We start from the raw sequence: 53,964 nt of genomic DNA, 5'->3' as shown, positions 1-53,964 counted from the left end.
CGTTGACGGTGTTCTCAGCCATTAGGTTCCTCCTGGCGGCCTTGCGGAGGGTTGAGGTAACCCAGCACGGTGCGGTGCAACTCGATATGTGGGGAGTGCCCTGGACGGGCGTTGAGATAGGTCGCATCGACGATGGCCTGCAACCAGGCCGCCGTCTCGGTGGCGTCCAGGTCCGGGTCGATGGCTCCCTCGGTGATCCCGCGAGAGATCAGCGCGGCCAGGCCCTCACGTATGACGTTTGCGGTGCGCCCCACCACGGCGAGCAGCTTGGGGTCATCGCCAGCGCGGCGTAGCAGCTCGATCAGCATGCCCGAGGCCGACGGGTCGGCGGCGTCTCGGGCCAGGGCGTCGAGTACGTCCAAGATCGCCGTCACCGGGTCGGGCGCTTTGACATGACGGGCGATCAACGCCTCGGCGGCAGGCAGGTCACGCTCGAACACCGCCCGGAACAAGGAAGCCTTGTCCTCGAAGTAGTAGAAGACACTGGCCGGACTCGTGCCGGCCGCTTTGGCGACCTCCGCGACGCTCGTGCGGTCATAGCCCTGAGCGGCGAACAGACGGCCAGCCTCCACGGCGATCTGCTCCCGCTTCTGCGCGATCCGCTCCGGATCAGCTCGCCTCGGCACCATTCTCCAATCATTACCTGATCAGTCAGTCAAAGAATACGATGGGGGCATGACTCAGGACAACCCACCTGCCGGCTGTGGGGTCCACGTCAAGCAACGCGGTGCCGGCGTAACGCCGCGCTCGCCGCCACGGCGGGCCGGTACGTCACATGCCCACCGCGGACTCAGGGAGTCTGGTCAGGGGTCAGCGGGATCCAGGAGGACAATCCGAGCAGCGCGTGACCGAGCACCGTGGCACTGCGGGCTCGAACGATCGACGTAAGCTCACCCGCCAACCGCGGCTTCTTTTGGTCGTGCTCATCGGTTCGCAGCGCATTGACACTGGCGGCTTGGATGTCGGCCCGCCACTGCTTGACGGCTGCGCCCAGCTCGGGACTGGCCCCGACAGTGGGGTCGGCGAGCAGGCGGATGAGGGCTTGGCCGTCGCGCTTGTCGAAGGTGACCGTGAGCGCGTGGGCCAGGTAGTCGCTGGCGGAGGGCTGGTAGTCGAGGAACTTCGCCAGGGACCGAACATGTCGAGGGCGCATGGTCTCGATCGCCGCGAGTCCGAGGTCCTGTTTGGTGTCGAAGTGGTGGTACAGGCTGCCTCTGCCGAGTCCCGCACGGTCCAGAACCATCCTCGGGCTGGTGGCGGTGTAGCCCCGCTCGGACATCAGGTGGCTCATCGCGGCGATGAGCCTGTCCCTACTGTCATACGGTCGGCGTCCCATCTTCTCCACACTAGGTGTGCTCGGCCGCCCTTATACGACGTCGAGGGCGAGCACACCGCCGCCAACCGCGCTGCCGGGCTGCGGGATGCGCGCCGCATCGGCGCGGTCTTCCTCTCGCCGGACCGCGTGCCCTGGGATGCGAAGGCCCAGCACCACCTTGAGGCGCGGCGGGCCGGGAAGGCCGCCTGACGCCGGTCGTGACGGCCGACGGCATCACCATCCTCCACCGCGTTGGTCCTCCGGCGCAGAGGTCGGCCGTTGATCGGCGGCAGGCAGTCGTATTTCGACCCGCATGCCGCCATCTGTGCGGGCCTGCAGCGTCAGCGTGCCGTCGTGGCCGTCGACGATCGCGCGTGCGATCGCCAGGCCGAGTCCCGTTCCCGAGTGGTCGTCACGTCGTGTGCGCTCGGATCCGCGCTGGAACGGCTCCGCAAGCGTCGACACGGTCGCGTCGTCGAGGACCTCGCCGGTGTTCTCCACCACGAGGGTGACCTCGCCATGGGTCGACGACGTCGCCACGCGTGCCCAGCCGCCCGCTGTGTTGTGGACGATCGCATTGTGCAGCAGGTTCGTCGCCAGCTGGCCCAGCAGGGCAGGGTCCCCGCGCACGTCGGCGCGGTCGCCTGACAGGTCCAACGTGACGTCGTTGCGCTCGGCAAGCGGCAGAAGCTCTTCGGCCGCCGCCTCGGCAGCCAACGACAGATCGATGGGTTCACGCTTGTCGATGCCCCGCTCGGCAGAAGCGAGAGCGAGCAGCGCCTCTGCCACGGCAATGGCGCGGTCATTCGTCGCGGCGAGGCGCTCGAGGGCGACGCGCGGATCCGCGTCAGGGTCGTCACGTGCGACGTCGAGCACCGATCGCATCACCGACAGGGGCGTGCGCAGCTCATGTGAGGCGTTCGCGGCGAAGCGCCTCTGCTCGGCGACGTGTGATTCGATGCGGGCGAGCATGCTGTCGAACGCGTCCGCGAGCTCGCCGAACTCGTCGTCGCGCCCGGTCATCCGGATTCGGTGCGACAGGGACCCCGCGGCCGTGGCTCTCGTCGCGGCGGTGATGCGCTGCAGAGGCGAGAGCATCCGTCCGGCCAGGAACCATCCGCCGATGAGCCCGAACGCCACAAGGAAGGCGAAGGCCCACGCAGCGCGCGGCCAGAACGCGCGGCCCAGGTCCGACCGGTTCGGCACGAACCCGCTTCGCATGGGAATCGCGTCGTCGGGCACATAGCGCAGCAAGAACAGCCACACGAGCGCGAGCAGGATCACGCCGGCGACGATGACGATCAGCGCGTAGCTGAGGGCGAGGCGCGCACGGGCGCTGCGTAGAAGCGTCATGACGGCACCGCGATGCGGTATCCGACGCCAGGCACCGTTTCGATGAGCATCGGTTCGCCGAGGCGTTTGCGCAGGGATGACACGGTGATGCGCACGGCGTTCGTGAACGGGTCGGCGTTCTCATCCCATGCGCGTTCGAGCAGCTCCTCGGCGCTGATCACGCCCCCGGCGGCGTCGACGAGCACTTCGAGGACGGCGAACTGCTTGCGGGTGAGGGCGACGTAGCGGCCGTCACGGTAGACCTCGCGGCGGAAGGGATCCACGCGCAGTCCTGCGGCTTCGAGGATCGGCGGTCGCCGTCGGTCTCTGCGTCGGGCGAGGGCGCGGATCCGCAGCACGAGCTCGCGCATCGCGAACGGCTTCGTGAGGTAGTCGTCGGCTCCGAGCTCGAAGCCGGTCTCCTTGTCGTCGAGCCGGTCGGCGGCCGTCAGCATGAGGATCGCCGGTCCTTCCCCTGAGGCGACGATCCGGCGGGCGACCTCGTCGCCGGATGGGCCGGGGATATCGCGGTCGATCAGCGCGATGTCGTACTCCGTGACCGACAGCGCCTCGAGCGCCGAGTCGCCGTCGCGCGCGATGTCGGCGCTGATCGCTTCCAGGCGCAGCCCGTCACGGACCGCTTCGGCGAGGAGGGGCTCGTCTTCGACGATCAGCACGCGCATGCGCCCATCGTACGAACGCGCACATATCGTCCGCGTATCGAAAACGGCATACGCTCTCGCAACACGCGCCCGCGTGAGCTGGGGGTATGACATTCACGAAGCGCATCTTGTCTGCCAGTGCCCTTGTGGCAGTGATGCTCGGCGCGGCCGCCTGCGGGGCGGCTCCCGACTCCGCGGATCCGCGGTTCGCCGACGGGACCCTGCCGGAAGAGACGACGCTCGACGACACGTATCCCGGCATCACGAACCTCGATCCCGACCTCGTCGCGGCCGTGCGGGCGGCCTCCGCCGACGCCGCCGAGGAGGGCATCGAGTTCTTCGTCAACAGCGGCTGGCGCTCGGTCGAGCATCAGCAGCGCCTCTATGAGGAGGCGGTCCAAGAGCACGGGTCCGAGTCGGCCGCCGCCCGCTGGGTCGCGACGCCCGAGGGATCGGCGCACACGACCGGCGAGGCCATCGACATCGGCTACTGGGATGCCGCAGCGTGGCTCCAGGAGAACGGCGCGCGCTACGACCTGTGCCAGATCTTCGACAACGAACCGTGGCACTTCGAACTGCGCGAGGGGGCGAGTGCCGACGGGTGCCCGAAGCCGTACTGGGACGCGAGCTTCGACCCGCGCAACAGCGCCTGAGGCCTGACCCGAGCTCATGACGCCGGCAACGAAAGCGCCGCCAGTGCATGAGGGCCGAGTCGCCCCGCCTGTCCCGTGGGGTCTGCTTTCGCCGACAGCCAATCAGGAAATGGTGCCTGAGGGCCGGATCGGCGAGGGCGAGCATGAGCTCGTGCAGGCCGAGGTGGCCCTGGCGATGGCCGAGGGGTACCTGCAGAACCTGAAGTCGCGGAGGAGTGGCCGAGTAGCCGGCACTGATAGGATCGAAGGCGTACGCCCCGGTGACTATTCGGGCCTTCGGGCCCGGACTCTCGGGGCCACAGTTTTTCTCTCCTTGGTCGTCGCCGGCATCGGCACCTACTGGTCCAACAGGCGCTCGAAGGAGGCGCTTGCTGGGTCGCGACGCGCCGCCGCCGATGCTCGTTGGTCGGCGCGGCAGGAAGCGGTGCAGCGGCTCATCGGCTTCGACTGAATCGGCCTGACTTTCGTTCCTATCGGGAGCCTTGTCCAGCAGGTGCCGGATTGGCTGATTCCAGGTCAGCGTAGTACGCGTCTTCGACCTCGATCGGGGTGCGCATGTCGAGCTCGCCGTGGAGGCGTTGGTTGTTCCACCACCAGACGTACTCGAGCGTCGCGAGCCCGACTTGCTCGACGGTTCGCCACGGTCCGCGCTGACGGATCAGCTCGGTCTTGTAGAGGCCGTTGACCGCCTCCGCGAGGGCGTTATCGAACGAGTCGCCGACGGTCCCGGTGGAGGGCATGGCGCCGAGCTCGACGACGCGGTCGGTGTAGACCATCGCCATGTAGTTCGAGCCGTGGTCCGAGTGATGCGTCAGCCCGGTGAGGTCGCCGTCGGGGTCCCACGCGGCCATGTCGAGCGCCTGCAGCGGCAAGATCTCGGCCTTCAGCGTCGCGGCGACGTTCCAGCCCACGATGCGGCGGGAGTAGACGTCGGTGACGAACGCGACATACGCGAACCCGGACCACGTCGCGACATAGGTCACGTCGCAGACCCAGAGCCGGCGTGGCGCGTCGGCGGTGAACCGCCGGTTGACGCCATCTCATTGGCCCTGCGCAGCTCGGCGTTTTCCTTCTGCAGCCGCTTGATCTCCGCCGCCGCATCGGTCGTCAGCCCCGGCTTCACACCCGCGCCGACCTCGGCCCGCCGCTGCCACAGCCGCAGCGTCTCCGGGCTCATCCCCAACAGCCCGGCCACATGGCGGACGGCGCTCATCATCGTCGGGTGCGACGGCCGCGTCTCCGCGAGCATCCGCAACGCCCGCTCACGCATCTCCGGCGAATACTCCCTGTTCATCGAGTTCCATCCTTGCTTGAGGTCGATTCAGTTTCCTTCCGATGGAACATGCGCCGCCGTACGCGGCCCATCCATCGTCGAAAGGCATGACGACATGGAGAAGGCCCGGTGGTACCTAGGACAGATTGGGCACCCTTCGCGTCGTCATGCCGCCGTGACACCTGGGAAACTGGAGACATGCCCGAGCACCCGGAACCCCGACTGGCGGACTTCCTTCGCGCAGCACGGGGTCGTCTGACACCCGAGCGTGCTGGGATCTCCGATGCTGCCGGGCGTCGCCCCGGTGGAGGGGCTGCGGCGGGAGGAGCTCGCGATGCTGGCCGGCGTGAGCGTCGACTATTACACCCGCCTGGGACAGGGGCGCAGCAAGAGCGCATCACCAGAGGTCCTTGACGCGATCGCCGGAGCGCTTCAGCTCGACGACGCCGAGCGCATGCATATGCACGCCATCGCCAGGCAGCGGCCAGCCCGTCCGCGCTCGGACAAACCGCAGCGGCTGCATCCGGAGACACGGGCGCTCCTGGACGTGTTCGAGGCCCCGTTGCGACCGGCCTTCGTCCTCGGCCGACGCCTGGACGTTCTGGCGCACAACCGCCTCGCCGGCCTGCTCATCGCGGACTTCGAGGGCATGCCCGTGTCCGAGCGCAACCAGGCCAGGTTCGTCTTCCTTGACCCGCATGCACGAGACCTGTACGCCGACGGGGGACAGGTCGCGGCCGATACCGCCGCGATGCTGCGCATGGACGCCGGGGACCACCCCGATGATCCGGCGCTCGGCCGCCTGGTCGGCGAGCTGGCGATCCACAGCCCCGACTTCTGACGCCTCTGGGCGCGCAAGCGCGTCCACCGACGCAGCGCCGGCACCAAGAGTTGCCGCCATCCGCTCGTCGGCGAGCTCACCATCACCTATCAGGCGCTCACGCCCGGCGACGACCCCGAACAGACGGTGTTCGTCTACCGCGCTGAGACGGTAAGCCCGTCGGAGCACGCGCTGCGGCTTCTCGCGTCGGCGCCGACCGCGAGCGCGCCGGCCGGCGCCGACCGGCGGATCAGCCCTTCGAGTGCACCGTGACGATGTAGCCGTCGGGGTCTCGGAAGGAGAACTGCGTGCCGAACGGTCCTTCGAGCGGCCCCTGCACGATCACCACGCCCTGGGTGCTCAGTCGCTCGTGGAGGCCAGCCGCGTCCTCGTTGCGAAACCAGACGCCGATGCCGGCGCCCGGTTGAGGGATGGCGTCGAGGTCGACACCAGGCAATGGGACGCGCACTGCAAAGGTCGCGTCCCCTGCCGAGAACACCGCGGCGTCCGGGTTCGGCGCAGGCAGCCGCACCATGCCCACGGTGTGCTCGTAGAACGCTGCGGAGGCCTCGAGATCGCGCACCTGAAACGAGACGAAGTCCGGGCCGCTGGTCGTGCTGTTCATGAGTTTCTCCAATCATCGGGGTGTCAACATACTGACACTGACTGGATTGTGTGTCAAACTGTTGACATGAAGTCGGGAGGATACGTGTCTCCGGATCAGCTGGGCGTGCTGATCAAGGAGACCCAGGCCGTCTTGAACCAGCGGATGGATGAGGTGCTGCGTCCACTCGGGCTCAGCGTCTCTCAGTACGCCTGCCTGCGGAACCTGCACGAAGAGCCCGGCATCACCGGATCAGAGCTGGCTCGGCGCACCTTCGTGTCGCGCCAGTCGATGAACGTGCTCGTTCAAGGGTTGGAGAGGCAGGGCCTCGTTGAGCGGGCCCCCGAGCCCGGCCCGCGTCGTGAACGCGGAGCCATGCTCACTCACGCGGCAACCGAAATCCTGGCACGCGCCGACAACGCGGTGTCGGACGTCGTCGGCGCCATGACCGAGCACCTCGGGCAGGAGCAGCGCAACGAGCTCCACGCACTGCTCAGCGCATGTCGGGATGCACTCATCGTCCCGATGAGCGGCGGAGGCTGAGCTGTCGTGGGGGACAGGACGACGTCGACGCCCGAGAAGTGATCGGCGAAGGCGTAGCTGAGAGCGTGCAGTTCCGTCAGGACACGCAGGAGTTCGACGGCTGTCATGCTCCGCCCCGCCCGCACGACCTCTGCAGTCACCGGTTCGAGCACATCCGGATCGAGGCCTTCTCCATCGCTCAGGAGCCTGGCCAGATGTGCCACGGCGATCGCGCCGAAGACGGAGCCGACCCTCCTGACCTCTTCGGTGGGCCGCACACGCACGACACGATGCCCTATTGCAGACAGCACCTCAGCGGCATCCGACGTGGCCTGCACGTCCACAAGTCGATTCACGCTGCACGCTTCGAAGCCGTGCTCGGCGAAGGTGCGCGCGGAGGACAGCAGCATCTCGTGCCGATCGAACTGCGCAACCCCGACCATGCTCCAAGAACAGCCATTCTTGAATGACCGGTCAAGTTTGCTGTGGAGAGTCCTCTTGCGCCTGGCGTCGCGCGGTGTAGGCCGTGTGTGCTGCGAGAGTGGCGGTCACGGCGAGCACGGCGACGCTGAAGGCGCTCACTGGGAGGTGTCTGGCCAGCGGCATCGCGACGAATGTCAGCACCATGAGCACTGCGGCGGCGATGAAGCGGGATCGGGCGAGGCGTCCGAAGCGGGATCGGAGGAAGAGGATGTTGCCGACGAGGTAGACGAGCGGTCCGGCCGATGTCACCAGGACGGTGGCAGGGGTGAGGTGGTCGTGCGAGAGTCTCAGCTCGATCGACACCGCGACGAGGATTGCGCCGAGGACCATGAGCGCGTGAGCGTACGCATACGCCGAACGCAGTGCCGCCGTCGAGGAATCGCCGCCGCGAGTCTCCGGGCCTGCGAGTGCGAAGTAGTTCCACCAGAGGACGAACAGCGACGCGAAACCGATCACTGCGCTCAAGGCAAGTGATCCAGTGAGCTGTCCGCTGGCGACAATGCTGCCGCCCATGAGCAGAATCGACTCTCCGAGCGCGATGATGAACACGAGGCGGTTGCGTTCGGCGAGGTGGTCGGCATCGGTGTCCCAGTGCTCCATCGGAGCGGAGCCGAGCCCCGGGATGCGGTACTGCGCGAGGGGCGCGGCATAGTCGACCACGACCGCAACCACCCACAGGGCGAGTCTCGATTCTGCGGGCAGTGCCGCCCCGAGCACCCAGAACACACCCGCCAGGAGGGTCCACAGCAGCAGCATCCGGTAGTTGGCCGCGAGACGGTGACCGCGGTACGCGATCATCATGAAGACCGGGCGGATGACGCCCATGAGCAGGTAGCAGCCGACGAAGAGCCAGGCCGCATCCTCGAACGCACGTGGGATGGCGATGGACATGCCCAGCGCCGTGAGCATGAGCACTCCGCAAAGCAGTTGGACCTGTGTGCGACCGGGGTCGAGCCAGTTCATCGCCCAGGTCGTGTAGTTCCAACCCCACCACACCGCGGCGAACACCACGACGGTCTGTGCGGCCCCCTCCCAGGAGAGATGCTCGATCAGCAGGTGCGACAGCTGGATGATCGCGAAGACGTAGACCAGGTCGAAGAAGAGCTCGACGGGGCCCACCTCGGAGCGGCGGTGCCCGGGGCGGGCGAGTGCAGCGGTGGCCATCGGGGATACCTCCGGGTCGTGGGAAAAGCTGTGGTGGCGCACCTCGAGCGGGCGTCCGGATGCTAGACGCCCGCTCGAGGTACGAAGAAGCGTTCTCAGCCCTCGCGGATGGTCATCTTCGCGAGCTTGTCGCCTGCGATGTCGAAGATGAACGTGGAGCGTCCGTTGGCGTAGTTCGAACGCCAGTCGCCGACGACGGTGATCGTGCTGCCCGCGACGTCGACCTCCTCGACGGCGAGCGTGCCGCGCGCCCCGATGAACTCCTTGTCGCTCCATCGTTTGATCTCGTCGCGTCCGGTGAACACGCGGCCCCAGTCGTCGACCGCGCCGTCCGGGGTGAACGCTCCGAGGAACGCCGCCTCGTCGTGTCGGTTGACGGCGTCGATGAACGACGACACGGGCTCGGGGATCGTCAGGTCCGTCATCTCATCCCTCCCTGTCAGCGAGTGGTGTAGCCGCCGTTGGCGAAGATCGTCTGCCCGGTGATCCACCAGCCCTCGGTCGCGAGGAAGCGCACGATGGGTGCGATGTCCTCGATCTTGGTCAGCTGGTTCCCCATGCCCTGCGACTTGTGGAACTCGACCCGCTCAGGGGTCTCCTGCCCGTAGAAGAACGGGGTGTCCATCGGCCCCGGCGCGATCGCGGTGACCGAGATGCCCCGCTCAGCGAACTCCTTCGCCGCTGCACGGGTGAAGTGCTCCACAGGTGACTTGCCGCCGGCATAGGTCGAGTACCCGTCGGTGAACGCCGCGAGCAGCGAGGTGACGATTGTGATGACCTTCCCGCCGTCGGCAAGCTTCCTGCCGGCCTCCTTGATGAAGAAGTACGAGGCCTTGGAGTTGATGTCGAACATCGAGTCGTACTCGTCTTCAGTCGTCTCGACGATCGGCTTGCGCAGCACCTTGCCGACCGTGTTCACGGCGACGTCGATCTTCCCGATCGCCGCCTCCGCATCGGCGAACAGCCGCTCGACGTTGGCCGGGACGGTGAGATCACCCTGGAACATCGCGCCCTTGACCCCGGCGGCCTCGACAGCGGCAAGGGTCCGCTCAGCGTCCGGGCGCGTCGAATCGGAGTTGTAGTGGATCGCGACGTTCGCCCCGGCCTCGGCCGCCTGGCGGGCGATCAGGCCGCCGAGGTTCTTCGCGCCCGCGGCGATGAGGACGTTCTTTCCTGCGAGAGTGTGCTCGGTCATCGTGCTTCCTCTGTGTCACCAGTATGTATCAATGTAGCGTGGCTACATACGGTACTATAGCGACATTATGGAGATGGCGTCGAGTGATACACGGGAGAGGCTGATCTCCGCTGCCGCTGACCTCATCGCCGCCTCGCCCGGCGAGGACTTCTCCCTGCGCGCGGTATGCGACGCGGTGGGCGTGAAGATGCCGACCCTGTACCACTTCTTCGGCTCCAAGCAGGGGTTGATCGACGCCGTCGTCGAGCACGGCTTCGACCTCTACCTCGGCGAGAAGGCGGCGATGGAGTCCTCAGGAGACCCGATCCAGGACATACGGGCCGGATGGGATGCCCACGTCGCATTCGGCCTGACCAACCCGGGCTTCTACACCCTCATGTACGGCAAGGTCAGCCCGGGCCACTCGCCCGCCGGCCAGTCGAGAGCGAACGAGATACTGAAAGGGCTCACCTCGCGGGCCGCTGATCAGGGTCGCCTGGCGGTGTCGCCGGATCAGGCCGCAGCCCATGTCCTCGTCTCGAACATCGGCGTCACCCTGCGCCAGATCATCCTTGCGCAGCCGGACCCGGAGTTGAGCCACGCTGTGCGCGAGGGAGTGATGGCGGCGATCACCGGCACGGCGACCGGACAGGGAGACGCCCTCAACGCGGCGATCGAGGTTGCCGCTGCACATCCACACATCCTGGGCGCCACCGAGACTCAGCTGCTCGTCGAATGGCTGGGCAAGTTGAGCAGGGAAGTCTCCTGACCGCCCGCATTGATCGAGAGGCGAGCACACGTTCGACTCCACAGCGCCTCGCCGTGGACGCCGCCGACGCCCTCGAGGTCTCGCGGCGGTCCTGGCCCGTAGCGCCGACCTGCAAGTCCGTGACGCGGTCCACGATCGAGGCCAGGCCCGCGGACCGGACGCGCCCCAACGGCGTGCATAAGGAGCGGAAGTTGGCCGAGGTCCCGGACTCCGTCACGGGCGAGCTACGGAGCCACCGGGGCGCGAGGTCAACAAACATTCGCCAACCGCGGCGACGTGGTGGAGTTCCGGTTTAACGTGTAGCGTTATTAACGTGCGACGTTATACACTGGACGGGTGATCAGGTCGTTCGGGGACAAGGACACCGAACGATTCTGGCGACGGGAGCGGGTGCGCTCGATCGATCCTCGGATCCATCGGGTCGCCCTCCGCAAGCTTCGTCAGGTGGGAGCCGCGGAGTCGCTCGATGACCTTCGGGTGCCGCCAGGGAACAGGCTCGAAGCACTGAAAGGCGACCGAGCCGGACAACACAGCATCAGGATCAACGACCAGTGGCGGATCTGCTTCACGTGGACCGACGCCGGACCAGAGGAGGTGGAGATCGTTGACTACCACTGACAAGCTCGCGCCGATCCACCCGGGCGAGGTCCTCATGGAGGATTTCGTCGAGGCCTTCGGCATCACCCAGAACAAGCTCGCCGTCTCGATCGGCGTGCCCCCGCGGCGGATCAACGAGATCGTCCACGGCAAGCGCGCGATCACGGCGGACACCGCGCTGCGGCTCGGCAAGTACTTCGGTACGTCCGCCCAGTTCTGGCTCAACCTGCAGGCGCAGTACGATCTCGACCTCGCAGAGGATCGCGCAGCTGAGCAGATCGACGCCATCGCGCCGCTGCAATCCGCATGACCTTCAGCGGGATGGACGCCGCTGAGGTAGTCCGAGTCGTTGGCTGGCTCGAGGAGCGATCAGTCGTCTATCAGGTCAACGGCGGATGGGCCGTTGACGCTCTGCACGGTTCCCAGACCAGATCGCATGGTGATCTGGATGTGTTCGTCGACTCGACGACGGTCGACGCCCTCATGGAATGGTTGCTCGGTCGCGGATACAGCATCGTGGAGGACTGGCGTCCGATCCGAGTTGAGCTGCGCGCCGGCGACAGGGCGGTCGACATCCATCCAATGGACGTGGACTGTGTCGGCGACGGGGTCCAGCAGGGCTTCGGTGAAGACACGTTTGTCCACCGAGCGCGCGAGCGCGCGGTCGGAGTGATCGGAGATCGCCCGGTGGTTGTCGCGTGCGCCGCGCGACTCATGGCGCTGAGGCTCGGTTACGACCTCCGGGCGGAGGACCGCCACGATCTCGACGTGCTTGGCAGGTTGGTCGCCGACCACTCTTGAGGTCCGTGGCGGGCAGTTGACGCAGATGGTTGTCCGTGCCGGAACTCAGTGGAGAAGAGCACCGAACCCGTTGGCGATCTCGTCTACATCCACGGCGGCGCATACGTGCACCCCCTCGTCAAGCCGCACTGGCACATCATCGAGCGTCTCGTCGAGCACACCGCGATGCGCATCACCGTCCCGCTGCACGCGCTCGCGCCCGAGCACACCGGTGACGAGGCGTACCCGAAGTTGCCCCGCGTGTACGACACCGTTGTCGCGTCCGGGCTTCCACTCGTGATCGCCGGCGACTCCGCGGGCGCTGCCATCGTGATGGCCTACACCCTGCGAGCACGCGACGAGCACCAGACCGCGCCGGCCGCCGTGCTGCTGTTCTCGCCGTGGGTCGATGCCAGCATGACCAACCCTGAGATCGTCGCCATTGACCCCGCGACCCCATGCTCGGGAGCGACGGCCTCCGCTGGGCCGCCGACCGCTGGGCCGGCACCCGGCCGACGACCGACCCGTGGATCAGCCCGATCAACGACACGCTCGAGGGCCTGCCACCGATCGCCGTGTTCCAGGGCGGTAATGACATGTTCGCTCCCGACGCACAGTGCTTTGTCGACAAGGCCGTCGCCGCCGGCACGCGGGCCGGGCTCCACCTCTACCCCGACGCGTTCCACGTCTTCGTCGGCGTCCCGCAGCTTCCGGAAGCCCGCGAAGCGCTCAGCTGCGCCGCCGAGAAGATCGCCAACGCCACGTGAACGGGCCCGCCGGTGATGCAGATGGTCGTACGTGCCGGAACTCGGTGGAGTTCCGCTTCAACGTGTAGGCGCTGTTGACGCGTTGCGTTATCCCCTGGTCGAAGGTAATCGGGTGGTTCGCGACGTACTTCGGCACCTCGGCGGAGTTCTGGATCAACCTGCAGGGGCACGACGAGCCGGACCGCGCCGAGGATCAGTCAGGGAGCAGATCGCAGCGATCACGCCGCTGAAGGTGGCGTGCGCGACTGTTCACTACTGCGAGAGGGGACTCCAGCGCGGTCAGCGACCTCGGCGGTGATGGCCTCGTGGGCCTGCAGTTGCACGGCCCTGCCGGGAGCTCGCGGGAGCCGTCGCCCACGGCGCATGCACTGAGGCGGCATCGAGCTCTCCTCGTGGATCAGGGTGGGTACGGTGCGAGAGTGTGGCTTCCCTATGATCGCTCGCGCGATGAACGTCCAATCGGTCGCGCCGTCGATGCCTTCGACGTACCTCGCGTTGATCTCAGTTCGCTCTGGACGATGGTCCTCGCCGCTTCGATGAGAGCGTGATCGTCCGGTGCCCGGCTGCGGACCCCTGCGACGCGGTCTGCGCTTGCGAGCATGTCTACGGTCATGACAGCGGCGACGTGGGGAGTCCGGCGCGTTGTCCCCAGAACTGACCCGGTCTGTCATCGAGGCCACATCCCGGGCTGAGTTCCCAGAAGTCGGCGGGTGCACTCAATCGTCACGCAGAAGCCGGATGGCCCTCCACAGCGTCAGTCGGACTGGGCGACCCGAGGTTGTTCCGTAAAGCAATTGGATGAGTTTCAGTACTCGAACTAAACTCTGCTGCTTCGAAGGAAGGTCTGGATCATGGTGGTTTCTGAAGCGAATTCGCTCGTGTTGCACAAACTCGCGACGTCTGATCGACAGGAGTTCGTGACGCGCCTCCAAGGCTCTTTCGATGTCGGTGCGGCGGCGTACTTTGACAATGACTCAAGTGATCCAGTGATTTCTGAAGCGGAGATCTATCAGTCGATGGATCACCCCGGCGCCGATACATGGGACGTTCGAGAAGGCGGGAATGGCGTAGGCGGCGCTGTCGTCTCGATTAAGGAGGGTGGTCTCGCCGCTTCGTTGGACCTGTTGTTCATCGATGCGGGGGAGCACGGGCGGGGACTCGGCTCGGAGCTTTGGGCGGCCATTGAGGCGCATTATCCGGGGGTCAGGGTTTGGAAGACCATGACACCGTACGACGATACGAGGAACATCCACTTCTATGTGAACAAATGTGGCTTCCGCATCGTGGAGTTTTTCCATCCGGGTCACCCCGACCCGCATGACACTTCCCCCGCTGCAGGAGCGGAGGAACGCTCCATTCCGGATCTGATGTTCGCGTTCGAGAAGAATCGGTCGCCACTGATGTGACCAAGCCCGGGCCCGCGTCATCGCCGTTGAGTCGCGGGTCGGCGATGACCCGCACAAAGGCGTCTCGGGAAGAGCCTGGCGATAAGAAGGTGCACGACAGTACGGATGGGTTGACGTCTGAACCGAGCCGCGCCGTGAAGGCTGAGCAATTCAACCTCAGCGCGTCGCCCGCGTCGGATATCCTCGCCGGGTGGTGTCGAATCAGACATTGAGCGACTCCGACCGGCGCGTGCTGGCGCGGTGGGCGCTGTCCTGCGCTGAGCGGGTGCTCCCGCTGTTCGATGCCGACGACGTGGCGCGAGATGAGATCCTTGATGCCGTCGCCCGCACTCGTGCCTACAGCGCCGGGGACAGCAGTGCTGGGCAGGAGATCCGAAAGCGCCTCGTCGCTCTGAAAGCGGCACGCGCAGCGACCACTTCCGCGGGAGTGGCGGCCGCTCGCGCCGTCGGCCAGGCGGCGGCTGTCGCCCACATGGCCGCTCACGCGCTGGGCGCGGCGGCGTACGCAGCGAAGGCGATCTCGCTTGCGCACCCCGAGCAGCCGGAGCTGGTGCAGGAGGAAGTGCGCTGGCAAGTGGCGGACCTCAGCGAGCGCGAGCGTGAGGCGCTGCGTCTGCTCCCGCCCCTCGGCGCCGACCCGTCAGGTCCGCTCGCAGCTGGACTTCTGTCCCGCGGCGTGCTCGGATCGACGATTCGCCAGATCCAAGCGCAGCTCGGCGAGACGGTGGGGTGAGTTCCCGCACGACGAGTGTCGGCCTCCCGAGGCCGTCGTGCGAGAGCGGCTGTCGTGACGGACTTCGTTGAATGCGCACGAGCACTCGTGCGCGCCGACTACCCGCAGGCGTCTGCGGCGTCCTCGGGGGGAGCGCTGCGTCCGGGAGAGCGACCGAGACCTCGGACCTGGACATTCTCGTGGTGCTGCCCGGCGAATGGTCGACGACGACGGCGTTCGTTCAGACCACCACGCACAACGGGCGCTTGGTGGAGGCCTTCGTCTACGGCCCGGACGCGCTGCAGGTCTGGTTGGACATCGAGCGCGCCGGTACAGCCTCTCGGCGCTCGTCGGCGCTGAGCTGGCCCTGCGCTCGATGCCCGCCTGGGTCGGGACCGGGAAGTGGCTCCTGCGCGAGCTGCGCGCGAACCAGGATCCCTTCGGTCTTGCCGCCTGGGTCGACCGCGGGGCGGATGATCACGCCGCGCTTACAGGCATGTGCCGCGCAGTGCTCGACTCCGTGGGGGGGATACCTGCAGGACGGCTTCATCAGGGGCGAGAAGCCGAGCAGCCTGTAGCGCAGTCGCAGCGTTCAGCGAGACGTCGGCTCAGCGCGCTCCAGCAGACCGTGCATCCTCATCCAGCTCGCGAACGAGCCGAACCAGTCCGTGCTGGTCGTCTCCTTCGGATACATGCCGAAGCCGTGGCCGCCTCGCTCATAGAAGTGGAGCTCGACCGGCCGCCCCGCAGCGCGCCAGCTCTCGACGAGGGGAAACCCCCTCGGGTCCATCAGGCCATCGTCCGCGGCGAGCGCGATGAACAGCGGCGGGGCGTCCTCAGGGACGTCGAAGGCCGTGAGCGGGCCGTAGACATCGCCGATGAACGCCGGCTTCGCATCCCCGCCGACAAGGGCCGTTGCGACCGTGAGCATCGCGCCCGCGGAGAAGCCGACCATGCCGACGCGCGCGGGATCGATCATCCACTCGCCCGCGCGGCTTCGCACGAGCGCGAAAGCGGCGCGAGCGTCGGCGATCTGCGCATCCAGACCGCGGAGCGCCGTGGCCGGGTCATGCCGGTCCGACAGGCGCGGTGCGGCCAGCATCGCCCTGATCGCCGCGTCGAAGTCGTCCAGATCCTCTGGAGTCGGCTTGAGACGGTACTTCAGCACGAAGGCGGCGACGCCGCGGCTCGCGAGCGCGCGGGCGACGTCCCACCCCTCGTTCTCCATGGACAGGGACATGAATCCGCCGCCCGGAGCCACGATCACGGCGGTGCCTGTCGCCGTGGCCGGGTCGGGCAGGAACGGCGTGAGCGTGGCGGTGCTGACATTGCGAGCGAACATGCTTCCGTACTGGCTGTGCCACGCCTCGGGTGCTGAAGCCTCCGGCAGCTGTCCCGTCCCGAGTTCGATGGCGTCGGGCTGCTCGGGGATGGGGATCGGCGTCATCCCGTGCTGCGCGGACGCGGCAGGGGCGTCGCCGGTGGCCGAGGTGGTGGTCATGAGCTCTCCGATCGGACGAGGCGCCGGAAGAACGCGGCTTCCGCGCTCGGCGCCGAGCATAGCGCCCGTGGTGGCGTTCCGCTCCGACGGAGGGGGCGCGCCTTCAGCGCTCGGCGCCGACGTCCTTCGCGAAGCGCCGCCGGCCCGCTTCGCTGATCGGCGTGAAGAGGTTGATGAGGTTGCCGTCCGGGTCGCGGACGAGCAGCGACCGGTTGCCCCAGGGCATGTCCGTCGGCGCGTTGACGAACACCTCGACGACGTCCTGAACGGCCCGGTAGGTCGCGTCCACGTCGTCGACGAGGAAGTCCAGCACGACGCTGCGGTTCGCGTGGGCCTCGGCGGCGCCGTCTCCGAGCAGGTGCACGGTCGCGGAGCTGGCGATGGCCAGCGTGCCGGATGGCGTCCGAAGCTCGGCGAACATCGGGTGGAGTCGCTCGGCGGCTGCTCCGGTGATTGCCTCGTAGAACGCGACGAGAGCGTCGACGTCGTCGGTGATGATGCGGGTGGCTGCCAGCTCCATGGCCTTCTCCTTCTGTCCTGTCCGTGGCCGACGCACTCGGCCACAGACGTGACGGTACGAGCAATACCGGGCGAAAGATGTCCTGTATGCGGAGGACAATGGATGGATGGCCGACACGACCGCTCGCGCCCTGCGCCTGCTCGACCTCCTGCAGTCCGCGCATCAGCGCACTGTCGGCGAGCTGGCCGATCGGCTCGGCGTCGATGAGCGGACCATCCGCAGGGACATGGCGCGGCTGGTCGATCTCGGGCTGCCCGTGGAGACGCAGCGGGGGCGCTACGGCGGCTATCGACTGGCGCCGGGCGAGCGGTTCCTCCCGCTCATGTTCAGCGCCGAGGAGGCGGTGGCTGTCTATCTCGGGCTCGTCCGCGCCCAGGCGGCGTCGGGTGACCCCGAGATCGCGGCGCAGACGGCCCTCACCAAGATCCGGCGAGCGCTCCCGGCCGCGGAGGCGGAGCGGGTCGACGCCCTTCTCGGTGCGACGATGCGCACCCCTCAGGGCGGTGCCGCTGCTCCCGACCCTGCCATCACGCTCACCCTGGCGGAGGCCGTCGCATCTCGGCAGGCGCTCGATCTCCGGTACGTCAACCGTCACGGCGCGCTCTCCCGACGAGTGGTCCATCCGCATGGCCTGGTGGCGCACGGGGATCGGTGGTATCTCATCGCCTTCGATACGGATCGGGAGGAGGAGCGGACCTTCCGCGTCGACAGGGTTCGGTCAGCTCGATCTCTGCGCGAGACCTTCGCTCCGCCGCGCCGGCCGGATGCCGAGGGCCTGCTCGATCGGTTCGCCGACGCGGACTACCGGTGGGAGGTGGTGCTGCGCATCCGGGCGACCGAGGATCGCATCCGACCTCACCTGCCGCGGAGCGTGGCCCGGCTCGAGCGGCTGGACGACGGAGAGGGTGCGACCGAGGACGGCCTGCCCTGGTATCGGGCGGAGATCCATGCCGAGAGCCTCGACTGGCTGCCGCCCGTGATCGCGGCCCTCGACTGCGAGGTGACGATCGACGGCCCGGACGAGCTGCGCGACCGCGTCCGGGCCGCAGCGGCGAGGATGTCGCGGGCAGCGGGCTGAGCGCTGTCGGGCTGCGAGTCGGGGAGGGGCGGATGGCTCCTGCCGGTGCGACGTGACGAATCCTCGGCCCACGCCGCCGTCTCAGCCCGCGCGGCGTCAGGCCGAGGCTCGTCCGAGTGCCTTGTGCAGGAGCTGGGCCAGCTGGCTCTGCTCGTCAGCGCTGAGTCGGGAGGCGGCTGTCCTCGCGAACGCGAAGCTCTGCTCGAAGGCGGCGTTGAGGCTGTCGCCGGACGGCGTGCGGATGAGCAGTCGAGACCTGCGGTCGTCGGGATTCGCGTGGCGCTCCACCAGTCCTCGCGCCTCGAGTCGGCCGACGATCTGCGTGATGTTCGATGCGTCGCATTCGAGTTCGTCGGCGAGTTCGCGCATCCCGCGCGGGCTGGAGATGCGTCCGAGCACGCAGGCCTGGGCGACGCTCATCTCGTGCTGCGCGGCCGCTATCTCATAGGCCCTGTCGTAGGCGTCGACGAAGTCGAACATCGCGCGCTCGGCGTCCGTCGATGCCGACACGGGTCCTGACGGAGCTGCCATGCGCCGAGCATAACACTTGATCCAATCAAGCAAATGTGCCACGGTAATGCTTGAGCCGATCAAGTATGCGGTGCCACCGCCGAAGGGAGTCGAGATCGATGCACGCGCTCGTCGTCGTCGCACATCCACGCCGTGATTCGCTGACCGCCGCCACGGCGGCGCGCGTTCGGGACACGCTCTTCGCCGAGGGCAGCACGGTGGACGTCCTGGATCTGTATGCGGAGGGCTTCGATCCGTCGCTGCGCACCGCGGACGAGCCCGACTGGGCCGACCACACGAAGGAGTACTCGGCGGAGGTCCGGGCGCACATGGCTCGCATCGCCGCCGCGGACCTCGTTGTCGTCGTCTTCCCCGTGTGGTGGTTCGGTCTGCCTGCGATCGCCAAGGGCTGGGTCGATCGGGTGTGGAACCGGGGGTTCGCCTACGAGCCGTCGACTCTCCACGGCACGCGCATGCTCTGGATCGGCCTGGCCGGCGCCTCGTCGGCGTACTACGCGCGCCACGGATTCGACACGGCGCTCGATGTCCAGCTGCGGGTCGGCATCTCCGAGTTCTGCGGGATCCGTGACGCCCGTGTCCACCTCATCTACGACACCCTCGAGGAGCCCGACGCGGCGCGCGTGGATGAGATCGTCTCGTCCGCCGCGCTCGCCGCGTAGGGGGATGCGCCGCAGGTCAGGGCCGCGCCGCCGTTCACGCGGCGCGGCCCGGCGTGCTCAGCGCCGCCCTGGGGGCTGACGGATGGCTGCGTTGATCCGGTTCCAGACGTTGATCGCGCCGATCTCGAACAGGAGCGCCGAGATCTGGCGAGGGTCGAACAGCTCGGTCATGCGCGACCAGAGCTCGTCCGAGATCGGGTCGTGGTGATCGGCGAGGCGGGTGATCGCCTCCGTGAACTCGAGCGCGACCCGCTCTCGCTCAGTGAAGTACGGCGCATCGCGCCAGGCGGCGACCGAGTGGATCCGCTCGGGCGATGCGCCGTCCTCGCTCATCTCGCGTGCGTGGTCGACCGCGCACCAGCTGCAGCTGTTGATCTGGCTCGCGCGCAGGCAGAGCAGATGCAGGAGGGGCTCGGGCAGTCCCGCCGAGCGGGCGACGCGGTTCAGCCCGGTGAGGGCATCGAGCCCGCCCTCCAGGAGGAAGGCAGGATGGGGCATGCGCGCCTTGTGCGCCACGACGGTGTCGGCGTCGGCGGGGGTGAGCAGAGCGGTGTCGGTCATGGTGGTCTCCTCGTATCGCATCTGTGCTGTCACACCGCCGCGTTTCGGGCGGTCAGTAGAGTGACCCGCCGAACAGAGGGAATGTGACATGACCGATCAGAACGACCTCGCCATCCGCTTCGAGGAGCACCGACCGCGGCTCGCACGGCTCGCCCAGCGCATGCTCGGATCCGCCTCAGACGCCGACGACGCGGTCCAGGAGACGTGGCTTCGCGTGTCACGCGCAGGCGACGATGACGTCGACAACTTCGGCGGCTGGCTCACGACCGTGACATCGCGCGTGTGTCTGAATGCGCTGCGCGCTCGCGCGACCCGGAACGAGATCGCGTACGAACAGGGTCTGCCCGATCCCGTCGTGGACACGGACACTCCGGAGGGCGCTCCGGATGTCGCGGCGCAGCTGTCAGACGCCGTCGGCGCCGCTCTCATGGTCGTCCTCGATCGGCTCAGCCCCGCGGAGCGCGTCGCCTTCGTGCTGCACGACTCCTTCGACGTCCCCTTCGAGCAGATCGCGGAGCTTCTCGAGCGGTCTCTCGCGGCGGTCCGCCAGCTCGCGTCCCGTGCACGGCGTCGTGTGCAGGCGGCGGGAGGAGGAGGCGACGCGGACCCGCGGCGGCAGCGGACCGTCCTCGATGCGTTCTTCGCGGCGGCCCGCTCGGGCGACCTGCCGCGTCTCATCGCCGTGCTCGATCCCGACGTCGTCCTCCGCGCGGACACGGCGACCTCGCCCCTCCGTGTGGTGCGCGGTGCCGAGGCGGTCGCGGGCAACGCGATGATGTTCGCGAACCCCGACGCGCGGCTCGTGCCCGTGCTCGTCGACGGACGGCCGGGCGTCGTCATCGAGGTGGGGGAGCGTGCGGTCTCGGTGATGGCCTTCTCGGTGCTCGGCGAGCGCATCGTCGCCATCGACGCCTACGCGGGGCCCGCTCGTCTCGCGCGAATCGAGCTGCCCCGGTGAGCGCGCGGTCCACTTCGCGCGTCCGGCGAGCCCGGCGCGCTCTCCTCGAGCGGATCGGCGCGGTGGTGCGCCGCCGGGGCATCCGTGCGCACCGCGCATCCGTCGACGTCTGGCTCGACGTCGCCCGCGCGACGATGCGCGCTCGCTACTGCCTGTGCATCACCGACGCACCGGGTGGGCCGCGGGCCCGCGCTGTGCAGCCCTTCCGGCCCGATGACGACCTCGTCGTGCACTTCGGGACGTCGCCGCACAGCCGGAAGGCTGCCGAGATCCGCCGGAGCGGAAGGGTCGTCCTCTCGTACCTCCGTGAACGCGACGGTGCCTGTGTCACCGTCCGATGCGCGGCGGAGATGCTCGAGGACGCAGCCGCCCGCCGCCGCTGGTTCATGCCGTTCTGGCGAGCCTTCTGGCCGGCAGGACCGGACGACCCCGCGTTCGTCGTGGTCCGGTGCGTCCCCTTCGAGATCGAGCTCTGGGACGCGCGGCGACGCGTCACACCACCGCCGTTCGGCCTCGCGCAGGCCCGCCTCGTGCGCGATCCCGGCGGGGAGTGGCGCATCGCGGCGGCGTGAGCGGCGCGCCGCGCGCCGATCAGCGGATGGCGTCCGCGACGGCGTCGGGATGGTCGAGGTGGGGGATGTGCCCGGCGGCCGGCACGACGACGACGCGGGCCGCGCTCATCTGCGCGGCGAGGGCGCGTGCGACGTCGGGGGAAGCATGGATGTCGGCATCGCCCCACACGAAGGCGGTCGGCACGTCCGCAACGACCAGGACAGCGTCCACGCGCGCCGCCGGCTTCCAGCCCCGCGCGTCGGCGACGGAGCGGATCACCGCTCGGCTCGCCTCTCTCGCGCCCGGGAGGTTCACGCCCGCGAGGGCGACCGCGAGCACATCGTCGGCGATCCGCGCGGGGTCGGCCACGTAGGGCCCGAACATCCTTCTGCGCACGGCCTCCGGATCGCGCAGGGGCAGGCGCGAGACCGCCTTGCCCACGCCGGGGACCGTCCACAGGCGCAGGAAGAGCCCGATGTCCGCGAACAGCCCGCCGGCGCTTCCCGCCAGCGTGAGCCCCGCCACGCGATCGGGGTGAGCGGCCGCGAACCGGATCGTCGCGAAGCCGCCCATCGAGCAGCCGACGAGGCGGAGGTGAGCCGCCCCGAGGGCGTCGACGACGTCGAGCAGCCAGCTCGCGCAGGCGCGACCCCAGTCGTCGATCGGGGAGGGGAGCGGATCCGAGAGGCCGAAGCCCGGGGTGTCGACGATCGCGACCCGACCCGTGACGCGCGGCGCGACGTCCGCCCACTCCGCGCTGTTCCCCACGCCGCCGTGGATGAAGACGGTGACCTCGTCGCCGCCGCCGGATGACAGGAGATGGATGCGGCTCCCGTCTCTGCGGATGACCTGGTGCTCGTCCAGCTCGAGACCGCGACGCGCGAAGAGCTCGCGCCGGAGGAGGCGAAAGCGCTCGAGGCGCCCGCCGAAGGCGTGCTGTCCGGCCGGAGCGAGAGCGGGGTCCACGATGACCTCCCGAGTTTCGTTACAACGTAACGTAACGATGTGACGATATTCTGTCAAGGTGGGACGACCCAGACGGTACGGCGCCGAGACCGAGGCGGACCTGCTCGAGGCGGCCGAGCAGGTGCTTGAGGAGGGCGGGCTCGCGGCTCTGTCGATGCGCGCCCTGGCCGAGCGGACCGGCGTCACGACGCGTGCGATCTACAGCGTGTTCACCTCCAAGGGCCACCTCCTCGCGCGGCTCGCGGCGCGAGGGTTCGACATGCTCGGGCGCCGCGTGGCCGAGCTGCCCGTCACCGACGATCCGGAGGCAGACCTCGTCGAGGCCGGACTGGCCCTCCGCGCGTTCGCCGCGCGTCATCCGGCCCTCTACGCTCTCGCCTTCGGTCTCGACCGCCCGACGGCAGACGACGCGCCGTCGGCGGAAGCGGCGCGGGGTGAGGCGCTCGCCGAGCTCCGGGCACGCGTCGCGCGGGTCGGCGGCTCGGTCGACGAACCGGAGCTGGGGGCGCAGGTCCGCGCGTTCCACGCCCTCTGCGAGGGGCTCGCGGCGCTCGAGCGCCGGCGCGCTCTGCAGGGGGAGCAGGCTTGGCGCACGGCGCTCGCGGTCTGCGTCCGCGGCATCGCAGCCCCGCGTCCGGGCCTCGCGGACGCGCGCTCGTCTGGCCGGGGCGCCTGATGCCCATCGTCCTCACGGGACACCTCCTCTGCGCGACGCCCGCCGAGGCCGAGCGCGTCGAGCGCCACCTTCCCGCGCATCTCGCGGCGACCCGCGCGGAGCCGGGGTGCCTCGCGTTCCACGTGCGCCCGACCGCGGACCCCCTCGCGTGGCAGGTCGACGAGGTGTTCGCGGACGAGAGCGCCTTCGCCGCCCATCAGGCGCGGATGGCCCAGAGCACCTGGGCGCGCGCGACCGCGGGGATCGAACGCCGCTACGTCACGCGCGAGGGCGCGCCGCCCGTGCTCGGGGAGCCGAGGCGTCCGTCGCCACTCGGCGGGCGGCGGCCGCGTGCGGACGACCTGCGGCGATTCGCCGCGGATGACCCGCGGGCGATGGACGATGTCCTGCCGGCGGATCCGGAGGCCCTGCGGATGCTCATCGTCGGAATCAACCCGGGCCTCTGGACCGCTGCGGTCAACGCGCCGTTCGCCCGTCCGGGCAACCGGTTCTGGCCGTCTCTGCAGCGCGCCGGTCTCACGGACCGCGCGGTGGACGCATCGACAGGGCTGTCGGGTGAAGACGAGCAGCAGCTGCTCGGCCGGGGGATCGGCGTCACGAACCTCGTCGGCCGCGCGACCGCCCGCGCGGACGAGCTCAGCCGTGACGAGCTGAGGGCGGGCGGTCGCCGCGTGGTCACGCAGGTCGCGCGCCTCCGGCCCCGCGTCGTCGCGGTGGCGGGCATCACGGCCTTTCGCGCGGCGTTCTCGCTGCCGAAGGCCAGGCTCGGCGCGCAGGACCCGCCCCTCGCCCTGGGATGGCCCGACGGCGTGGCGCTCTGGGTCGTTCCTCAGCCGAGCGGGCTCAACGCGCACGAGACGATCGACTCGCTCGCGGCGAAGTGGCGCGAGGTCTGGGCAGCGGCGGCCCGAGCCTGATCGGGCCGCCGCGGGTCACCAGCGTTCGAAGAAGGCCTGAAGCAGCGGTCCGGCGGTCTCGGCGCCCGACTCCCCGTCCTCGACGAACACGGCGACCGCGAGGTCGCCGTGCGTGCCGACCATCCAGCTGTGCGTGGGGTGCGAGCCATCCTCGCCGGGCTCGCCGTACTCCGCCGTGCCCGTCTTCGCACCGACGTCGCCGATGCCGTTCAGGAAGGTCGCCGAGCCCTCGGTGACGACCGCGCGCATGAGGGTCTGCAGCGCGGTCGCCTCGTCTGCCGTGAGCGGATCCGCCGGCTCGGCGTCGCCCGTCCGGTCCGCGATCAGATGCGGCACGACGGTCTCGCCGGCCTGGATGGACGCGGCGCCCGTCGCCATGGCCAGGGGCGTGGCGATGATGCGCCCCTGTCCGATGAGGTCGGCCGCGCGCTCCGTCTCGCTCTCGGGCTCGGGAACCCGGCCGAGCCCGGCCGGGTAGCCGAGGTCGATCTCGGAGCCGAGCCCGAGGGATGCGGCAGCGGAGGCGAGCGCGCCGTCGGCGATCCGGTCTCGAGCGCCGATGAGCGCCGTGTTGCAGGAGTTCGCGATCGCGGTGCGGAAGGTCACGTCGCCCAGCGCCGAATCCGGGTAGTCGTCGTAGTTCTTGAACGTGAAGCCGTCGACCTCGATCGTCTCGGGGCAGGACAGCACGTCGTCGAGAGCGACGCCGGATCGCAGGAGAGCGAGCGACGTCACGAGCTTGAAGGTCGAGCCCGGGGCGAACTCGCCGGTGGTCGCGAGATTGAGGCCCGCATTGCCCTGGCCATTCGCCGCCGCGAGGATCTCGCCGGTGGACGGGCGGATGGCGACGATCGCGCTCCCCGGCGCGTCCTCGCCGCCGAGGCCGCCGAGGATCTCCTCGGCGTGCATCTGCATGGCGGGATCCAGGGTGAGCGCGAGCGGCTCACCGTCCTCGCCCGGCCACTCCGCGAGCGTGCGCCGCTCGTCCTCGGCGCCGACCGCTTCGATGACGGTGGTCGGCGTTCCGCGAAGCTGACGGTCGTGCTGCGCCTGCAGGCCGAAGAGCCCGACCTGGTCGCCAGCTCGCACGGCGCCCTCGGAGTCCTCGACGATCTCGGCCGTCGCCTCGCCGACGGTGCCGAGGATCTCGCGCGCGAACGTGCGCGTCGGCGCGAGCGGGATCTCGTCGGGCACGACGAGTGCGCCGGGGATGCGCGAAAAGGCGGGATCGACGTGCTGATCCTCCTCGCCCTCGCGCACGACGATCGCCTGCACGAAGGCCTCAGGGCCGGCGCTCTCCGCGGATGCCCGGAAGGCGGCGGGATCGATGCCGACGGCGGACGCGATCCGCTCCGCCGAGGCGCCGACCTCCTCCGCCGGGATCGCGGTCTTGTCGAGGCCATACCGGCCGACCGGGCGGTCAGTGACGATGGGGGCTCCGTCACCTCCCAGGACCTCGGCGCGCGGGGAGAAGGTGCGCTGGATCTCGATCCGATCATCCGGTCCGAGTTCGGGGATGAGCGTCTCGGGCGTCCAGTCGACGGCCCATTCGTCCTCGCCTTCCACGAGGGCGGCCGTCGTGTCGTAGGTCCACTCGTGGCCGTCGACATCCCAGCTCCAGTGCAGGGCGACGGTCGCCTCGGCGCCGTCCCGCTCGACCTCGTCGGCGGACACCTTCACCGCGTAGTCCGCGAGCGGGGCGATCTGCTCGTCGAACGCGGTGGCCGCGTCCGGCTCCGTGAGCGCGACGCCGTCGAGCGTCCGCTCGGACAGGGCCTGGGCGAGGTCGTCCGCCGCGGCGCGGGCGGCGTCTTCGGCGCCGTTCGTGCACGCGGCCAGAGGGAGCAGCAGCGCGAGGAGCGCAACGGCGGCGCCGCGTTTCGGGGAGAGGGGCATGGAGCAGTGGTCCTTCCGAGCGAGCGGGCGTCCTCCGTCATCCTGCCATGTGGATATGACGCGTCCTCCGATAGCACACCGCCGTGCTCGGCGCCGCCCCCTGGAGGGGCGCGTTGATCACTGAGACGGTGGGAGCATGCGGACATCTCGACTCGGCAACCTGCTGCACGACGACTCCCTGTCCTTCCTCCTGCGCGGGTACGACTTCGGCGCGCACATCTGGAGCCGCGTGCGCGACGGTGCGCGGTCCGCGCCGATGCGGCTCCTCGGCGACGAGACGCTCTTCGTGCGCGGCCCCGAGGGCGTCGCGGTCTTCTACGACGAGAGCCGCATCGCGCGGCATGGGGCGATGCCCGCGATCGTGCAGGAGTCGCTTTTCGGGCACGGCTCCGTGCACAGTCTCGACGGCGCGGCGCACCGGCATCGCAAGGCGACCTTCGTCGACGTCGCCTACGAGGACGCGCAGGTGGAGAGGTTCGGCCCGAACCTCGAGCGCGAGTGGCGCACCGAGCTCGAGGCATGGCGCGACGGCGGCACGCGCTCGGCCTACGATGCCGCGGTCGGCGCGTTCGGGCGTGCGTCGATGCGATGGGCGGGTCTGCCCGGCACGGCCGACGCCCAGACGCGGTGGGCGGGGCGGCTCGCCCAGATCGTCGACGGGTTCGGCTCGCCCTACTCGCCTGCCTATCTGCTCGCGCTCGCGAACCGGCTCTGGTCGGATCGCCATGCCGAGCGGCTGATCGCGGCTGTCCGCGCCGGCGAGCTGAAGGCCGAGACGGACACCGCGCTGCGCGCGTGGGCGGACCACCGGGAGCCGGATGGCGGGCTCCTGCCTGCGCGCACGGCCGGCATCGAGCTGCAGAACAGCATGCGGCCGATGATCGCGGTCGCGCGCTTCGTCGCGTTCGCCGCGAAGGAGCTGCACGACCGACCCGCGTGGCGCGAGCGCATCGCCGAGGAGACGCGAGAGCGGGGCTCGCTCGTGGGCGGCCCGCTCGCGACGATGTTCGCGCAGGAGATCCGGCGCACCGCGCCGTTCGTGCCGATGCTCCCCGGCTGGGCCATCGCCGACGTCGAGCTCGACGGCCGCCGCGTCGCCGCAGGCGGACGCGTCGTCCTCGACATCCTCGGGACGAACACCGACGAGCGCTCGTGGGAGCGCGCCGACGAGTTCGATCCGGAGCGGTTCGCGGGCGTCGAGGACTACGAGGCCCTCGCCGCGTTCGTGCCGCACGGCGGCGCGGATGTCGCGACGGGGCATCGGTGCCCCGGTGAGAAGCTCGCGATCGCCGGTCTCGCGACCGCGATCGCCGCTCTCAGCGACCCGCAGGTGACCATCCTCGGCTCCGGACTGGAGGTCAATCGGAGGAGGCTCCCGACGATGCCCGCGTCGGGCGGGCGCGTCCGGCGCTGCCCGTTCCACTCCGGCGCGGCGGGACCCGGGCCGGCGTAGCCTCGATCGAGGCCGGGCCCCGCCGGGCGGCTCGCGCGAGAGGAGGAGCCGGATGACCGTGATGCCGTCGGATGTGTCGGTCCGCGACGCGTACACCGCGCGCGCGGACGAGTACGTGCGGCTGCTCGGATCGGTGGACGCCATGGCGCCCGCGGACGAGCGGCGCATCACCGCCTGGGCGCGGTCTGTCGATGGCCGGATCGTGGACGCCGGCTGCGGGCCCGGTCACTGGACGAAGCACCTGCACGATCTCGGGTGCGCGGTCGAGGGCGTCGATCTCGTCGACGCGTTCGTGCGCAGCGCGCGCGAGCGCTTCCCTGACGTGACCTTCCGGCGCGGGGATCTTCGCGACCTCCGCGTCGACGACGGCTCTCTCGGCGGCATCCTCGCGTGGTACTCGCTCATCCATCTCGACCCCGCGGAGATCCCGGCGGTCCTCGCCGAGTTCGAGCGTGCTCTGACGCCGGGAGGCTCGCTGCTCATCGGGCTCTTCGACGGGGCCGACATCGAGCCGTTCCCGCACAAGGTCGTGACCGCGCACCGGTGGCCGGCCGCCGAGATGCGGCGCGCTCTCGAGGCGGCCGGGTTCGCGGTCACCGACATCGAGCAGCGGGCCGATCCGGGCGCGAGGCCGCATGCGGCGATCGTCGCCGTGCGCCCGCGGCGCTGACTCAGCCGCCCCAGACGGCGCGCGCTCCCGCCTCGCCCGCGAGGACGACCGAGACCGTCGCTCCCGATGCGGTGACGAGAGCGAGACCAGCGATCGTGACGCCGACGACGCGATCGCGACGAGAGGCCTCGCGCGTGCTCGCGCCATCCGCCGGGCGCCGCCGGAACCAGAGCCATTGCGCGACCGCGACCACGGCCATCCCGATCGTCCAGGGAGGGACGAGCACCGCGAGCGCCTCGTGGCGCGCGACCTGAGGCAGCGGACCGACGACCTCCTTGAGCGCTCCGCCCGACACGACCGCGACGTACACGAGCACGACGGTCACGACGGCCGCGAGGGGCGTCACGGCGCCGAGTCGTCGACGCGCCGACGGGAGGATCGCACCCAGCACGAGCGCGAGAGCCGTGAGGGGCACGAGCACGACCGTACCGTGCACGACGAGCGGATGGAGGGGGAGGCCGGCGACCTCGAACGGGTTCATACTCGGAACACGGGATGGCGGGGCGAGCGGTTCAGATGAACCCGGGCACCGCGCATCTCGTTGCCTCAGTGGGGAGGTGTGCGATGCCGGGCGATGACGCGACACGACTGGGTGCGCTGTTCGACGCGCACGCGGCCCCGGTGTGGCGCTACGTCGTCCACCTCACGGGAGATCGCGCGGGCGCCGACGATGTCGTCCAGGAAACGCTCCTGCGCGCCTGGCGCACGCCGCGCATCCTCGCGCAGGATCCGGAGACGGCCCGCTCGTGGATGTACACGGTCGCGCGGCACATCGTCATCGACGAGGCGCGCAGCGCGCGGCATCGCCGTGAGATCGCGGTCGCCGAGACGCCGGAATCGGCTGTGCGGGACGCGACCGACGCGATCTTCGACGCCCTGCTCATCGAGGAGGCGCTCGGCGTCCTCTCGGATGCGCATCGCGACGTCGTCGTCCGCGCGTACTTCGGCGGCCTGTCGACCGTCGAGATCGCCGCGGACCTCGGCATCCCGGAGGGCACGGTCAAGTCCCGGCTGCACTACGGGCTGCGGGCGCTGCGCCTCGCGCTGCAGGAGAGAGGGGTGACGCGATGAACGCCGATCACGAGCGGTTCGCCGAGTGGGACGCGGCCTACGTGCTGGGCGCGCTGAGCTCGGCCGACCGCGCCGCGTTCGAGGCCCACCTCGTCGAGTGCGAGCGCTGTCGGGCGGCGATCGCCGACCTCGCTCCGATCGTCGGGCTCCTGTCTCGGGTGGAACCCGACCGAGGCCGCGGTCTGATCGAGGCAGAGCGCGTCAGCGACGGGCCCGACGCCGCTCGTCGCGCGCAGCTCGTCGCGCTCGGCGCACGCCGCTCGCGACGGCGCCGGCGCGCGGGCGTCGCGGTCGTCGCCGCGCTCGCCGCTGTGCTCGTCGCGGTGCCCGTCGTGGTGACCGTCACGCAGCCGCAGAGCACGGTGGTCGCGATGGCGCCCGTCGGATCGGCGCCGCTCGAGGCGTCGGTGGAGCTCACCGAGGTGGCGTGGGGCACGCGCATCGACATGACGTGCGCGTACGGACACGGCCCCTCCGACCGCGAGCGGCGCTACACCCTCGTCGTCACGGCGGCAGACGGCACGGAGAGCGCGCTGTCGACCTGGCGGGCGACAGCCGGATCGACGGCCCGCCTCAGCGCCGGCACGGCCTTCGCCCCCGACGAGATCGCGAGCATCGACATCCGCTCGTCGACGACGGGCGACGTGCTCATGCGCGCTGCGCCGCTGAAGGGGAAGTGAACCCGACGCGCCTGCGGATCGTGTCCCCGGTGACTGAACCGCAGTCGTGAACGGAGGATCGCCATGTTCCGCAAGCACGTGATCAGGTCGGCCGTGTGGGGAGGGGTGCTCGTGCTCGTGCTCGCCGGCTGCTCGGCGCCCGCCGCCGAGCCCGAGGAGGAGCCGTCCGAGTCGGAGTCCTCGGAGCCCATGACCTCGCCCGACGAGATGACCGGCGACGGCACGACCCTCATGGTGGCCGAGTCGCCGCTCGGCGAGATCGTCGTCGACGGCGAGGGCATGACCGTCTACATGTTCGACCAGGACACCCAGGGCGCCGGGGTCAGCACCTGCGAGGGGCAGTGCGCCGAGAACTGGCCTGCCGTGACCGTCGAGGGCGACCTGCCGGAGGTGGAGGGCGTCACCGGCGAGGTGGGCACCATCGAGGGCGTCGACGGCGAGACGCAGGTGACGCTGAACGGCTGGCCGCTCTACTACTTCGCGGGCGATGCCGCAGCCGGGGACGTGAACGGCCAGGGCGTCAACGACGTGTGGTGGGTGCTGTCTCCCGCGGGTGAGCGGATGGCCGAGTAGCGGACGGCCGCGCGCTGGCGGGGCGGTTCCCGCCAGCGCGCGGATCGTCAGCGCTCGCGCACGGGCTCGGGCGCTGACGGCTCGTCGGTCACGGGTCGGCGGCCCATGACCATCGCGAACAGCGCACCCGACAGGTTGTGCCAGACGGAGAACACCGCCGCGGGCAGCGCCGCGAGCGGCGAGAAGTGCGCGGCCGCGAGCGATGCGGCCAGCCCGGAGTTCTGCATTCCGACCTCGATCGAGATCGCGCGCCGCTCGCGCTGGGTCATCCCGAGCGCGATCGCGGCGAGGTAGCCGAGCAGGAGCCCCAGGCCGTTGTGCAGCACGACCGCGAGGAACACGATGAGGCCGGCCTGGACGATCCGATCCGCGCTGCCCGCCACGACGGCCGCGACGATGAGCGAGATCGCGATCGTGGAGAGCCACGGGAACCATGCCTGCACGCGCTCCACGAACGCGCGCAGGAAGAGGCGCACGACGAGGCCGGCGATGATCGGCAGCAGGACGGTCTGCAGGATCGACACCATCATCGAGCCGAACGGCACCTCGAGGAACGTGCCGGCGAGCCACAGGGTGAGCAGCGGGGTCATGATCGGCGCGAGCAGCGTCGAGCACGTCGTCACGGTGACCGACAGCGCCGTGTCGCCGCGTGACAGGTAGGTCACGACGTTCGACGCCGTTCCGCCCGGGGCGCAGCCGACGAGGATGACGCCCGCCGCGAGCTCGGGCGGGAGGCCGAGCGCGAAGGCGATGAGCCACGCGGTCAGCGGCATGATGAGGTACTGCAGCACGACCCCCACCAGGACCATCCACGGGCGCTTCGCGATGCGCGCGAAGTCGGGGAGCGTCAGGGTGAGGCCCATGCAGAACATGATGAATCCGAGCAGCCACGGCACTGCGGGCCCGAGCACGGGCGCGGCCCCCGGCAGGAGGAATCCGACCACCCCGGCCACCAGCACGAGGATCGGGAAGACCGTGACCGCGCGCCGCGCGGCGCGATCAGGGGCGGAGGAGTCGGATGCAGTCGGCTGGCTCATCCGATCAAATCTGCCATATCCAGGTGAGCCACCTGTGCGTCTGCTGAGCATGTTGCTACGCTCGCTCGATACTGAGATGGCGTGACAACCGCCCAGTGAAGGGATACAGAATGTCTCGCACGAACACGGCCGGCGCCGTTCCGGCACGCGAGGTGTGGACCGGTCAGATCGGCTTCATCCTCGCCGCGCTCGGGTCGGCTGTCGGCCTCGGAAATATCTGGCGCTTCCCCGGCGTCGCCTACGAGAACGGGGGAGGAGCCTTCCTCATCCCGTATCTCGTCGCGCTGCTGACCGCCGGCATCCCCATCCTCTTCCTCGACTACGCGATCGGGCACCGCTTCCGCGGTTCCGCCCCGCTCGCCTTCCGACGCCTCGCGGGGCGCGTGGGCGAGAGCATCGGCTGGTTCCAGGTGATGATCTGCGTCTTCATCTGCATCTACTACACCGCCGTGCTCGCCTGGGCCTCGAGCTACTTCGTCTTCTCGTGGGATCTGCGCTGGGGGTCCGATCCCACCGCGTTCTTCGTCGGGGAATACCTGCAGGTGGCGGCAGAGCCGATCACCTTCGAGTTCGTTCCCGGTGTGCTGATCCCGCTCGTCCTCATGTGGGTGGTCGCTCTCGTGGTGCTCGGCGCGGGCGTCGTGAAGGGCGTCCAGCGCGCGAACGTCATCTTCATCCCTCTGCTCGTGATCGGGTTCCTGATCCTCGTCGTTCGCGCCCTGTTCCTCCCCGGCGCGATCGACGGGCTCACGGCGTTCTTCACGCCGGATTTCGCGGCGCTCGCCGACCCATCCGTGTGGATCGCGGCGTACAGCCAGATCTTCTTCTCGCTGTCCATCGCCTTCGGCATCATGGTCACGTACGCGTCCTACCGCCGCCGGCGTGTCAACCTCACCACTCCCGGCCTCGTCGTCGCGTTCGGCAACTCGTCGTTCGAGCTGCTGGCGGGAATCGGCGTCTTCGCGACGCTCGGGTTCTTCGCGTTCGAGCAGGGCATCCCGGTGGCGGAGCTCGAGGGGCTGACCGGCGTCGCGCTGTCGTTCATGACCTTCCCCGCGATCGTCTCGCAGATGCCGGGCGGCGAGTGGTTCGGCGCCCTCTTCTTCGGCGCACTCGTGCTCGCCGGCCTCACCTCGCTCATCTCGATCCTCGAGGTGATCATCGCGGCCGTGCGAGACAAGTTCGGCCTCACGCGCTCGCAGGTCGTCTACGGTCTGGGGGGAGTGCTCGCGGTCGTCTCGATCCTGCTCTTCTCGACCACGTCCGGCCTCACCGCGCTCGACACGGTCGACAACTGGGCGAACAACATCGGCATCGTGGCCTCGGCGATCATCGTCTCGATCGTCGTGCTGTGGGTGCGTCGAGCCGGCCCCGAGCTCGCGTCGCACCTGAGCACCCTGTCGACCTTCAAGGTCGGCCGCGTGTGGCTCTTCCTCGTCTCGATCGTCGCGCCCGTGGTCCTCGCCTACATGCTCGTCTCGAAGATCGTGGAGCTGCTCGTCGACGGATACAGCGGCTACCCCGTGACCTACCTGGGAATCGTCGGCTGGGGATCGGTCGCCATCATGGTCGTCGGGGCGATCGCGCTCACGGGCGCACGGTGGCGCCATGATCCGGAGAAGTTCGAGCCGTGGCCGGCGACGGACGCCGTGTCGCTGAAGGGAGACCTGCGATGACCGCCATCGCGACGCTGTTCTTCATCATCGCCGCCGTCCTCATCTGGGGCGGGCTCGTCGCGAGCATCGTCTTCCTCTCGTCGAAGCCCGAGGTGCCGGCGTATCCGGACGGCGCTGTCGACGACGAGGGCGATGACTGACGCTCCGGAGCCCGGGTCCTCTCGCGGGCGTAGCATGGTCGGCATGTCCACGACCGAGGAGACCAGGGCGACGCCGCTCGTCCCGCTGCTGACCGCGTCCGCGGAGGACGCCCCCGCGTGCGCCGACGGCGCGTGCAGCTGGCCGGGTGCGCAGTCGTCCTGACCTGAGCGCACAAGAGGAGAGGGAGCTCAGTGGCCGTGGCCGCCGGGCATGCCCTCCTGCTCCTCGGGCTTGCGCACGAAGAACGACAGCGCGACCGAGACGAGCGAGATGATCGCCGCGATGAGGAAGGCCGTCCGCGCGCCGGGGGCGCCGGCTGCGGCTGCGGGCACGCCCGCCTCCTCGCCCGCATGGAGGATGCTCGAGTAGGTCGCGATGAGGATCGCGACGCCCGCCGCGCCGGCGACCTGCTGCAGCGTGTTGAGCACGGCAGAGCCATGCGAGTAGAGGTGGCGCTCGAGCGATCCGAGCGAGGCCGAGAACAGCGGCGTGAACGACATCGCCATGCCGACGGACATGGCCGTCTGCACCGCCATGAGCAGCCCCCACGGGGTGTGCTCGCTCACCGTCGCGTACACGAAGATCGCGGCAGCCACGATGATCGTGCCGGGCACGAGCAGCGTGCGCGGGCCCTTCGCGTCGTAGATCCGGCCCATGATCGGCCCGAGGAGGCCCATGAGCACGGAGCCCGGGAGGAGGATGAGGCCCGACTGCAGCGCGTCGAGGCCCACGACGTTCTGCAGGTAGAGCGGCAGCAGGGTGAGCGAGCCGAACATCGTGAGGGCGATGAGCGCCATGATCACGATGGAGATCGTGAAGTTGCGCGACTGGAACACGCGCAGATCGAGCAGCGCGTCGTCGATGCGCTGCAGCTTGAGCTGACGCATCACGAAGACCGCGAGCATGACCAGGCCGACGACGAGCGCGATGGCTCCCGACGCGACCGGCGAGATGCTCGCGCCGCCGTCTGCTGCCGCGCCGTGGGCGCCCCCGCCGAACTGGCTGAGGCCGTACACGATCCCGCCGAAGGCGATCGCCGACATGATGACCGACGGCACGTCGATCGGCGCCTTGCGCGTCTCGCCGAGGTTGGTCATCCACTTCGCGCCGATGAGGAGCGACGCGAGCGCGATCGGCAGCACGATCCCGAAGATCCAGCGCCAGCTGAGCGTCGTCAGGATCGCGCCCGACAGGGTCGGGCCGATCGCCGGTGCGAGCGAGATGACCATCCCCACGCGCCCCATCATGCGGCCGCGGGACTGCGGCGGGACGACGTTCATCATCGTCGTCATGAGCAGCGGCATCATGATGCCCGTGCCGGCGGCCTGGATCACGCGTCCGAGGAGGAGCACGACGAAGCCGGGCGCGATGAGGCACACGAGCGTTCCGAGCGAGAACGCGATCATCGCCGCGAGGAAGATCTGGCGCGTCGTGAAGCGCTGGAGCAGGAAGCCGGTCGTCGGGATGACGACGGCCATCGTGAGCATGAAGGCGCTCGTGAGCCACTGGCCCAGCTCGGGCGCGAGCCCGAGGTCCGCATTGAGGTGCGGGATGGCGATGCCCATCGTCGTCTCGTTGAGGATCGCCGTGAAGGCTGCGATCAGCAGCAGCCAGATGACGCGCATGCCCTTCGGATCGATCTCCTGCTGCTGTGCGCGGATGGCGCCGGTGTCGGTAGACGTCATGAGACTCCTGGAGAGAGAAGAGGAAGGCCGGAGGCGGAGGGGAGAAGGGTCTCCGCGCGAACGTTACAGCTTAACGGCGACATTCCCGTTGCCATTCCCGATCCGATCGGATCCACCCGCTCCGAGCATATGTATGCTCTTTGACATGAGTATGGGGCGGGGCATGGGCGGGCGCGGCGGCGGCAAGCCGATCGACGAGGCGGCGCAGCGGAGACTGAACGCGCAGGCGCCGCGCGTGCCCGGACTCGGGCGCCGCGTCGTGGCGCTCTTCCGCCCGTATCGCGGTCGCATCGCCGCGACCGCCGTCCTCGTGATCGTCGGCGCGGCGCTCGGCGTCGTGCCGCCCCTCGTCATCCAGCGGGTGTTCGACGACGCGCTCTTCCCCGTCGACGGCGGGCCCGTCGACATCCCGCTCCTCGTGCGCCTCGTCGCCCTCATGATCGGCCTCTACCTCCTGAGCGCGATCGTCGGCGTCGCGCAGACGTGGTTCACCTCCAACGTCGGCAACCGCGTGACGGGCGACCTGCGCGTCCGGATGTTCGATCACCTCCAGGCGATGGAGCTCGGCTTCTTCACGCGCACGAAGACGGGCATCATCCAGTCGCGCCTGCAGAACGATGTGGGCGGCGTCTCGAGCGTCCTGACGAACACCTTCACGAGCATCCTCGGGAACACCGTGACGGTCATCGCGTCGCTCGTCGCGATGATCCTCATCGACTGGCGGCTGACCCTGATCGCCCTCGTCATCATGCCGGTGCTCGTCGTCGTGCAGCGTCGCGTGGGCCAGGTGCGCGCACGCATCGCGGCGCAGACGCAGCAGTCGCTGTCCGAGCTGACCGCGATCACGCAGGAGACGCTGAGCGTCTCGGGCATCCTCCTGTCGAAGTCGTTCAACCGTCAGCGCACGGAGTCCGCTCGCTACGCCGAGGAGAACGCCAACCAGATCGGCCTGCAGATCCGCCAGGCGATGACGGGGCAGGGGTTCTTCGCGGTCGTGCACGTGCTCATGGCCTCCGTGCCCGCGGTCATCTACCTCGTCGCGGGCTTCCTCGTCGCGGGCGACGCCGGGATGATCACGGCAGGCACGATCGTCGCCTTCACGAACGTGCAGGCACGGCTGCTGCAGCCGCTCACGAGCCTCATGCGGGTCGCGCTCGACGTGCAGACATCGTTCGCGCTCTTCGCGCGCATCTTCGAGTACCTCGACCTGAAGCCCGCGATCGCCGACGCGGCCGACGCCGTCGATGTGGAGGACGCCCCGGGCCCGGTCGGCCGCGTCGAGTTCCGCGATGTCTCGTTCCGCTATCCGGACGCGGCGGACGACACCCGCCCGACGCTGCAGGGCGTGTCGTTCGCGGTGGAGCCGGGCGAGCACGTGGCATTCGTCGGCCCGTCGGGCGCAGGCAAGACGACCGTGCTCTACCTCACGCCGCGGTTCTACGAGGCGACGGATGGCCAGGTGCTGTTCGCGGGCGAGGACGTGCGCCGCCTCAGGCAGGAGTCCATCGTCGACCACGTCGGCATCGTGTCGCAGGAGACGTACCTCTTCCACGCGACGGTGCGGGAGAACCTGCGCTATGCGCGCCCGGACGCGACGGACGAGGAGATCGAGGACGCGTGCCGGCAGGCGAACATCCACCACATCATCGCCGGTTTCGAGGACGGGTACGAGACCGTCGTGGGCGAGCGCGGCTACCGTCTGTCGGGCGGTGAGAAGCAGCGCATCGCGATCGCCCGCGTGCTCCTCAAGGACCCGCCCGTGCTCCTCCTCGACGAGGCGACGAGCGCGCTCGATACCGTCTCCGAGCGGATCGTCCAGGAGGCGCTCGAGAATGCGGCGCGCGGCCGGACGACCATCTCGATCGCCCACCGCCTCTCCACCGTCATCGACGCCGACACCATCCACGTCGTGGACGGCGGCCGCATCGTGGAGTCGGGCACGCACGCGCAGCTCGTCGCGGCAGGCGGCCTCTACGCCGAGCTGGCAGCCGAGCAGCTCGCCGCGACCCGCGTCCTGGAGGACTGAAGCCAGGCGGGCTGCCTTGCTCTCATCCGTGCCCGTGTTTGCCTCGATCGGCTGGTGAGAGCAGCGGATGGCGGCCACTCGCGGCAAGGACCGGTGCGGGCCCCGGCCGTGCCCCGTCACGGTTCGTGCACAGGGGGCGGAGGGCGGCGCGGCGGTGCCGGAGGGTGTGGATGCGCGCACCCGACCACTCCTTCTTGCGCCAGCCTCTCTCCGTGAGCTCCCGACCATCCGATCTCCCGACCCGCCTCCGTGGACGTGCGTTCCGCGTCGCGGACGCACCCGAGGTGTCGCGTCGCCGGTCCCGCGCGTCCGACCTCTGGATTCCCGTGCGGGGCGCACGCCTGCCCATCGACCAGCAGGGGCCGGTGAGCATCTGCCACGCGGTCGCGCTCTCGCTTCCGGCGGGGGCGGCGTTCAGTCACACGACCGCGGCGGTCCTCTGGGGGCTTCCCCTTCCGCTCGGGCAGCAGGCCGAGCGCACCGTGCACGTGACGACCCCGACGGGCACGCGCGCCCGGCGCGGCCGCCTCATCATCGGCCACCAGCGGGAGCTCGCGGCCGACCAGGTCTGGCAGCGACGCGGTCTGCCGCTGACGTCGCCGTCGCGCACCTTCTGCGACCTGTCGGAGATCCTCGACCTCGACGATCTCGTCGCGGTCGGCGATCGCGTCGCCCACGACCACGGCGCGGCCGCCATCGAGGCGGAGCTCGCGCGGCGTCCTCGGAACAGGCAGTCGCGCGTCCTCCGCGAGGCGGTCGCGCTCATCGACAGCCGTGCCGAGTCGCCCAAGGAGACCGAGCTGCGGCTGCTGCTCGTCCGGGCGGGATTCGGGCCCTTCGCGGCGAACTTCGTCGTGCGCGATGCGTCCGGCCGCTTCATCGCGCGCGTGGACCTCGCACTGCCCGCGCAGCGGATCGCCGTCGAATACGAGGGCGACCATCACCGCGATCGGGACCAGTGGCGCCGAGATCTCGCGCGGCGGCGTCGTCTCGAGGCACTCGGCTGGATCTACCTCCCGGTGACCCAGGCCGACCTCTCCGATCCCGCGGACCTCCTCGCGGACCTGCGCGCCGCGGTCGCGCGGCGTGGGTGAGAGGCGACGTCCCTTCGGGCATCTGCCGCGTCCGGCCGGTGAGAGGGGCGGATGGCGGCCACTCGTGGCAAGGACCCGGCCGGAGAACGCGGGAGGTGAGACATGGGGGATGGGGGCTAGGCGCGGTGCAGCGCCTCGACCTCGGCGGCGAACGTGTCGAGGTCGGAGCGGGTGGACGCGTCCGCGATCGCGGAGAGTCGAGGGATGTCCATGCGCAGGATCTGACCCGCCCGGGCACGCTGCGCGGCGCCGTGGCCGGCGAGCACCGCGAGGCCGTCGCGCATCGCGGCGAGGCATGCGCGGAAGACGCGGGGGTCGGCCTCGTGCTGCGTGATCGAGCTCCCGTCGGCGCGCACGCGCCACTGGACGACGACGTCGGGGACCGTGTCGATCGCACGCGCGGCCGTGTACATCCGCTGAGCGATCGCCTGGTCCTCGTAGAGCGCGTTCTCGGGAAACCGCAGGTCGTGCGCACGCCAGAAGTCCGTGCGCGAGACCTTCGACCACGCCACGACGTTCCCGGTGACCTCGGGGTGCGCGTCGAGCGTGACGCCGACGCGCCGCGGGCTCGTCGAGGCGGAGACCCACGGCTGCACCTCTCCCGCCGTGTACGACCCTCCTTCGGGCCACAGGCGCACGTACGCCCCCACCGCGACGTCGCTTCCGGATGTCTCGAGCGACCCGACGAGCGTCTCGAGCGCGCGCGGGAGCATGATGTCGTCGCCGTCGAGGAAGCCCAGGTACGGCGTGTCCACGTGCGCGAGCGCCGTGTTGCGCGCCGCGCCGAGCCCCTTGCGCCGCGGATGCCGGATGACGCGGAAGCGATCGTCGCGCGCGGCGAACTCCTCGAGCACGCGGCCCGTGCCATCGGTCGACGCGTCGTCCACGAGGATCGCGCGCCAGCGGGTCAGGGTCTGCGCGCGCAGCGAGTCGAGCGCCTCGGCGATGTATCCCTCGATGTCGAAGCCCGGGACGACGACGGTCACGAGGGGAGCGGTGGTCACCGGATGAGACTATCGGCGCACGGGGACACCGGGGTCAGACCGCAGCAACCGCAGCGGCGACGGCGTCGGCGACGGCGTCGAGCGAGCCCTGGTGGCGGTGCGCGAGCGTGAAGCGGACCGCGGTCTGCGCCTCCTGGGGCGGGACCCCGAGCGCGACGAGGACGTGCGACGGCTCGTCGCTTCCCGCGGCGCAGGCCGACCCGCTCGACGAGACGACGCCGCGGCGCTCGAGCTCGAGCAGCACGGCCTCGCCGCTCGTGCCCGCGAAGGTGAAGCTCGCCGTGCCGGGGAGGCGCCGGGTCGGATGGCCGGTGAGGCGCGCCGAGGGCACGAGCGCGAGCACTCGTGAGATGAAGGCGTCGCGGATGGCCGCCACGCGCCGAGCGCTGTCGGCGCGCTCGGCGTCGGCGAGCTCGAGCGCCGTCGCGAATCCGACGGCATCCGCGACCGCCTCGGTGCCGCTGCGGCGACCGCGCTGCTGGCCGCCGCCGTGGAGGAGCGGCTCGATCGGGATGCGTCCGCGCACGGCGAGCACGCCGGTGCCGGGCGGTGCCCCGATCTTGTGGCCGGCGAGCGCGATCGCGTCGGCGCCCGTGTCGGCCAGCGGCAGCCATCCCGCCGCCTGCACGGCGTCGAGGTGCAGGGGGACGCGGCGCCCCGCGAGCGCATCGGCGATGCCCCGCGCGTCCTGCACGGTGCCGATCTCGTTGTTGGCGAGCCCGATCGACACGAGCGCGGTGTCGTCGCGGAGGGCTGCGGCGACGTCGTCCGGCCGGACGAGGCCGTCCGCGTCGACGGGGAGGAGGGTCACCTCGAACCCATGGAGGCGGCGGAGGTAATCGGCCGAGGCGAGGATCGACTCGTGCTCGATCGGCGTCGTCACGACGTGCCGTGCACGCGGCGCAGCGCCCAGGGCGATCCCCTTCACCGCGAGGTTGTTCGCCTCGGTTCCGCCCGAGGTGAAGACGATGTCGCCGCGGCGCATCCCGAGCACGGCCGCGACCCTGGCGCGGGCGTCCTCGAGAGCGCGCGCGGCTCGCTCGCCGACCGTGTGGTGGCTCGACGGGTTGCCGAATGCGCGCGTCAGGTGGGGCTCCATGGCCGCGAGCACCTCGGGCCGCACGGGCGTCGTCGCGGCGTTGTCGAGGTAGAGCACGGCTCAGCTCACGCGCATGTCGAGACCGAGATCGAGCGCGCGGGCGGAGTGCGTCAGCGCGCCGACCGAGATGACGTCGACGCCCGTCTCGGCGATGCCCTGCACCGTCCCGAGGTCGACGCCGCCCGACGCCTCGACGATCGCTCGCCCGCCGACGATCCCGACGCCGCGACGGAGGTCGTCGAGAGAGAAGTTGTCGAGCATGATCGTGTCGACTCCGGCCGCGAGCACGGGCTCGATCTGGTCGATGCGATCGACCTCTACCTCGACGTGCGCCGTGTGCGGCAGACGCGCGATGCCCGCGCGGAGGGCGGTCGTCAGGTCGGCGCCGCCGGCCTGGAGCACGGCGAGATGGTTGTCCTTCGCCATGACCGCGTCCGACAGCGAGTGCCGGTGGTTGTGCCCGCCGCCGCAGCGGACGGCGTGCCGCTCGAACGCGCGGAGCCCCGGCGTCGTCTTCCGGGTGTCGACGATCCGCGCGCGCGTGCCCGCCACCTCGGCGACGAATCGCGCCGTGAGCGTCGCGACGCCCGACATCCGCTGGGTGAAGTTCAGGCCGATGCGCTCTGCGGTGAGCACCGCGCGGGCCGGCCCGGCGACGGTCGCGAGCACGTCGCCCGCGGCGAAGGGCGCGCCGTCCGCCACGCGGAGGTCGACCTCGGTCGCGCGATCCGTGAGGGCGAACGCCGCCCGGAAGACCTCGCCGCCGCTGAACACGCCGTCCTCGCGCGCGACGAGCGATGCCTGCGCGTGAGCGGATGCGGGAAGGAACGCCTCGCTCGTGAGGTCTCCCCACGGCGCGTCCTCCTCGAGGGCGGCGCGCACCGCGCGCTCGATCGTCGACGCCGTCAGCATGCGGCACCCGCCGAGACGAGTTCGCGCGCGTGCGCGGAGGCGTCGTCCGTCCGGAAATGCGACCCCACCGAGCCCGGCCGGGCGAGAGCGGCGCTCGCCGCGGCGAGGGCCACGCGCACGAGCCCCGCGTCCTCATGCGCGGCGACCGTCTGCGGACGGGGGAGGGCGTCCTGCCACGCGGCGAGCACCGCCACGGCGTGCGCGAGGCCCGCGCCGTCGCGGAGGAGCCCCACGTGATCCCACATGAGCCGCTGCAGGGCGGCGCGCGAGAAGGTCTGGACGGCGGCGAGCGCCGACGGCGACTCCGGGCCGGGCGCGGAGGGGAGCGCGGGCGCCGCATCGACCTCGCCCGCGAGGATGGCCGCGGCCGCGCGCGCGGCGAAGACCGCGCCCTCGAGAAGGGAGTTGGAAGCGAGGCGGTTGGCGCCGTGCACGCCCGTGCGCGCGCACTCGCCGACGGCGAGGAGGCCGGCCAGGCTCGTGCGCCCGTCGAGGTCGGTCGCGATCCCGCCCATGAGGTAGTGGGCGGCCGGCGCGACGGGGATCGGGTGCGCGGCCCAGTCGAGCCCGCGCCCTGCGAGCGCCCTCGCGATCGTCGGGAAGCGCGCCTCCAGTCGCCGACGGCCGATGCGCGTCGCGTCCAGGAGGACGGGGCGCCCGCCCTGCTCCGCCATCCGCCGGGCGATCGATCGCGCGACGACGTCGCGCGGCGCGAGCTCGCCGTCGGGGTGGTCGTCGAGCACGAAGCGCCGTCCGTCGAGATCGATGAGGTCGGCGCCCTCGCCGCGCACCGCCTCGGAGACGAGGAACGGCGCGCCCTCGGCGAGCACGGTGGGGTGGAACTGCGCGAACTCGAGATCGACGACCGCGGCCCCCGCCCGCAGGGCGGCCGCGATGCCGTCGCCGGTCACGACGTCGGGGTTGGTGGTGCGCGCCCACAGCCGCCCCGCTCCGCCGGTCGCGAGCACGACGGCATCCGCCCGGAGCACCTCCCGGCGCCCGTCGGCGAGCAGCTCGACTCCCGCGACGCGTCCGTCCTCCACGAGGAGCTCGGCGAGGAGCGTCCGCTCGCGAAGGCGGACGCCCGCCTCGAGCGCGGCCGCGATGAGCGCGATCTCGATCGCGAGGCCCGTCGCGTCTCCGCCCGCGTGGAGGATGCGCGGATGCGCGTGCGCGGCCTCGAGTCCTCGCGCCAGGGCGCCCGAGGCGTCTCGGTCGAACGCGACGCCGAGGTCCATGAGCTCGCGCACGCGCGCCGGCCCCTCCGACACGAGCACGTCGACCGCGGCGGGGTCGCACAGTCCGGCGCCCGCGGCGAGCGTGTCGGCCGCGTGGCTCTCGACGCTGTCATCGGGGAAGAGCGCGGCCGCGATGCCGCCCTGCGCGTGCCGCGTGCTGCCGTCGGCCATCCCCGCCTTCGTGACCAGCTGCACATCCGCCCCGCCGCGCGCGAGGTGCAGCGCCGTCGCGAGGCCCGCGACGCCGCTTCCGACGACGATGACCCCGGTCATGCGCGCGCGCCTCCCGTCGGCAGGGGCTTGGCCGCGAGCATCCGCTCGAGCGCGACGCGCGCCGGGTCCGCCACCGCGTCGTCGACGCTGATCCGGTTGACCACGCGCCCCGCGACGAGCTCCTCGAGCACCCACGCGAGGTAGCCGGGGTGGATGCGGTACATCGTCGAGCAGGGGCACACGACGGGGTCGAGGCAGAAGATCGTGTGCTGCGGGTGCTCGGCGGCGAGCCGGCGCACGAGGTTGATCTCGGTGCCGATCGCGAACGTGGTCGGCTCGGTCGCCGCCTCGATCGCCTTGCGGATGTAGTCGGTCGATCCCGCCTCGTCGGCGGCGTCGACGACGGGCATGGGGCACTCCGGATGCACGATGACGCGCACACCCGGATGCGCGGCGCGCGCGGTCTCGATCTGGTCGACCGTGAAGCGGCGGTGCACGGAGCAGAAGCCGTGCCAGAGGATGACCTCGGCGTCGCGCAGCGTCTCCTCGGACGACCCGCCGTACGGCGCGCGAGGGTTCCACAGCGGCATGCGCTCGAGCGGCACGCCCATCGCCTTGGCCGTGTTGCGCCCGAGGTGCTGGTCGGGGAAGAAGAGCACGCGGCGCCCTCGGGCGAACGCCCACTCGAGCACGGTGCGCGCGTTGGACGACGTGCACACGATGCCGCCGTTGCGGCCGACGAAGCCCTTGATCGCCGCGGAGGAGTTCATGTAGGTCACCGGGACGACCGGCACGCGGCCGTCCTCGTCCGGCACGTCGAGCGGGCCGTACACGTCCGCGAGCTGCTCCCAGCACTCCTCGACCTGGTCGACGTCGGCCATGTCGGCCATCGAGCAGCCCGCGGCGAGGTTCGGCAGGATGACGGACTGCTCTGGGCGGGACAGCATGTCGGCGGTCTCGGCCATGAAGTGGACGCCGCAGAAGACGATCGCCTCGGCCTCGGGGTGCGCCTTCGCCGCGCCCGCGAGCTGGAACGAGTCGCCCACGTAGTCGGCGTGCTGCACGACCTCGTCGCGCTGGTAGAAGTGGCCGAGGACCACGACGCGGTCGCCGAGCGCCGCCTTCGCCGCCCGGATGCGATCATGCAGCTCGGCTTCCGGGGCCTCGCGGTAGGCGCGGGGGAGCTCGCCCTGCCGCGGGGCGTCGGTCGGGATCACGTCGCCCATCGAGGCGCCGGGGCCGTAACCGGCGACGGCGTCGAAGCTCCAGGGCCCCGCGGCGAGGTCGGTCGAGCACGTCGAGCCCGCGGCGCCGCCCGAGACGATCGCCTGGATCTCGTGGTCGACGCTCGCGTCGCGGGCGGTGAGGGTGATGCTGGTCGCGGCCATGGGGACCCCTGTTCGTGTCGATTCGACTCTAAGTCGTCGACACCACTTTAAGTCAGGTTGACCACAAAGGCGAGCGGGCTCCTCAGGCCGGTCCGAGCGGTCCGCGATCGGCGAGCTCGACCTCCGAGTTGTAGCGGTACAGCCGCGCCGGGCGATGCTTGCCGGTGCGGAACGACTCGGTCGGGAGGAGCGCCTCGGAGCCCTCGAGGAGGCGGCGGAAGTTCGACGGGTCGAGGCGACGCCCGAGCACGGCCTCGTAGACCTCCCGCAGCTCGGTCAGCGTGAACTCGTCGGGCAGGAGGCCGTGCGCGATCCGGCTGTAGCCGACCTTGTTGCGCAGCCGCCACACGGCGTAGTCGACGATCCGGTTGTGGTCGAAGGCGAGCGCCGGCAGATCGTCCACGTCGAACCACTCGACGTTCTCCGGCGCGTCCTCCGCGGCGCGCTGCGCATCCACGAGGTCCGAGCGCAGGAGCGCCCAGTAGACGACCGACACGACGCGCGTGGGGGAGCGGTCGACGTCGCCGAAGGCGTAGAGCTGCTCGAGGTAGCTCGGGCTGAGCGCGGTCGTCTCGGCGAGCGTGCGGGCGGCGGCGTCGTCGAGCCCCTCCCGCTCGTCGAGCCATCCGCCCGGGAGCGCCCACGCGCCCTCGAACGGCTCCCGCGTGCGGCGCACGAGCGGGATCATGAGCGCGTCGGCCCCGGGCCGCGAGCGCAGCGAGAAGATCACGGTCGAGACGGCGACGCGGATGCCGGCGCTCTCGGTCGCGGAAGGGGAGGTCACCCTTCGAGCGTAGGCGACCCGGCGCGCGGGCCATCGCGGACCCGCTATGCTCGCTCGCAGTGACACGGGGTGTCCCCTTCCGGGACTGAGATCACACCCGTATGCACCTGATCTCGTTAGGACGAGCGGAGGGATGTCGCTGATGAGTGACGCGCACCTGTCGGTATCCGATGGCCCCGGGGCCGTGCTGTCGAGACTGCGCGAGACCGCGCCGCTCGTGCAGTGCATCACGAACTCCGTGGTCGTGAACGTCACGGCCAACGCGCTGCTCGCGGTGGGCGCGGCGCCCGTGATGGCCGACATCCCCGAGGAGGCCGGGGAGTGCGCGGCGTTCGCGTCGGCGCTCCTGGTCAACCTCGGGACGCCGACCGCCGAGCAGCGCGCGGCGATGACCGCCGCGGTCGCCGCGGCACGCGCGTCCGGCACGCCGTGGGTCCTCGACCCCGTGGGCGTGGGCGCCCTCGGCCTGCGCACCGGCGTCGCGCGCGACCTGCTCGCGCACCGGCCCACCGTGATCCGCGGCAACGCCTCGGAGGTGCTCGCGCTCGCGGGCGCCGGCTCGGGCGGGCGCGGGGTCGATGCGGCCGACGAGGTCGATGCGGCGCTCGACGCCGCCCGCGCGCTCGCCGAGCGCACGGGCGCGGTCGTCGCGGTGTCGGGCGCGGTCGACGCGGTCACCGACGGCGCGCGCACGGAGCGCATCGCGGGCGGGAGCGCGCTCCTCACCCGCATGACGGGAGGCGGCTGCTCGCTCGGAGCGGTCGTGGCCGCGTGCGTCGCGGCGGCGGATGGCCCGGATGCCGCGTTCGCGGGCACGATCGCGGCGCACGCCGTCTACGCGGCCGCCTCCGAGCGCGCGGCGGCCGTCGCGACGGGCCCCGGCTCGTTCGCGGTGGCGTTCCTCGACGCGCTCGCGGAGGTCGATGCGGTCGACGTGTCCGCGCCCGAGCGCTTCGCGACGGAGGTGCCGGCATGACCGCGCGACCTCTCGACCTCTCCCTCTACCTCGTCGCGGACGCCGCGACGATCACCGGCCGCTCGCTCGTCGACGTCGTCGCCCAGGCGGTCGACGGAGGGGCATCGACCGTGCAGATCCGCGGCAAGGACCTGTCCGCCGCCGATCTCCTCGCCCTCGTCGAGGCCGCTGCCGCGCATACGCGCGGCCGTGCGACGCTGCTCGTGAACGACCGCGTCGACGTGTACCTCGCGGCACGGGCCGCGGGTGCCGCGGTCGACGGGGTGCACATCGGGCAGACCGACCTGCCGGCCGACCGCGTGCGCGGCCTCGTGGGCGACGACGCGATCATCGGCCTGAGCGCGAGCCTGCCGCGCCAGCTCGAGGCGCTGCGGCGCCTCCCCGCCGGCACGGTCGACTACCTGGGCGTGGGCGCGGTGCGCGCCACCCCGACGAAGAAGGACCATCCGACCCCGATCGGATGGACCGGATTCGCGGCCTTCGCCGAGCTCGCGCACGAGTTCCCGTGCGTCGCGATCGGCGGCGTCGGCCCGGGCGACGCACGCGACGCGCGGCGCGCGGGCGCCGCCGGGATCGCGGTCGTCCGCGCCATCTGCTCGGCGGAGTTCCCCGCCGCGGCGGCGGCCGCGCTGCGGTTCGAGTGGGCGGACGCCGAGGTCGTCGCATGACCGCCGTGCCGAACATCCTCGCGATCGCCGGCTCCGACCCGTCGGGAGGGGCGGGCATCCAGGCCGACCTCAAGTCGATCGCCGCGTGCGGCGGCTACGGCATGGCCGCGATCACGGCGCTCACCGCCCAGAGCACGCAGGGTGTCTCGGGCGTGCACGTGCCGCCCGCGTCGTTCCTGCGCGAGCAGCTCGACGCGCTCGCGGCCGACATCCGCATCGACGCCGTCAAGATCGGCATGCTCGGCACGGCGGAGATCGTCGCTGTCGTGGCGAACTGGCTGCGGGGTCTCGACACGCGCCCGCCGGTGGTCCTGGATCCCGTCATGATCGCCACGAGCGGGGATCGCCTCATCGACGCCGAGGCCGAGCGCGCGCTGCACGATCTCCTGTCGCTCGCCGACGTCGTGACGCCGAACCTCCCGGAGCTGGCCGTGCTCACCGGTGTCGCGGCCATCGGATCGTGGACGGACGCGCTCGCGCAGGCGGCCGCGCTCGCGCGTCGCCACGGCGTGCTCGTGCTCGCGAAGGGCGGGCACCTCGACGGCCCGGCGTGCCCGGACGCGCTGGTGGGGCCGGATGGCCTCATCGCCGAGTTCTCGGACGCGCGGATCGAGACGACCGCCACGCACGGCACGGGGTGCTCCCTGTCCGCCGCGCTCGCCACGCTCCGCGCGCGCGAGGGCGGCTGGACCTGGGCGGCGCGCCTCGCCCGCGGATGGCTGCGCGACGCGATCGCGTCGGGCTCCGAGCTCGAGGTGGGCCGCCCGGGAGGGCACGGCCCGCTCCACCATCTCGCGGGCCTGTGGCGGACGGGAGGCCTCCCGCGCCGCGACGCCGAGCTCGACGCCTGGTGGGAGGACATCGCGCCGCTGCGCGCCGGCATCGACGACGTGTGGTTCGTGCGCGCGCTCGCGGACGGCTCGCTCGATCGGGACGACTTCGCGCACTACCTCGCGCAGGACTCGCTGTACCTGCGCACGTACGCGCGCGTGCTGAGCCGGGCCGCGGAGCTCGCGCCGACGCTCGAGGAGCAGGCCTTCTGGGCGGCATCCGCGCACAGCTGCCTGGAGACCGAGCTCTCCCTGCACCGCGCCCGGCTGGACGATGCGCCGGCCGACGCCCCGGCGACGCCGTCCGCCGAGACCATGGCGTACCTGGATCATCTGCAGGCGACGGCAGCGGCCGGCGACCACGCGGTGCTCGTCGCCGCGGTGCTCCCGTGCTTCTGGCTCTACCAGGACATCAGCGCGCGCCTCGCGGCCGCGAATCGCCCGGGCCATCCGTATGCCGACTGGCTCGAGATGTACGCATCCGACGCGTTCGACCTCGCCACGCGCGAGGCCATCCGCTGGACGCAGGAGCACGCCAGGGCCGCGGACGACGCGCGCCTCGCGCGCATGCGCACGGCCTTCGACGTGTCGGCCCGGCACGAGCTCGCGTTCTTCGCTCAGCGGCGCGATGCCGTCGCGCGGGAGCAGTCGCGGGCGGGTGCGGTCGCCGGGTAGGATCGGCACACACAACTGAACGACCGTCCACCCGTCACGGGAGAATGCCGCGCTCGCGCGGCTGCCGTAGGAGCAACCCCTCCCGGAATCTCTCAGGCCCACGTACCGTGGCGGCAGGTCACTCTGGAAAGCGGCGCACACGCGCCCGCCGACGGGGCAAGCGGAGCTGCGGCGCCGCGGAAACTCTCAGGCCTATGACAGAGCGGGAGGAACTCGGCGCACCCTCACGGCGAGGGTGCCGAAGACGGGAGTTCCTCGATGGTGCACACGACAGACGACGACGTCGGCCGTGCCGGAACCGCCCTCGGCGACCGGGCGCCGTTCGTCGGGGTCTTCGACCTCTTCACGATCGGCATCGGGCCGTCGAGCTCGCACACCGTGGGGCCGATGCGCGCGGCCGCGGCGTTCGCCGACGAGCTCGCCGAGCGGATCCCGCTCGTCGCGGCCCTCGAGGTCGAGCTGTTCGGCTCGCTCGCCGCCACGGGCGCCGGCCACGGGACGCTCACGGCCGTGCTCGTCGGCCTCGAGGGGTGTCGCCCTGACGTCGTGCGGGCCGACGAGGTGTCCGCTCGCGCGGCGCGCATCGAGCGCGACGGCGTCGTCCGCCTGGGCGGCACGGGGTCCGTCCCGCTGCGTGCGCGCGACATCCGCCTCGCGCCGCTCACCGTGCTCGCCCGCCACACGAACGCGCTGCGCTTCACGGCGAGGGATGCCGCGGGTCGCACGCTCGCGCACGGCACGTGGTACTCGGTCGGCGGCGGATTCATCGTCCGCGAGGGCGAGGAGGCCGCGGCGACCGAGACGCCCGTTCCGCATCCGTTCTCGACCGCGTCGGAGCTGCTCGCGATCTGCGCGGCCGAGCAGGCGGGCATCGCCGAGATCGCGCTGCGCAACGAGTGCGCGCTGCGGTCCGCGCATGACGTCCGCGAGGGGCTCCTGCGGATCCGCGACGCGATGGACGAGTGCGTGGCGGCCGGCACGCGCGCCGACGGAGAGCTGCCAGGGGGCCTGCGCGTCCGTCGTCGCGCTCCGCAGTGGCACGCACGGCTTCTCCAGGAGGACCCCGACCGCAGCCCCGCGTACGCCCAGGAGTGGGTGAACCTCGTCGCGCTCGCCGTGAACGAGGAGAACGCGGCGGGCGGGCGGGTCGTCACCGCGCCGACGAACGGCGCCGCGGGCATCATCCCCGCCGTGCTGCACTACGCGACGCACTACACGCCCGCGGTCGCCGCGGGGAGGCACCGCGACGATGTGGCCGTCGAGTTCCTGGTGACGGCCGCGGCGATCGGCTCGATCTACAAGGCGCGTGCCTCGATCTCGGGCGCCGAGGTCGGCTGCCAGGGCGAGGTCGGCTCGGCGTCGTCGATGGCGGCGGGCGCTCTCGCCGCCGTGCTCGGCGGCACGCCGGAGCAGGTCGAGAACGCGGCCGAGATCGCGATGGAGCACAACCTCGGTCTCACGTGCGACCCGGTGGGCGGCCTCGTGCAGATCCCGTGCATCGAGCGCAACGCGATCGCCTCCGGAAAGGCGGTCAATGCCGCCAAGATGGCCATGTGGGGCGACGGGACGCACCGCGTCTCGCTCGACGCCGTCATCGAGACCATGCGGCAGACCGGCCGCGACATGAGCGACAAGTACAAGGAGACCGCGAGGGGCGGCCTGGCCGTCAACGTGGTCGAATGCTGAGGAGAACCGCGTGAGCACAGACGAATCGACCGCCTCCGCCTCGGAGGGCCTGCGGCGGTCGCCGCTGCAGGCGGAGCACGAGGCGCAGGGAGCGTCGTTCACCGACTTCGGCGGGTGGTGGATGCCCGTGCGCTACACGTCGGATCTCGCCGAGCATCGCGCCGTGCGCGAGGCGGCAGGGCTGTTCGACATCTCGCACATGGGCGAGATCCTCGTGCGCGGCGCGGGCGCCGGCGCGTTCCTCGACTACGCTCTCGCCGGGCGGCTGTCGGCCGTCGCGGTCGGCCGCGCGAAGTACACGATGATGCTCGCTGAGGACGGCGGCATCATCGACGACCTCGTCGTGTACCGGCTCTCCGACGACGAGTTCCTCATCATCGCCAACGCGGGCAACCGCCGCACCGTCGCCGCCGAGGTGTCGGCGCGCATCGCGGGCTTCGACGCCGACCTCGAGGACGCCTCCGATCGCCTCGCGCTCATCGCCCTGCAGGGGCCGCGCGCCCAGGCCATCCTCGAGAGCGCGCCCGAGGTGGGCGGCTTCGGCCTGCCGCTCGACGAGCTGCGCAACTACGCCTGGACCGACGCGGAGTTCGCGGGCACGCCGCTGCTCGTCGCGCGCACCGGCTACACGGGGGAGGACGGCTTCGAGCTCTGCATCGACGCCGACCGCGCCGTCGACCTGTGGCGCGCGCTGCTCGCGGCCGGAGCGCCCCACGGCCTCGTGCCGGCCGGACTCGCCGCGCGAGACACGCTGCGGCTCGAGGCGGGCATGCCCCTGTACGGGCACGAGCTCGCGCGCGACATCTTCCCGTCGCAGGCCGGGCTCGGCCGCGTCGTCGCCGCCGACAAGGGCGACTTCGTGGGCGCGCGGTCGCTCGACGCGCGGCCGGGCGAGCGCGTGCTCGTCGGCCTCACGATGGAGGGCCGCCGCGCCGGACGCGCCGGCTACGGCGTGTTCCGCGGCGACCACCAGGTCGGCGAGATCACGAGCGGCGCGCTCAGCCCGACCCTCGGCCATCCGATCGCCCTCGCGTACGTCGACCAGGAGGCCAGCGACGCTGACGACCTGACCGTCGACGTCCGCGGCACCCGCATCCCCGCCACCCCGACCACCCCGCCCTTCTACCGGAGGAAGAAATGACCGACCTCAACGCGCTGCTCTACACCGCCGAGCACGAGTGGATCCGCATCGACGGCGACATCGCCACGATCGGCGTCACCGACTACGCCGCCGAGCAGCTCGGCGACGTCGTCTTCGTTGACCTGCCCGCCGCCGACGCGTCCGTCGCCTCGGGCCAGGTCATGGGCGAGATCGAGTCCACCAAGTCCGTGTCCGAGCTGTACGCGCCCGTCGACGGGACGGTCGTCGAGGTCAACAGCGCGGTCGACGAGAACCCCGGGCTCGTGAACGAGTCGCCGTTCGAGGACGCGTGGCTCGTCCGCGTCCGCGTGACCGGCGACGTCGACGGCCTCCTCGATCGCGCCGCCTACGCCGCGCTCACGGGTGCCGAGGCGTGAGCGCCGCTGGCTTCGGAGCGTACGCCGCGCGCCACATCGGCACGACCGGCGCCGACCAGGAGCGGATGGCGGAGGTCATCGGCTTCGACGGCAGGGTCGACGCCGTCCTGTCGGCGGCCGTGCCCGCGGTCATCCGCGATCTCGGCTCCGCGGGCTCGGCAATCCCGCGCGAGGGCGTGTCGGAGGCGGCGGCGCTCGCCGAGCTCCGCTCGCTCGCCACGCGCAACCGGGTGCTGGCCCCCATGATCGGGCTCGGCTACAGCGACACCCTCACGCCGTCGGTCATCCAGCGGAACGTGCTCGAGAACCCGTCCTGGTACACGGCGTACACGCCCTACCAGCCCGAGATCTCGCAGGGGCGCCTCGAGGCGCTGCTCAACTTCCAGACGATGGTCGCCGACCTCGCGGGGCTCCCGGTCGCGAACGCGTCGATGCTCGACGAGGCGACCGCCGCCGTCGAGGGCATGCTCGTGGCGCGCCGCGCGGTGCGCGGCGGCTCCGACGTGTTCGTCGTCGACGCCGACGCGCTCCCGCAGACGAAGGACGTGCTCCGCGTGCGCGCCGAGGCCGTGGGCATCGAGGTCGTGGAGCTCGACCTCGCGGGCGGCGCGGCGCTGCCCGAGTCGCTCTTCGGCGCGCTCATCCAGTACCCGGGCGCGTCGGGTCGCATCTGGAACCCGCAGGGCGTCATCGACGCCGTGCACGTCGCGGGCGGCCAGGCCGTCGTCGCGGCCGACCTGCTCGCGCTCACCCTCATCGCGTCGCCGGGCTCGCTCGGCGCCGACATCGTCGTGGGGTCGTCGCAGCGCTTCGGCGTGCCGCTCGGGTTCGGCGGCCCGCACGCGGGATTCATGGTCGTGCGCCAGGGCCTCGAGCGCCAGCTCCCGGGCCGGCTCGTAGGCGTCTCGAAGGACGCGGACGGGCAGCTCGCGTACCGTCTCGCCCTCCAGACGCGCGAGCAGCACATCCGCCGTGAGAAGGCGACGAGCAACATCTGCACCGCGCAGGTGCTCCTCGCCGTCATGGCGGCGATGTACGCCGTCTACCACGGGCCCGACGGTCTCCGGGAGATCGCGACCCGCGTGCATGAGAAGGCCGCCCAGCTGCGCGGATGGCTCGAGGACGCGGGCGCCGACGTGGTCGACGGTGCGTTCTTCGACACGCTCCGCGTGCGCGTGCCGGGCCGCGCAGACGCCGTCGTGGCGGCGGCGCACGACGCCGGCGTGCTCCTGCACCGCGTCGACGCCGACACCGTCGGCATCTCGGTGGGCGAGGCGACGACGTCGACGGAGCTCGCCGCGGTCGCTGGCGCCTTCGGAGGCGCGCGCGGCGAGGGGGCGGGCGCCGTCGCGATCCCGCAGGAGCTCGTCCGGACGGAGCCCTTCCTCACGCACCCCGTGTTCTCGAGCCACCGCTCCGAGACGGCGATGATGCGCTACCTCAAGCGCCTCGCCGACAAGGACTACGCGCTCGACCGCGGCATGATCCCGCTCGGCTCGTGCACGATGAAGCTCAATGCCGCGACCGCCATGGCCGCGATCACGTGGCCGGAGTTCGGGCGCATCCACCCGTTCGCGCCGCGGGAGGACGTGACCGGATACCTCGAGCTCATCGATCAGCTCGAGGGCTGGCTCGCCGATCTCACCGGGTACGACGCCGTCTCGCTCCAGCCGAACGCCGGGTCGCAGGGCGAGCTCGCCGGCCTCCTCGCCATCCGCGGGTACCACCGCTCGCGTGGCGATGTGCACCGCGACGTGTGCCTCATCCCGTCCTCCGCGCACGGCACGAACGCGGCGTCCGCCGTGCTCGCGGGCATGCGGGTGGTCGTCGTCGCGTGCGACGAGGCCGGCAACGTCGACCTCGACGACCTGCGTGCGAAGATCGCGCAGCACGCCGATGCGCTCGCCGCGCTCATGATCACGTACCCGTCGACGCACGGGGTGTACGAGCACGACGTGCTCGACATCACCGCGGCCGTCCACGACGCGGGCGGCCAGGTCTACATCGACGGCGCGAACCTGAACGCGCTGCTCGGGCACGCGCGGTTCGGCGACCTCGGCGGCGACGTCTCGCACCTCAACCTGCACAAGACGTTCGCGATCCCGCACGGCGGCGGCGGGCCGGGCGTCGGCCCGGTCGCGGCGAAGGCGCATCTCGCGCCGTTCCTGCCCTCGCACGCCCTCGCGCAGGGCGACGGCGACACGGAGGGGATCGGCCCTGTGTCGGCCGCGCCGTACGGGTCGGCCGGCATCCTGCCGATCTCGTGGGCGTACGTGCGCATGATGGGCCTCGAGGGGCTCACGCAGGCCACCGACGCGGCGGTCGTGGCGGCGAACTACGTCGCCGCGCGCCTCGCCGACCACTATCCCGTGCTCTACACGGGCGAGCAGGGCCGCGTCGCGCACGAGTGCATCCTCGATCTCCGGCCGCTCAAGGCCGAGACCGGGGTGAGCGTGGACGACGTCGCCAAGCGCCTCATCGACTACGGCTTCCATGCGCCCACCATGTCGTTCCCGGTGGCGGGCACGCTCATGGTCGAGCCGACCGAGTCGGAGGACCTCGCCGAGCTCGACCGCTTCGTCGACGCGATGATCGCCATCCGCGCCGAGGCGCAGCGCGTGGGCGCGGGGGAGTGGCCCCTGGCGGACAACCCGCTCGTGAACGCCCCGCACACCGCCGCGGCCGCGATCGCCGGCGAGTGGGATCATCCGTACACGCGCGAGACCGCGGTCTACCCCGCGGGAGTCGGCTCGGCGAAGTACTGGCCGCCCGTGCGCCGCATCGACCAGGCCTACGGCGACCGCAACCTCGTGTGCGCCTGCCCGCCGATCGAGGCGTTCGCCTAGGAGCGCCGGTCGTCGAGACTAGTGCCCGTCGTCGAGGCTAGCGCTCCCCGCGCCGGTCTCGACGACGGGCACTAGTTGTACTGCCCAGCCAGGTTGTTTGAGATCCGGCTGATGGGCGGGAGCTTCCCGGTCGCAGTGTGGGGCCTGTGGTGATTGTAGAAGTGCAGCCAGGC

Annotated in this window: 57 protein-coding genes, 5 pseudogenes and 3 riboswitches (1 of these 65 only partly in view); of the genes and pseudogenes, 36 read left to right on the top strand and 26 right to left on the bottom strand. The window is 70.9% G+C overall.

Features of this window, described 5'->3' with window-relative positions:
• From PKE79_RS10990 to PKE79_RS10970, 5 genes are all read right to left on the bottom strand, one after another.
• Positions 1-22, bottom strand: the 5' end (the start) of a protein-coding gene (locus PKE79_RS10990; RefSeq protein ID WP_271173736.1) for a YqeB family protein. It extends 668 nt beyond the left edge of the window; the window shows 22 of its 690 coding nt (coding positions 1-22); the start codon lies at positions 20-22; its stop codon lies off the left edge, out of view.
• Positions 15-629, bottom strand: a complete 615-nt coding sequence (locus PKE79_RS10985) for a TetR/AcrR family transcriptional regulator (protein WP_271173735.1) — start codon at positions 627-629, stop codon at positions 15-17. Before PKE79_RS10985 ends, PKE79_RS10990 begins: the two co-directional genes overlap by 8 nt.
• 161 nt (positions 630-790) lie before the next feature.
• Positions 791-1,291 (bottom strand): TetR/AcrR family transcriptional regulator, encoded by a 501-nt coding sequence (locus PKE79_RS10980; protein ID WP_271173734.1) that lies wholly within the window; start codon positions 1,289-1,291, stop codon positions 791-793.
• Between the two features lie 258 nt (positions 1,292-1,549).
• Positions 1,550-2,599, bottom strand: a complete 1,050-nt coding sequence (locus PKE79_RS10975) for a sensor histidine kinase (RefSeq protein WP_309299972.1) — start codon at positions 2,597-2,599, stop codon at positions 1,550-1,552.
• Positions 2,600-2,664: 65 nt separating this feature from the next.
• Entirely contained in the window at positions 2,665-3,330 is a 666-nt protein-coding gene (locus tag PKE79_RS10970) for a response regulator transcription factor (protein WP_091513665.1), read from the bottom strand.
• 134 nt (positions 3,331-3,464) lie between these two features.
• Here PKE79_RS10970 and PKE79_RS10965 point away from each other — a divergent pair, with 134 nt between their 5' ends.
• Positions 3,465-3,962: a M15 family metallopeptidase gene (locus tag PKE79_RS10965; RefSeq protein ID WP_271173822.1), complete on the top strand. Its 498-nt coding sequence runs from the start codon at positions 3,465-3,467 to the stop codon at positions 3,960-3,962.
• A 109-nt stretch (positions 3,963-4,071) separates the two neighbouring features.
• Complete coding sequence (locus PKE79_RS10960; RefSeq protein WP_271173733.1) at positions 4,072-4,413, top strand: hypothetical protein; 342 nt, start codon at positions 4,072-4,074, stop codon at positions 4,411-4,413.
• 19 nt (positions 4,414-4,432) lie between these two features.
• Here the strand turns inward: PKE79_RS10960 and PKE79_RS10955 are convergent.
• Positions 4,433-5,256, bottom strand: a pseudogene (locus tag PKE79_RS10955) (IS3 family transposase).
• Positions 5,257-5,518: 262 nt separating this feature from the next.
• Here PKE79_RS10955 and PKE79_RS10950 point away from each other — a divergent pair.
• Positions 5,519-6,328 (top strand): annotated as a pseudogene (locus tag PKE79_RS10950) (helix-turn-helix transcriptional regulator).
• Here PKE79_RS10950 and PKE79_RS10945 read toward each other — a convergent pair.
• Complete coding sequence (locus PKE79_RS10945; RefSeq protein WP_022883067.1) at positions 6,306-6,680, bottom strand: VOC family protein; 375 nt, start codon at positions 6,678-6,680, stop codon at positions 6,306-6,308. The pseudogene PKE79_RS10950 and the gene PKE79_RS10945 sit on opposite strands and share 23 nt — an antisense overlap.
• A gap of 66 nt (positions 6,681-6,746) precedes the next feature.
• Here PKE79_RS10945 and PKE79_RS16815 point away from each other — a divergent pair, with 66 nt between their 5' ends.
• On the top strand, positions 6,747-7,202 hold the full coding sequence (locus PKE79_RS16815) for a MarR family winged helix-turn-helix transcriptional regulator (RefSeq protein ID WP_271173732.1): 456 nt from the start codon (positions 6,747-6,749) through the stop codon (positions 7,200-7,202).
• Between the two features lie 11 nt (positions 7,203-7,213).
• Here the strand turns inward: PKE79_RS16815 and PKE79_RS16695 are convergent.
• The 4 genes and pseudogenes from PKE79_RS16695 to PKE79_RS10920 form a co-directional block, all read right to left on the bottom strand.
• Positions 7,214-7,591: pseudogene (locus tag PKE79_RS16695) on the bottom strand (hypothetical protein); the annotation flags it as partial.
• A 64-nt stretch (positions 7,592-7,655) separates the two neighbouring features.
• On the bottom strand, positions 7,656-8,783 hold the full coding sequence (locus PKE79_RS10930) for a low temperature requirement protein A (RefSeq protein ID WP_271173730.1): 1,128 nt from the start codon (positions 8,781-8,783) through the stop codon (positions 7,656-7,658).
• Between the two features lie 140 nt (positions 8,784-8,923).
• On the bottom strand, positions 8,924-9,253 hold the full coding sequence (locus PKE79_RS10925; protein ID WP_091513676.1) for a nuclear transport factor 2 family protein: 330 nt from the start codon (positions 9,251-9,253) through the stop codon (positions 8,924-8,926).
• Positions 9,254-9,267: 14 nt separating this feature from the next.
• Positions 9,268-10,023 (bottom strand): SDR family oxidoreductase, encoded by a 756-nt coding sequence (locus PKE79_RS10920; protein ID WP_179628898.1) that lies wholly within the window; start codon positions 10,021-10,023, stop codon positions 9,268-9,270.
• A gap of 67 nt (positions 10,024-10,090) precedes the next feature.
• Between PKE79_RS10920 and PKE79_RS10915 the strand changes: the two genes are divergently transcribed.
• From PKE79_RS10915 to PKE79_RS16685, 9 genes and pseudogenes are all read left to right on the top strand, one after another.
• A complete protein-coding gene (locus PKE79_RS10915; protein ID WP_179628897.1) occupies positions 10,091-10,771 on the top strand; it encodes a TetR/AcrR family transcriptional regulator in 681 nt (226 codons plus the stop codon).
• A 336-nt stretch (positions 10,772-11,107) separates the two neighbouring features.
• Positions 11,108-11,389 (top strand): type II toxin-antitoxin system RelE/ParE family toxin, encoded by a 282-nt coding sequence (locus tag PKE79_RS10910; RefSeq protein WP_271173729.1) that lies wholly within the window; start codon positions 11,108-11,110, stop codon positions 11,387-11,389.
• Positions 11,376-11,678 carry a HigA family addiction module antitoxin gene (locus tag PKE79_RS10905; RefSeq protein ID WP_271173728.1) on the top strand — a complete coding sequence of 101 codons (303 nt, stop codon included), beginning with the start codon at positions 11,376-11,378 and terminating at the stop codon, positions 11,676-11,678. The genes PKE79_RS10910 and PKE79_RS10905 overlap by 14 nt, the downstream gene beginning before the upstream one ends.
• 11 nt (positions 11,679-11,689) lie before the next feature.
• On the top strand, positions 11,690-12,169 hold the full coding sequence (locus PKE79_RS10900; protein WP_271173727.1) for a nucleotidyltransferase domain-containing protein: 480 nt from the start codon (positions 11,690-11,692) through the stop codon (positions 12,167-12,169).
• 48 nt (positions 12,170-12,217) lie between these two features.
• Positions 12,218-12,523 (top strand): annotated as a pseudogene (locus PKE79_RS16690) (alpha/beta hydrolase); the annotation flags it as partial.
• An 83-nt stretch (positions 12,524-12,606) separates the two neighbouring features.
• A complete protein-coding gene (locus PKE79_RS10890) occupies positions 12,607-12,915 on the top strand; it encodes an alpha/beta hydrolase (protein ID WP_271173725.1) in 309 nt (102 codons plus the stop codon).
• 851 nt (positions 12,916-13,766) lie between these two features.
• On the top strand, positions 13,767-14,321 hold the full coding sequence (locus PKE79_RS10885; RefSeq protein ID WP_271173724.1) for a GNAT family N-acetyltransferase: 555 nt from the start codon (positions 13,767-13,769) through the stop codon (positions 14,319-14,321).
• Between the two features lie 190 nt (positions 14,322-14,511).
• Positions 14,512-15,054 carry a putative immunity protein gene (locus PKE79_RS10880; protein ID WP_271173723.1) on the top strand — a complete coding sequence of 181 codons (543 nt, stop codon included), beginning with the start codon at positions 14,512-14,514 and terminating at the stop codon, positions 15,052-15,054.
• A 71-nt stretch (positions 15,055-15,125) separates the two neighbouring features.
• Complete coding sequence (locus PKE79_RS16685) at positions 15,126-15,611, top strand: nucleotidyltransferase domain-containing protein (RefSeq protein ID WP_369015238.1); 486 nt, start codon at positions 15,126-15,128, stop codon at positions 15,609-15,611.
• Positions 15,612-15,625: 14 nt separating this feature from the next.
• On the opposite strand, the gene PKE79_RS10875 is transcribed toward PKE79_RS16685, so the two are convergent.
• Both PKE79_RS10875 and PKE79_RS10870 read right to left on the bottom strand, forming a co-directional pair.
• Positions 15,626-16,534 carry an alpha/beta hydrolase gene (locus tag PKE79_RS10875; protein WP_271173722.1) on the bottom strand — a complete coding sequence of 303 codons (909 nt, stop codon included), beginning with the start codon at positions 16,532-16,534 and terminating at the stop codon, positions 15,626-15,628.
• A 103-nt stretch (positions 16,535-16,637) separates the two neighbouring features.
• Complete coding sequence (locus PKE79_RS10870) at positions 16,638-17,054, bottom strand: VOC family protein (protein WP_271173721.1); 417 nt, start codon at positions 17,052-17,054, stop codon at positions 16,638-16,640.
• 106 nt (positions 17,055-17,160) lie between these two features.
• On the opposite strand from PKE79_RS10870, the gene PKE79_RS10865 reads away from it, so the two are divergent.
• Positions 17,161-18,132, top strand: a complete 972-nt coding sequence (locus tag PKE79_RS10865) for a helix-turn-helix transcriptional regulator (RefSeq protein WP_271173720.1) — start codon at positions 17,161-17,163, stop codon at positions 18,130-18,132.
• Between the two features lie 96 nt (positions 18,133-18,228).
• Here the strand turns inward: PKE79_RS10865 and PKE79_RS10860 are convergent, their stop codons facing one another.
• A complete protein-coding gene (locus tag PKE79_RS10860) occupies positions 18,229-18,663 on the bottom strand; it encodes a MarR family winged helix-turn-helix transcriptional regulator (RefSeq protein ID WP_271173719.1) in 435 nt (144 codons plus the stop codon).
• Between the two features lie 98 nt (positions 18,664-18,761).
• Between PKE79_RS10860 and PKE79_RS10855 the strand changes: the two genes are divergently transcribed.
• The gene (locus tag PKE79_RS10855) at positions 18,762-19,322 is read left to right on the top strand and encodes an NAD(P)H oxidoreductase (protein ID WP_271173718.1); all 561 of its coding nucleotides are present in this window, start codon (positions 18,762-18,764) and stop codon (positions 19,320-19,322) included.
• A 57-nt stretch (positions 19,323-19,379) separates the two neighbouring features.
• On the opposite strand, the gene PKE79_RS10850 is transcribed toward PKE79_RS10855, so the two are convergent.
• The gene (locus PKE79_RS10850; protein ID WP_271173717.1) at positions 19,380-19,883 is read right to left on the bottom strand and encodes a carboxymuconolactone decarboxylase family protein; all 504 of its coding nucleotides are present in this window, start codon (positions 19,881-19,883) and stop codon (positions 19,380-19,382) included.
• A gap of 88 nt (positions 19,884-19,971) precedes the next feature.
• Here PKE79_RS10850 and PKE79_RS10845 point away from each other — a divergent pair, with 88 nt between their 5' ends.
• Positions 19,972-20,841, top strand: coding sequence for a sigma-70 family RNA polymerase sigma factor (locus tag PKE79_RS10845; RefSeq protein ID WP_271173716.1), 870 nt, complete (start codon positions 19,972-19,974; stop codon positions 20,839-20,841).
• Between the two features lie 62 nt (positions 20,842-20,903).
• Positions 20,904-21,413 carry a pyridoxamine 5'-phosphate oxidase family protein gene (locus PKE79_RS10840; RefSeq protein WP_271173715.1) on the top strand — a complete coding sequence of 170 codons (510 nt, stop codon included), beginning with the start codon at positions 20,904-20,906 and terminating at the stop codon, positions 21,411-21,413.
• Between the two features lie 19 nt (positions 21,414-21,432).
• On the opposite strand, the gene PKE79_RS10835 is transcribed toward PKE79_RS10840, so the two are convergent.
• Positions 21,433-22,359, bottom strand: coding sequence for an alpha/beta fold hydrolase (locus PKE79_RS10835; protein WP_271173714.1), 927 nt, complete (start codon positions 22,357-22,359; stop codon positions 21,433-21,435).
• A 58-nt stretch (positions 22,360-22,417) separates the two neighbouring features.
• Between PKE79_RS10835 and PKE79_RS10830 the strand changes: the two genes are divergently transcribed.
• The 3 genes and pseudogenes from PKE79_RS10830 to PKE79_RS10820 all read left to right on the top strand — a co-directional run bounded on the left by PKE79_RS10830 (position 22,418) and on the right by PKE79_RS10820 (position 23,952).
• A complete protein-coding gene (locus PKE79_RS10830; RefSeq protein WP_271173713.1) occupies positions 22,418-23,035 on the top strand; it encodes a TetR/AcrR family transcriptional regulator in 618 nt (205 codons plus the stop codon).
• Positions 23,035-23,247 (top strand): annotated as a pseudogene (locus PKE79_RS10825) (putative quinol monooxygenase); the annotation flags it as partial. The gene PKE79_RS10830 and the pseudogene PKE79_RS10825, both read left to right, overlap by 1 nt.
• 162 nt (positions 23,248-23,409) lie before the next feature.
• Positions 23,410-23,952 carry a mismatch-specific DNA-glycosylase gene (locus PKE79_RS10820; protein WP_271173821.1) on the top strand — a complete coding sequence of 181 codons (543 nt, stop codon included), beginning with the start codon at positions 23,410-23,412 and terminating at the stop codon, positions 23,950-23,952.
• A gap of 15 nt (positions 23,953-23,967) precedes the next feature.
• Here PKE79_RS10820 and PKE79_RS10815 read toward each other — a convergent pair whose 3' ends face one another.
• A complete protein-coding gene (locus PKE79_RS10815) occupies positions 23,968-25,848 on the bottom strand; it encodes a penicillin-binding transpeptidase domain-containing protein (protein WP_271173712.1) in 1,881 nt (626 codons plus the stop codon).
• A 136-nt stretch (positions 25,849-25,984) separates the two neighbouring features.
• Between PKE79_RS10815 and PKE79_RS10810 the strand changes: the two genes are divergently transcribed.
• Together PKE79_RS10810 and PKE79_RS10805 are read left to right on the top strand one after the other, a co-directional pair.
• Complete coding sequence (locus tag PKE79_RS10810; protein ID WP_271173711.1) at positions 25,985-27,301, top strand: cytochrome P450; 1,317 nt, start codon at positions 25,985-25,987, stop codon at positions 27,299-27,301.
• Between the two features lie 52 nt (positions 27,302-27,353).
• On the top strand, positions 27,354-27,971 hold the full coding sequence (locus PKE79_RS10805) for a class I SAM-dependent DNA methyltransferase (protein WP_271173710.1): 618 nt from the start codon (positions 27,354-27,356) through the stop codon (positions 27,969-27,971).
• Position 27,972: 1 nt separating this feature from the next.
• Here PKE79_RS10805 and PKE79_RS10800 read toward each other — a convergent pair whose 3' ends face one another.
• The gene (locus PKE79_RS10800) at positions 27,973-28,452 is read right to left on the bottom strand and encodes a DUF2231 domain-containing protein (protein ID WP_271173709.1); all 480 of its coding nucleotides are present in this window, start codon (positions 28,450-28,452) and stop codon (positions 27,973-27,975) included.
• 83 nt (positions 28,453-28,535) lie between these two features.
• On the opposite strand from PKE79_RS10800, the gene PKE79_RS10795 reads away from it, so the two are divergent.
• The 3 genes from PKE79_RS10795 (at position 28,536) to PKE79_RS10785 (ending at position 30,295) form a co-directional block, all read left to right on the top strand.
• Positions 28,536-29,042: a sigma-70 family RNA polymerase sigma factor gene (locus tag PKE79_RS10795; protein WP_271173708.1), complete on the top strand. Its 507-nt coding sequence runs from the start codon at positions 28,536-28,538 to the stop codon at positions 29,040-29,042.
• Entirely contained in the window at positions 29,039-29,722 is a 684-nt protein-coding gene (locus PKE79_RS10790) for a zf-HC2 domain-containing protein (protein ID WP_271173707.1), read from the top strand. Before PKE79_RS10795 ends, PKE79_RS10790 begins: the two co-directional genes overlap by 4 nt.
• A gap of 63 nt (positions 29,723-29,785) precedes the next feature.
• Positions 29,786-30,295, top strand: coding sequence for a COG4315 family predicted lipoprotein (locus PKE79_RS10785; RefSeq protein ID WP_271173706.1), 510 nt, complete (start codon positions 29,786-29,788; stop codon positions 30,293-30,295).
• Positions 30,296-30,342: 47 nt separating this feature from the next.
• On the opposite strand, the gene PKE79_RS10780 is transcribed toward PKE79_RS10785, so the two are convergent.
• Positions 30,343-31,332: a bile acid:sodium symporter family protein gene (locus PKE79_RS10780; RefSeq protein WP_271173705.1), complete on the bottom strand. Its 990-nt coding sequence runs from the start codon at positions 31,330-31,332 to the stop codon at positions 30,343-30,345.
• A 110-nt stretch (positions 31,333-31,442) separates the two neighbouring features.
• On the opposite strand from PKE79_RS10780, the gene PKE79_RS10775 reads away from it, so the two are divergent.
• Positions 31,443-33,008: a sodium-dependent transporter gene (locus tag PKE79_RS10775; protein WP_271173704.1), complete on the top strand. Its 1,566-nt coding sequence runs from the start codon at positions 31,443-31,445 to the stop codon at positions 33,006-33,008.
• A complete protein-coding gene (locus PKE79_RS10770; RefSeq protein ID WP_271173703.1) occupies positions 33,005-33,148 on the top strand; it encodes a MetS family NSS transporter small subunit in 144 nt (47 codons plus the stop codon). Before PKE79_RS10775 ends, PKE79_RS10770 begins: the two co-directional genes overlap by 4 nt.
• A gap of 189 nt (positions 33,149-33,337) precedes the next feature.
• On the opposite strand, the gene PKE79_RS10765 is transcribed toward PKE79_RS10770, so the two are convergent.
• A complete protein-coding gene (locus PKE79_RS10765; protein WP_271173702.1) occupies positions 33,338-34,834 on the bottom strand; it encodes an MDR family MFS transporter in 1,497 nt (498 codons plus the stop codon).
• A gap of 151 nt (positions 34,835-34,985) precedes the next feature.
• Between PKE79_RS10765 and PKE79_RS10760 the strand changes: the two genes are divergently transcribed.
• Both PKE79_RS10760 and PKE79_RS10755 read left to right on the top strand, forming a co-directional pair.
• A complete protein-coding gene (locus tag PKE79_RS10760; protein ID WP_271173820.1) occupies positions 34,986-36,860 on the top strand; it encodes an ABC transporter ATP-binding protein in 1,875 nt (624 codons plus the stop codon).
• 212 nt (positions 36,861-37,072) lie between these two features.
• Entirely contained in the window at positions 37,073-37,954 is an 882-nt protein-coding gene (locus PKE79_RS10755) for a hypothetical protein (protein ID WP_271173701.1), read from the top strand.
• A 116-nt stretch (positions 37,955-38,070) separates the two neighbouring features.
• On the opposite strand, the gene PKE79_RS10750 is transcribed toward PKE79_RS10755, so the two are convergent.
• The 6 genes from PKE79_RS10750 to PKE79_RS10725 all read right to left on the bottom strand — a co-directional run bounded on the left by PKE79_RS10750 (position 38,071) and on the right by PKE79_RS10725 (position 44,592).
• Positions 38,071-38,958, bottom strand: coding sequence for a glycosyltransferase family 2 protein (locus tag PKE79_RS10750; protein WP_271173700.1), 888 nt, complete (start codon positions 38,956-38,958; stop codon positions 38,071-38,073).
• 34 nt (positions 38,959-38,992) lie between these two features.
• The gene (locus tag PKE79_RS10745; protein ID WP_271173699.1) at positions 38,993-40,114 is read right to left on the bottom strand and encodes a cysteine desulfurase family protein; all 1,122 of its coding nucleotides are present in this window, start codon (positions 40,112-40,114) and stop codon (positions 38,993-38,995) included.
• Between the two features lie 3 nt (positions 40,115-40,117).
• Entirely contained in the window at positions 40,118-40,969 is an 852-nt protein-coding gene (nadC, locus tag PKE79_RS10740; protein WP_271173698.1) for a carboxylating nicotinate-nucleotide diphosphorylase, read from the bottom strand.
• On the bottom strand, positions 40,963-42,480 hold the full coding sequence (gene nadB / locus PKE79_RS10735; protein WP_271173697.1) for an L-aspartate oxidase: 1,518 nt from the start codon (positions 42,478-42,480) through the stop codon (positions 40,963-40,965). The genes nadC and nadB overlap by 7 nt, the downstream gene beginning before the upstream one ends.
• Entirely contained in the window at positions 42,477-43,808 is a 1,332-nt protein-coding gene (gene nadA, locus PKE79_RS10730) for a quinolinate synthase NadA (protein WP_271173696.1), read from the bottom strand. The genes nadB and nadA overlap by 4 nt, the downstream gene beginning before the upstream one ends.
• Before the next feature lie 82 nt (positions 43,809-43,890).
• Positions 43,891-44,592 carry an NUDIX hydrolase gene (locus tag PKE79_RS10725; RefSeq protein ID WP_271173695.1) on the bottom strand — a complete coding sequence of 234 codons (702 nt, stop codon included), beginning with the start codon at positions 44,590-44,592 and terminating at the stop codon, positions 43,891-43,893.
• Positions 44,593-44,647: 55 nt separating this feature from the next.
• Positions 44,648-44,743, top strand: a riboswitch (TPP riboswitch).
• On the opposite strand from PKE79_RS10725, the gene thiM reads away from it, so the two are divergent.
• The 7 genes from thiM to gcvP all read left to right on the top strand — a co-directional run bounded on the left by thiM (position 44,735) and on the right by gcvP (position 53,791).
• A complete protein-coding gene (thiM, locus tag PKE79_RS10720) occupies positions 44,735-45,568 on the top strand; it encodes a hydroxyethylthiazole kinase (protein WP_271173694.1) in 834 nt (277 codons plus the stop codon). (Overlaps the previous riboswitch by 9 nt.)
• Complete coding sequence (thiE, locus tag PKE79_RS10715) at positions 45,565-46,236, top strand: thiamine phosphate synthase (protein ID WP_271173693.1); 672 nt, start codon at positions 45,565-45,567, stop codon at positions 46,234-46,236. Before thiM ends, thiE begins: the two co-directional genes overlap by 4 nt.
• On the top strand, positions 46,233-47,741 hold the full coding sequence (gene thiD / locus PKE79_RS10710) for a bifunctional hydroxymethylpyrimidine kinase/phosphomethylpyrimidine kinase (protein ID WP_271173692.1): 1,509 nt from the start codon (positions 46,233-46,235) through the stop codon (positions 47,739-47,741). The genes thiE and thiD overlap by 4 nt, the downstream gene beginning before the upstream one ends.
• 27 nt (positions 47,742-47,768) lie before the next feature.
• Positions 47,769-47,859: riboswitch (glycine riboswitch) on the top strand.
• A riboswitch (glycine riboswitch) is annotated at positions 47,860-47,952 on the top strand.
• Between the two features lie 47 nt (positions 47,953-47,999).
• A complete protein-coding gene (locus PKE79_RS10705) occupies positions 48,000-49,427 on the top strand; it encodes an L-serine ammonia-lyase (RefSeq protein WP_271173691.1) in 1,428 nt (475 codons plus the stop codon).
• Positions 49,428-49,437: 10 nt separating this feature from the next.
• Positions 49,438-50,568 carry a glycine cleavage system aminomethyltransferase GcvT gene (gcvT, locus tag PKE79_RS10700; protein ID WP_271173690.1) on the top strand — a complete coding sequence of 377 codons (1,131 nt, stop codon included), beginning with the start codon at positions 49,438-49,440 and terminating at the stop codon, positions 50,566-50,568.
• Entirely contained in the window at positions 50,565-50,945 is a 381-nt protein-coding gene (gene gcvH, locus PKE79_RS10695; protein WP_271173689.1) for a glycine cleavage system protein GcvH, read from the top strand. Before gcvT ends, gcvH begins: the two co-directional genes overlap by 4 nt.
• Positions 50,942-53,791 carry an aminomethyl-transferring glycine dehydrogenase gene (gcvP, locus tag PKE79_RS10690; RefSeq protein WP_271173688.1) on the top strand — a complete coding sequence of 950 codons (2,850 nt, stop codon included), beginning with the start codon at positions 50,942-50,944 and terminating at the stop codon, positions 53,789-53,791. The genes gcvH and gcvP overlap by 4 nt, the downstream gene beginning before the upstream one ends.
• Positions 53,792-53,964 lie beyond the last annotated feature (173 nt).

Origin of the sequence: Microbacterium barkeri, assembly GCF_027921765.1 — a bacterium.
In the GTDB taxonomy this organism is placed as follows: Bacteria; Actinomycetota; Actinomycetes; order Actinomycetales; family Microbacteriaceae; genus Microbacterium; species Microbacterium barkeri.
The sequence above is the reverse complement of the archived record's forward strand: the minus strand, read 5'-3'. Positions and strand labels throughout refer to the sequence as shown.

Coding starts and splice junctions, on each gene's coding strand:
- PKE79_RS10985 (WP_271173735.1), bottom strand. CDS start 629: ATGGTGCCGAGGCGAGCTGATCCGGAGCGGATCGCGCAGAAGCGGGAG.
- PKE79_RS10980 (WP_271173734.1), bottom strand. CDS start 1,291: ATGAGCCACCTGATGTCCGAGCGGGGCTACACCGCCACCAGCCCGAGG.
- PKE79_RS10970 (WP_091513665.1), bottom strand. CDS start 3,330: ATGCGCGTGCTGATCGTCGAAGACGAGCCCCTCCTCGCCGAAGCGGTC.
- PKE79_RS10965 (WP_271173822.1), top strand. CDS start 3,465: ATGCTCGGCGCGGCCGCCTGCGGGGCGGCTCCCGACTCCGCGGATCCG.
- PKE79_RS10960 (WP_271173733.1), top strand. CDS start 4,072: ATGGTGCCTGAGGGCCGGATCGGCGAGGGCGAGCATGAGCTCGTGCAG.
- PKE79_RS10945 (WP_022883067.1), bottom strand. CDS start 6,680: ATGAACAGCACGACCAGCGGCCCGGACTTCGTCTCGTTTCAGGTGCGC.
- PKE79_RS16815 (WP_271173732.1), top strand. CDS start 6,747: ATGAAGTCGGGAGGATACGTGTCTCCGGATCAGCTGGGCGTGCTGATC.
- PKE79_RS10925 (WP_091513676.1), bottom strand. CDS start 9,253: ATGACGGACCTGACGATCCCCGAGCCCGTGTCGTCGTTCATCGACGCC.
- PKE79_RS10920 (WP_179628898.1), bottom strand. CDS start 10,023: ATGACCGAGCACACTCTCGCAGGAAAGAACGTCCTCATCGCCGCGGGC.
- PKE79_RS10915 (WP_179628897.1), top strand. CDS start 10,091: ATGGAGATGGCGTCGAGTGATACACGGGAGAGGCTGATCTCCGCTGCC.
- PKE79_RS10900 (WP_271173727.1), top strand. CDS start 11,690: ATGGACGCCGCTGAGGTAGTCCGAGTCGTTGGCTGGCTCGAGGAGCGA.
- PKE79_RS10890 (WP_271173725.1), top strand. CDS start 12,607: ATGCTCGGGAGCGACGGCCTCCGCTGGGCCGCCGACCGCTGGGCCGGC.
- PKE79_RS10885 (WP_271173724.1), top strand. CDS start 13,767: ATGGTGGTTTCTGAAGCGAATTCGCTCGTGTTGCACAAACTCGCGACG.
- PKE79_RS16685 (WP_369015238.1), top strand. CDS start 15,126: ATGCGCACGAGCACTCGTGCGCGCCGACTACCCGCAGGCGTCTGCGGC.
- PKE79_RS10875 (WP_271173722.1), bottom strand. CDS start 16,534: ATGACCACCACCTCGGCCACCGGCGACGCCCCTGCCGCGTCCGCGCAG.
- PKE79_RS10870 (WP_271173721.1), bottom strand. CDS start 17,054: ATGGAGCTGGCAGCCACCCGCATCATCACCGACGACGTCGACGCTCTC.
- PKE79_RS10865 (WP_271173720.1), top strand. CDS start 17,161: ATGGCCGACACGACCGCTCGCGCCCTGCGCCTGCTCGACCTCCTGCAG.
- PKE79_RS10860 (WP_271173719.1), bottom strand. CDS start 18,663: ATGGCAGCTCCGTCAGGACCCGTGTCGGCATCGACGGACGCCGAGCGC.
- PKE79_RS10855 (WP_271173718.1), top strand. CDS start 18,762: ATGCACGCGCTCGTCGTCGTCGCACATCCACGCCGTGATTCGCTGACC.
- PKE79_RS10850 (WP_271173717.1), bottom strand. CDS start 19,883: ATGACCGACACCGCTCTGCTCACCCCCGCCGACGCCGACACCGTCGTG.
- PKE79_RS10845 (WP_271173716.1), top strand. CDS start 19,972: ATGACCGATCAGAACGACCTCGCCATCCGCTTCGAGGAGCACCGACCG.
- PKE79_RS10820 (WP_271173821.1), top strand. CDS start 23,410: ATGGACGATGTCCTGCCGGCGGATCCGGAGGCCCTGCGGATGCTCATC.
- PKE79_RS10815 (WP_271173712.1), bottom strand. CDS start 25,848: ATGCCCCTCTCCCCGAAACGCGGCGCCGCCGTTGCGCTCCTCGCGCTG.
- PKE79_RS10810 (WP_271173711.1), top strand. CDS start 25,985: ATGCGGACATCTCGACTCGGCAACCTGCTGCACGACGACTCCCTGTCC.
- PKE79_RS10805 (WP_271173710.1), top strand. CDS start 27,354: ATGACCGTGATGCCGTCGGATGTGTCGGTCCGCGACGCGTACACCGCG.
- PKE79_RS10800 (WP_271173709.1), bottom strand. CDS start 28,452: ATGAACCCGTTCGAGGTCGCCGGCCTCCCCCTCCATCCGCTCGTCGTG.
- PKE79_RS10795 (WP_271173708.1), top strand. CDS start 28,536: ATGCCGGGCGATGACGCGACACGACTGGGTGCGCTGTTCGACGCGCAC.
- PKE79_RS10790 (WP_271173707.1), top strand. CDS start 29,039: ATGAACGCCGATCACGAGCGGTTCGCCGAGTGGGACGCGGCCTACGTG.
- PKE79_RS10785 (WP_271173706.1), top strand. CDS start 29,786: ATGTTCCGCAAGCACGTGATCAGGTCGGCCGTGTGGGGAGGGGTGCTC.
- PKE79_RS10780 (WP_271173705.1), bottom strand. CDS start 31,332: ATGAGCCAGCCGACTGCATCCGACTCCTCCGCCCCTGATCGCGCCGCG.
- PKE79_RS10775 (WP_271173704.1), top strand. CDS start 31,443: ATGTCTCGCACGAACACGGCCGGCGCCGTTCCGGCACGCGAGGTGTGG.
- PKE79_RS10770 (WP_271173703.1), top strand. CDS start 33,005: ATGACCGCCATCGCGACGCTGTTCTTCATCATCGCCGCCGTCCTCATC.
- PKE79_RS10765 (WP_271173702.1), bottom strand. CDS start 34,834: ATGACGTCTACCGACACCGGCGCCATCCGCGCACAGCAGCAGGAGATC.
- PKE79_RS10760 (WP_271173820.1), top strand. CDS start 34,986: ATGGGGCGGGGCATGGGCGGGCGCGGCGGCGGCAAGCCGATCGACGAG.
- nadC (WP_271173698.1), bottom strand. CDS start 40,969: ATGCTGACGGCGTCGACGATCGAGCGCGCGGTGCGCGCCGCCCTCGAG.
- nadB (WP_271173697.1), bottom strand. CDS start 42,480: ATGACCGGGGTCATCGTCGTCGGAAGCGGCGTCGCGGGCCTCGCGACG.
- nadA (WP_271173696.1), bottom strand. CDS start 43,808: ATGGCCGCGACCAGCATCACCCTCACCGCCCGCGACGCGAGCGTCGAC.
- thiM (WP_271173694.1), top strand. CDS start 44,735: ATGAGTGACGCGCACCTGTCGGTATCCGATGGCCCCGGGGCCGTGCTG.
- thiE (WP_271173693.1), top strand. CDS start 45,565: ATGACCGCGCGACCTCTCGACCTCTCCCTCTACCTCGTCGCGGACGCC.
- thiD (WP_271173692.1), top strand. CDS start 46,233: ATGACCGCCGTGCCGAACATCCTCGCGATCGCCGGCTCCGACCCGTCG.
- PKE79_RS10705 (WP_271173691.1), top strand. CDS start 48,000: ATGGTGCACACGACAGACGACGACGTCGGCCGTGCCGGAACCGCCCTC.
- gcvH (WP_271173689.1), top strand. CDS start 50,565: ATGACCGACCTCAACGCGCTGCTCTACACCGCCGAGCACGAGTGGATC.